Raw genomic sequence first — 54,532 nt, 5'->3', positions numbered from 1 at the left:
GGCCAAGATCATGCAACAGCCGGCCCGCTCCGAATGGACGCCGCCGGCAGGATGGTTCTTGCTTGCCATTGGCGCATGGCTGGCCGCTCTGATCTGGTACCGGCCGTTGACGCTGCCCGACGAAGGGCGCTACGCGGGCGTGGCCTGGGACATGCTGCGCGCCGGTTCGCATGGGGTGCCCTTGCTGGACGGCATGCCCTATTTCCACAAGCCGCCGCTGTACTACTGGCTGTCTGAATTCTTCTTCGCGCTGTTCGGGCCGCATCCGTGGCTGGCCCGACTGCCGTCCTGGATGGCCGCCTGGGGCACGTCGATCGCGCTGTATTTCTTCGTGCTGCGCCATCGCGACCGCGCCACCGCGACCATGACCACGCTGATCCTGGCCTGCATGCCGTTCTTCTACGGCGGCGCGCAGTTCGCCAACCTGGACATGCTGGTGGCCGGCATGATCTCGCTGTGCGTGCTGGCCGCGGCCGAGACCGCGCTGCGGGCCGAGCGGGGTCAGGCCTATCGCGTCATGTCGCTGGTCGCCGCGGCGCTGGCCGGCCTGGCCGTGCTCGCCAAGGGCTTGATCGGGCTGGTGCTGCCTGGCGCCGTCCTGTTCATCTGGCTGGTGGCCGGCAAGCGCTGGCGCGGCCTGAAGGCGTTGGTCTGGCCGCCCGCGCTGCTGCTGTTCGCGGCGGTCGCGGTGCCGTGGTTCTGGCTGATGCAGACGCGTTTCTCGGGCTTTTACGATTATTTCTTCGTCTACCAGCACTTCCAGCGCTTCGCCGCGACCGGGTTCAACAACGCCCAGCCGTTCTGGTTCTACCTGCCGGTGATCGTCGGCCTGGCGCTGCCCTGGTCCCTGTGGGGCGGCGGGATCCTGCGCAAGACGTTCTGGACCGGGCCGACGCGCGAGCTGCGATTGCTGGCGGCCATCTGGGCCGTGGTCATCCTGGCTTTCTTCTCGCTGCCGGCGTCCAAGCTGGTGGGCTATGTGCTGCCGACGCTGCCGCCGCTGGCTTTCCTGCTGGCCGAGGTGGTGGTGGCCGCCCTGGCGCAACGAGCACGACACGATCACGCCCAAGTTGGTGCGCATCAGCGCCGGCGCCGGCGCCTTCATCTGCGTGCTGGCGGTGGGTATCGCCGGACACAACGCCCGGGGCAGCGCGGAGCCCCTGGCCAAGGTGATCCGGCCGCAGCTTCAGGCGGACGATACCTTCGTGTCCCTGCATGCCTATCCCTTCGACCTGGCGCTCTACATGCGCGCGATCAAGCCGTCCTGGGTGGTGGATGACTGGCTCAATCCCGAAATTGCCACGCGTGACAACTGGCGCAAGGAGTTGTATGACGCCGCCAAGTTCGATCCCGCCGTGGGCAAGCAGGTGTTGATCAGCAATGAGGAGTTCAACGCCAGACTGTGTGCCGCGCCGGATGGCGCCCGCTACTGGGTGTGGGGCACCAGCTCGGACGGAACGGACTATCCGGCGCTGCAAGGCCTGACGCCGGCGGCGAGCAGCATCAAATTCCTGATCTGGAAGGTCGAGGCGGGGCCGGCGCTCAGGCAGCGGGTTTGTGGCGGAACGCCCAAAGCCGGCTGACCACGAAGGTCAGCACGGCCAGTCCGATCAGGATCAAGGCGAGCAGCACGTCATAGCGGACCGCCGTGGCGTGCAGCAGCCAGGCATAGGCGCTCTCGTTGACCAGAAAGCCCGCGGCCGACACGAGGAAGAAACGTCGGATGGCTATCGTCCAGGGTATGCGACTATGGCGGAACGTAAGCCGGTAGTGTCCAATGAAGGACACCGCGAATGCGACCAGCCAGCCGACCAGGTTGGCGACCAGCGGCGCCGCGGCGGCGAGTTCGACGCAGCCCACGGCCACCGCCCAGTGCGTGGCGGCGGCAGCGCATCCGACGGCGACAAAAAAAACCAGTTGTTTGAACAAAGCGCGCATGCGGGGCGTGCAGATATGGAAGTACGGGGTGAGTTCTTGATCAAGCACGTGATTGTGTGCGGCGATGATTTTGGCATGAACGCCGACATCGATGAAGCCATGATCTCATTGGCCGGGCTGGGGCGTATGAGCGCGGTCAGCTGCCTGACGCTGGGGCCGACGTTCCTGGCGAACGCCGCGCGGCTGGCCAAGCTCGACATCGATCTCGGGCTGCACCTGAATCTGACCGAAGCGCTGTCGGACGGCGCGCAGGCCATGCCGTCCCTGTCCCGCCTGATCATGCGCGCCTATGCCGGACGGCTGGACGCCGCCTGGGTCGATGCGCAGCTTGAGCGCCAGTTCGACGCCTTCGAGGCCGCGTTCGGGCGCATGCCCGACTATGTCGACGGCCACCAGCACGTGCATCAGTTGCCGGTCGTTCGTCAGCGTCTGCTGGCGCTGCTCAAGCGCCGCTACGGCGGGCGCATGCCCTGGCTTCGGCAGACCGCGCCGGGCATGCTCAGCGGCATTCCACTCAAGGAAACGTTCAAGGCCCATGTGATCGGCGCGCTGGGCGCGGCCGCGCTGGGACGGGACGCCGCCAGGGATGGCCTGCGCACCAACCGGCGCATGCTGGGCGTCTATGGATTCGAGGGCGGCAAGCGGCATTACGCGGACCTGCTGCAGAACTGGCTTGTCAATGCCTGCGACGGCGACCTGCTGATGTGCCACCCCGCCAAGGACAGCAGCGGCGATTGCGCCATGTCGCGCCAGCGCCGCGCGGAGTACGAAGTGCTGGCCTGCCCGAAGATGGGCGAATGGCTGCGCACCAACGGCGTGCGCATCGCGCGCCTGGACGCTGCCCGGCACTGATCCCGCGCGTCACGCCTCGATCAGGCTCTGCAACAGCCAGGCGCCGGCGGAACCCAGCGCGCGCCGCATGGACCAGACGGCGTCCACCCGGGTGTGCCGAGGCCAGCCCGGCACGGGCAGTTCCACCAGCTGATCGGCGCCGTAGCGCTGCACCATCCAGCGCGGCAGCTCGGTCCAGCCATACCCCTGGCTGGCCATTTCGCACAGCATCAGATAACCCGGCGCCGACCAGGTCGATTGCGCCGGGCAATCGTCCTTGTTGTCCAGTTCGTAGGTGCTGAGCCGCAATTCGCGTTCCGCGCGCAGCTGCTCGCTGGTCACGTGTGGCAGGGCGGCCAGCGGGTGGCCACGGCCCACGCACAGCACCAGCTCCGACTTTTCCTTCAGCGCCGAATAGCCCACATCCGGCGGATAGCTGTCCTGTGCGGCCATCAGGCCCAGGTGCGCGCGGCCCTGCTGCACCAGGGCCACCACGTCTTCGTACTCCGCGATCAGGCATTCGAACCGCAGCGTGGGATAGCGCAGGTCGATCTGGCGCAGCATGGCGGCGAAGGTTTCGGACTGGAAGGTGTCGGACAGCACCACGGTCAGGCGGGGCTCCTGTCCCTCGGACAACTGGCTGGCGCAGCGGTTGAGCCGGTCATTGGCCGCCAGCACCTGCTGCGCCTGCGCCAGCAGGGCCTGGCCGGCTTCGGTCAGCGACGGCTGCCGCTGGCGGCGGTCGAACAGGGACACATTCAGGTCCACCTCCAGATTGGCGATGGTTTCGCTGATGGTGGACTGGCTCTTGCCCAGCTTGCGGGCGGCGGCGGAGAACGAGCCTTCGGCGGCGACCAGAGCAAAGGCCGCCAGTGATTCCAGGGAGTGGCGCATGATGGGAGATTGCGGTGTTATCGGTTTTTCCGATGGAAACTATCTTTATGGTACCGGAATAGTCGTGGACAATCTGCTCCGTTGATGAAATGAACGACCTCAGGTGGGTCCATGACGCAAGCCAAGAAAACCCTCAAAGAACGCTTCCTGCACGCTTTCCTGTTCGAAATCCTGGCCATCGGCCTGTGCGCGCCCGTCGCCGCATGGGCCATGGGCAAATCGCTGTTCGAAATGGGTGTGCTGACCGCTGTGATCGCCTGGATCGCTTTGGTCTGGAACATGATCTACAACGCCGGTTTCGACCGCCTGGAAAACCGTTATGGCCTGACGCGCAACCTGCGGCTGCGCGTCATTCATGCCTTCGGCTTCGAGCTGGGCCTGATCCTGATCGTGATTCCGCTGGCCGCGTGGTGGTTGAACATCAGCCTGTGGCAGGCTTTCGTGCTGGATATCGCGCTGGTGCTGTTCTATCTGCCCTACGCGTTTTTCTACAACTTGGCCTACGACAAGTCCCGTTCACGGGTGATCCGCTGGCTGGAACGCCGTCGCGGCGGCGCCTGCGAGGCAGCCGCGGTCACGCCCCGATAAACCGGAGCAACCAGGTTTCCCGGCGGCGTATCCGGCGTCCGCGCGCTGCTGGCGGGGTGTGCGCAGTCGTCTTGCGCCTCTAGCCTTGCTTGCGACCGTAGGCCCGCGAGGCGTCGCGCATGAAGGCGCCCACCGCCGTTTCGTATTGCGCGCCGCTGCGGAACGCGCCGGAGTGCGAGGCGCCTTCGATCTTGACCAGCCGCTTCAAGCCGGGCGTGACGTTGTGGGCCGCCTCGTACAGTTGATCGCTCATGGTGTGCGGCACCACGCGGTCGGCGGTGCCATGCATGAACAGCATGGGCGTGCGCATCAGCGCCACCTTCTCGATCGAATCGAAGGGCTGCGTGATCAGCAAGCTGGCGCCGGGCAGCTTGCCCCATTTCATCGTGGCCAGCATCGCGCCGATGCTGGTGAAGCTGGACTCGACGATCAGACCGGCGAACGGCGGCTGGTTGGGGCGGGACGCGAGGTCGATGGCGATGGCGCCGCCCAGGCTGTGGCCGTAGATGAAGCGGCGCGACGGGTCGGGCTGGCGCCGGGCCAGCTCCCGCAGGCCGGCGACGGCGTCCTGCTGCGCGGTGGCCTCGGACGGCAGGCGCGGCGTGGACGCGCCGAAGCCGCGATAGTCGATCGCCAGCACCGAATAGCCCATGCGGGTCCAGCCCTCGATTCGGAAGGCGGCGCCATTCAGATTCCATCGCGCGCCATGCAGATACAGCACCGTGGGCGCGTCGGCGCGCGGACTTTGCCAGTACCAGGCGCGCACGCGTTCGCCGCCGCCGACATCCAGGTCGAAGACTTCGGTGCCGGCGGCGGGCTCGCGCCACCAGGTCTGGGGCTGGGGTTCGGGCGCGAAGATTCTCTGCCGTTGCCAGGCGTCGAGCTGGGTGCAGCCGACGACGCTGGCGGCGGCAAGCACGGCGGCGCCGATCAGGCGGCGGAGGGCGGAACGGGACTGGGCGGGCATGTTCGGTACGACGGTTGGGCGCGACGGGTGCTTCCCCCAGGGCGCCGGAAGGGCGGCTAGAGCATACCCCGGGCGCGCGCGGGCTCGGCGCGCGCCTGGTGTCCAAATGTACTTGCCTATGTCGTGGTTGGACGTGGATCGCGCGTCAGCGCCAGCCAGGCTTGCGCCGCGTGTGAAAGATAGCCGCCGCGCCGCCAGGCCTGCACCATTTCCCAATCGGTGCCGGGATCGCGCAACGGCACGCGGCTGACGCCGGCGTGGGTTTCCTCGTCGGCCTTGATGCGCGGCAGGAAGGCCACGCCCAGGCCGGCGGCGACCAGGGCGACGATGAAGTCGGTCTGCCCGCTGCGCGCCGCGACGGTGGGCGTGAAGCCCGCGCGCTGGCAGGCATCCTGGATGATGCGGTTCAACGCGAAACCCGTCTCGAACAGAATGAAGGGCGTGTCGCGCAGTTCGACGAGGCCGACTGCGGCCGCGCCGGCGCGCGGATGATCCGCCGGCATAAGCGCGATCAGCGGTTCGCGCGCCACCGGCTGCCAGTCGAAGTTGTCGGGCACCGGACGCAGCGTGGCGGCCAGCTCGATCTCGCCCGCCATCACCATCTCTTCAAGCCGCCGGCTGCCGTGTTCCACCAGGCTGATTTCGATGCGCGGATAACGGCTGCGAAAGCGCGCGAACAAGGGCGCGAACAGCGAGCTGCTGCCCAGCCGGGGCAGGCCCAGGCGCAGCACGCCGCGCTGCAGGCCGCGCAGCGCATCCAGTTCGGCGCGCAGATCGTCGCGTTCCGCCAACATCGACAAGGCGCGTCGATAGACGATTTCGCCGGCCTCGGTCAGCCGGGGCGGGTAGACCTGGCGGTCCAGCAACGGCATGCCAAGCTCGTCTTCCAGCTGCTTGATCGCCTTGCTGACCGTGGGTTGCGTGGCGTGAATGGTCTTGGCGGCCTGGGAAAAGCCGCCCTGGCGGACGACCTCGACCAGCGCGCGCAAGGGGCGCAATTCCATGCTTATTCCTGATTGGAATTCGAAGAATTCATCGAATTCATTTTATCTATGCTCCCCGCAGGCGTAAAACAGAAGGGCCGTAGGAATCCTCATATGTTCTTGTCCCGTCGCCTTCTATACGCGCGCATCGCCCTGCGCCGCAGCCGTCTGCTGCAAATCGGGCTCTTGATTCTGTTTTCCCTGCTCGGTCAGGCGCTGGCCGGCTGGTCCGGTCTGCCGTTGCCCGGCGGCGTCATCGGCCTGGGCCTGGTGCTGGCCTTGCTGGCGTCGCGTCTGCTACGCGCCAGCAACCTGCAGCGCGGCGCCAGCCTGCTGCTGGGCGAGATGCTGCTGTTCTTCGTGCCGGCGGTGATGTCGCTGCTGGATCACCGCGAATTCATCGGCCTGCTGGGCCTGAAGCTGTTGCTGGTGATCGTGTTGGGCACCGCCCTGGTCATGGCGGGCACGGCGATCACCATCGAGCTGTGCCACCGCTGGATGAACCGTCATGCGTCCTGAATTCCATCTGGTGTTCTGGCCGGCGGCGACGGTGCTGGCCTATGTCTGCGCGCGCCTGTCGTACCGGCGCCATGCGCGCTGGTGGACGTCGGCGCTGGTGCTGGCGCCGGCGCTGCTGCTGGCATTGGCCTTGGCGCTGCATACGGGATATCGGGAATACATGGCGGGATCGCATTGGCTCACCGCCATGCTCGGTCCGGTGATCGTGGCCTTCGCCCTGCCGCTGTACCAGCAGCGCGCGTTGATCCGCCGCTACTGGCCAGTGCTGACCGCGGGGGTGGCCGTGGGCAGCCTAATCGCCGGCGTCAGCGCCTGGCTGCTGGGCAGCATGCTGGACCTGCCGGCGGACCTGCGACTGAGCCTGCTGCCGCGCTCGGTCGCCACGCCGTTCGCGATGACGGTGTCATCGCATGTGGGCGGGGTGCCGGATCTGACTGCCGTGTTCGTGATCGTGACCGGCGTGGCCGGCGCGGCGATCGGGCAACTGGTACGCGGCTGGCTGCCGCTGCGTTCCTCGCTGGCGCGCGGCGCCTTGTTCGGCATGGGCGCGCATGGCGCGGGAACCGCGAAGGCCCGCGAGCTGGCGGCCGAGGAGGGCGCGGTCGCGGGCCTGGTGATGGTGATGGCTGGCCTGTTCAACGTGCTGGTCACGCCGGCCGTGGTGGCCGGCATGCTGGCCCATTGACCGGTTTCAGCGCAGCAGGTCCAGCGCCACCGGATACAGCGAGGCCACCAGCAGCAGCGCCATGCCGACGTTGAAGGCGCGGATCGCGGCGGGCTTGTGCAAGACGCGGCGCAACGCGGTGCCGAAGGTGACCCAGACGCCGACGCTGGGCAGGTTGACCAGTCCGCAGACCACGGTGGCGATGACCAGATTGGCGAAGAAGCTGGCCTGCGGCGTGTAGGTCGCGATAATGCCCACCGCCATGACCCAGGCCTTGGGATTGACCCACTGGAACGCGGCGGCCTGCAGGAAGGTCATGGGCCTGGCGCGGCTGACGCCGTCCTTCATCTCGCCGGCATTGGCGATCTTCCAGGCCAGGTACAGCAGATAGGCCGCGCCGGCGTACTTCAGAACGGTGTACAGCGCAGGGACCTGCTGGAACACCGAGCCCAGGCCGACACCGACCAGGAACACCATCAGCGTGAAGCCGATGCTCACGCCGAGCAGGTGCGGAATGGTGCGGCGGAAGCCGAAATTCAGCCCGGACGTGGCCAGCATCACGTTGTTCGGTCCGGGCGTGATCGAACTGACCAGCGCGAACAGGGCCAGCGGGCCGAGCAGCGACAGGGAGGTGAGGGGCACGTCGGCCCAGCTGGCGGGGATCAAACTCATGTTGCGGTCCTTATGGGTGCCCGGCATCCGCTTACGGAACTGTCTGCGTGTTGGGGCGGGCCGCCGGGCGCGCACTTGCGGGTCGGCGGCATTGCTGTCACTCTACGCATAGTTATCGGTACAGTACCGGTACACTTTGGCAACTCACTTTATCAACTGGCCTGGTGATAATCCCATGACAGTCGCTCCCGCCACGTCTTCAACCCTGCCCTGGCAGCCCGTGCGCCAGGCCGACGCCACGCTGGTGGCGCAGTTGGCCGAGGGCCTGGCCCGCCGCATCGACGAACAGGGCCTGCGCCCCGGCACCCGCCTGCCGTCCATCCGCAAGATGGCCGAGCAATCCGGCGTCAGTCGTTTCACCGTGGTGGAAGCATACGACCGGTTGGTCGCTCGCGGGCTGGTGCAGTCGCGGCGCGGAGCGGGTTTTTTCGTGCGCGCCCGCAGCGGCCCCCTGGCCGCCGTCGCGCCCGCGCCTGCCCATACCCTGGCCGCGCCGGCCAGGGTGGACGTGGCCTGGCTGCTGCGCAGCATGTTCCGCGAAACCTCCGTCCACGGCATGCCGGGCGGCGCCGGCCTGTTGCCGCCGGACTGGCTGGATCCCGAAATGGTGGCGGGCGCCGTGCGCGCGGTGGGCCGGTCGGTGCGCGGCCAGCTCGTGTCCTACGGCCACCCGCAGGGTTTTCTGCCGCTGCGCCAGCAGATCGCCGCATCGCTGCAGGGCGAGGGCGTGCCCGCCCATCCCGAGCGCAATCTGCTGACCACCAATGGTGTCACGCACGCGCTGGACCTGATCGCGCGGCACCTGGTCAAGCCCGGCGATACGGTGCTGGTCGAGGATCCCGCCTGGTTCCTGATTTTCGGCCGGCTGGCGGCGTTTGGCGCCCGGCTGATCGGCGTGCCGCGCGGGCCGGACGGTCCGGACACGGCGCTGCTGGATCAGCTGGCCGCCGAGCACAAGCCCAAGCTCTTCATCATCAACAGCGCGGTCCACAATCCCACGGGCCATACGCTGTCGGCCGGCATCGCCTACGACATCCTGCGCATCGCCGAGCGCCATGATTTCCTGGTGGTCGAGGACGACACCTATGGCGATCTGCATCCGGGCGGCGCCATGAAGCTGGCCGTGCTGGACCGGCTGCGGCGCGTGATCCTGGTGAGCGGCTATTCCAAGATGCTGGCCGCCAGCCTGCGGGTGGGCTACGTGGCGGCGCACCCCGACATCCTGCAGAAGTTGGCGGACCTGAAGATGCTGGCCGGACTGACATCGCCGGAGCTGGGCGAGCGGGTCATCCACCGGGTGCTGATGGAGGGCCAGTACCGCCGTCACGCCGAGCGCGTTCGCGCCCGGGTCGACGAGGCCCGCCGGCGCTGCGTGAAAGGGCTGACGGCGCTGGGCCTGACCGTGCCGCGCGAACCGCATGCCGGCATGTTCGTGTGGGCAGACTGCGGACGCGACAGCGAGGTGCTGGCGCGCGAGGCGGCCGACCAGGGCCTGCTGCTGGCGCCGGGCACGCTGTTCTCGCCGTCGCAGGCGCCGTCCTCCATGGTGCGTTTTTCCGTCACGATGGTGGACCACAATGACATCTGGGCGAAACTGGAAAAGCTCTTCATGCCCGGCCTCTCCTGCAATAATAATGGGCAGCACTCCACCTGAAGGAACCGCCATGTCCGCACCGATCAAGCCCCTTACCGAGAACTTCGCCGTCGCGCCGCAACTGGGCCCCGACGACATGGCCGATGTGGCCGCCGCCGGCTACAAGAGCGTCATCATCAACCGTCCGGATTTCGAGGGCGGTCCCGACCAGCCGACCGCCGCGGACGTGTCCAAGGCCGCCCAGGCCGCCGGCCTGCGGATCGAATACCAGCCAGTCGTTGGCAGCGCCATGACGATCGCCGATGTGCAGCGCTTCGCCGAGCTGCTGCGCACCTTGCCCGGTCCGGTGCTGGCCTACTGCCGCACGGGCACCCGGTGCACCAATCTTTTCGCCGCCGCCCAGCAACTGGCTTGATCGGCGTCAAGGGCGCCAGGTTCGCTTGATGCGAATCTGGCGGGTTTTTCCGGTAGCATGGAGACTGTCCTCAAACCAGGAGCAGGCAAGATGTTCAAGAAGATCCTGATTCCCACCGACGGTTCGCCGCTGTCCGCGCAGGCCGCCAATGCGGGTATTTCGTTCGCGCGCTCCGTGGGCGCCGAAGTCGTTGCCCTGTACGTGACCCAGCCCTTCGCGGCCACCATCGGCTTTGACGGCATGGCGGCCGCCTATGCCATCACCGACGAAGACTACGAAAAGGCCTCGGCCGAGCAGGCCGATAAGTACCTGAAGCAGATCACCGATCGCGCCGACACCGCCGGCGTGAAGTCCGAGTCGCGCGCCGTGTCCAACTTCAACGTGGCAGACGGCATCGTCCAGGCCGCCGCAGACCAGGGCTGCGACCTGATCTTCATCGGCAGCCATGGCCGCAGCGGCCTGTCGCGTCTGCTGCTGGGCAGCGTCACGGCCAAGGTGCTGTCGCTGGCCAGCACCGCCGTGCTGGTGTACCGCGTCAAGGAAGACAAGAAGTAAGCGCGCGGGCGGCTTCAGCCGTCCGTCAGTGCGCCGCCCCTGCGGGCATCAAGCCCCTCCTCCTGGAGGGGCTTTTGCTTGGCCGCGCGTTTCGTCCACCCCGTGCAGCGCTCCCTTTGCTTTCCCTCTTGCAGCCTGACGCGCCGCGCGTAATATTGGCGATGCAAGTGCGGGCGCGCGGTACGCAACGCATCTGGCCGCGGCCTCGCGCCCGCCGCGGCAACGCCCGGTCGGGCTTGCCGTCTTCGCCCATCTGCACACAGCAAGGGAAGAGGCCATGACTCGCAAGACGCGCATCGAGCTTTACCGCAATATCGGCATCAGCGCCCATATCGACGCGGGCAAGACGACCACCACCGAGCGCATCCTCTTCTACACAGGCATCACTCACAAGATCGGCGAGGTGCACGACGGCGCCGCCGTGATGGACTGGATGGAACAGGAACAGGAACGCGGCATCACCATCACCTCGGCCGCCACCACCGCGTTCTGGAAGGGCATGGCCGGCAACTATCCCGAGCACCGCATCAACATCATCGACACGCCGGGGCACGTGGATTTCACCATCGAGGTCGAACGCTCCATGCGCGTGCTGGACGGCGCCGTCATGGTGTACGACTCCGTCGGCGGCGTGCAACCGCAGTCCGAGACGGTCTGGCGCCAGGCCAACAAGTACAAGGTGCCGCGCCTGGCCTTCGTCAACAAGATGGACCGCGTGGGCGCGGACTTCCTGCGCGTGCAGCGCCAGATCGTCGAGCGCCTGAAAGGCGACGCCGTGCCGATCCAGCTGCCGGTGGGCGCCGAGGATCATTTCGAGGGCGTGATCGATCTGGTCAAGATGAAGGCCATCATCTGGGATGATGCCAGCCAGGGCGTGCGCTTCGAGTATCGGGACATTCCGGCGAACATGCAGGCCGAGGCCGAAGCCTGGCGCGAGAAGATGGTCGAGAAGGCGGCCGAGGCCAATGAGACGCTGCTCGAGAAATACCTGTCCGGCGAGGCGCTGAGCGAAGAGGAAATCAAGCAGGGCCTGCGCGCCCGCACCGTGGCCAACGAGATCGTGCCGATGCTGTGCGGCAGCGCCTTCAAGAACAAGGGCGTGCAGGCCATGCTGGACGCGGTGATCGACTACCTGCCGTCGCCGGTGGACGTGCCGGCGATCAAGGGCCACGACGAGCGCGACCGCGAGATCGAACGCCATCCGACCGACAAGGAACCGTTCTCGGCCCTGGCCTTCAAGATCATGACCGACCCCTTCGTCGGCCAGCTGGTGTTCTTCCGCGCGTATTCCGGCGTGGTGAAGTCGGGCGATTCCGTCTACATCCCCGGCAAGGAAAAGAAGGAGCGGCTGGGCCGCATCCTGCAGATGCACGCCAACGAGCGGCGCGAGATCACCGAAGTCTATGCCGGCGACATCGCGGCGGCGGTGGGGGTGAAGGACGTCACCACCGGCGATACGCTCAGCGACCCGGCGCACGTCATCATCCTGGAACGCATGGTGTTCCCCGAACCCGTGATCTCGCAGGCGGTGGAGCCCAAGACCAAGGCCGACCAGGAAAAGATGGGCATCGCGCTGGGCCGGCTGGCGCAGGAGGATCCGTCGTTCCGCGTGCGCACCGATGAAGAGTCGGGGCAGACGATCATCTCCGGCATGGGCGAGCTGCACCTGGAGATCCTGGTGGACCGGATGAAGCGCGAGTTCGGCGTGGAGGCGACCGTGGGCAAGCCGCAGGTGGCCTACCGCGAGACCATCCGCAAGACCTGCGACGAGGTCGAAGGCAAGTTCGTCAAGCAGTCGGGCGGTCGTGGCCAGTATGGCCATGTGGTGCTGAAGCTGGAGCCGCAGGAGCCGGGCAAGGGCTACGAGTTCGTCGACGCGATCAAGGGCGGCGTGGTGCCGCGCGAGTTCATCCCAGCCGTGGACAAGGGCATCCGCGAATCGCTCAACGCCGGCGTGCTGGCGGGCTACCCGGTGGTGGACGTGAAGGCGACGCTTTTCTTCGGTTCGTACCACGATGTGGATTCGAACGAAAACGCCTTCCGCATGGCTGCGTCCATGGCGTTCAAGGAAGGCATGCGGCGCGCCGATCCGGTGCTGCTGGAGCCGATGATGCAGGTCGAGGTGGAAACGCCGGAGGACTTCACCGGCAACGTCATGGGCGACCTGTCCTCGCGCCGGGGCATGGTGCAGGGCATGGAGGACATCGCGGGTGGCGGCGGCAAGCTGGTGCGGGCCGAGGTGCCGCTGGCCGAGATGTTCGGCTACTCCACGTCCCTGCGTTCGTTGACGCAGGGACGGGCGACCTACACCATGGAGTTCAAGCACTACGCCGAGGCGCCGCGCCAGGTGATGCAGGAAGTCATCGCGGCCAAGGGCGGCGGCCGCTGATCGCGTCGCGGGCGGATCAGGCCGGGGCGGCGGCGGTTGCCGTCCGGCCGCGCCCGCGCAGCGATGCCAGCCGCACGCCCAGCAGGATCATCACGAAGCCGTAGGCATGGAACAGCTGCGGCGCTTCGCCCAGCAGCGGCCAGGCCAGCAGCGCCGCGTAGACTGGCACCAGGAACATCGACAGCCCCGCCGTGGCCGGACCGGCCTGGCTGATCAGCCGGCCGTACACGTAATACGCGCCAAGGCTGGGCACGATGGCCAGGAACAGCAGCGCGGCCGCCAGGCGAGGGTCGCTCCAGGCCGGCGCGGCGCCAGTCAGCGTTTCAACGGCGGCGAAGGGCGCCAGCGCCAGCGCGCCTGCGGCCATCATCACGGCCAGCTTGGCGCTGGCAGGCACCGCGGGCTGGGGCAGGCGCTTTTGCAGCACCGTGTAGAAGGCCCAGCCGGTGGCGGCCAGCAGCACCCACAGATCGCCCTGGCCGAAGGCCAGTCGCGCCAGCACATCGGCGTCGCCGCGCGACAGCACCGTCAACACGCCGCCCAGCGCCAGCAACAGGCCGGCCCCGCGCGTGGCCGGCAGGGGCTTGCGCCAGATCAGCGCTTCGAGCAGCGATACCAGGATGGGGCTGCACGAGAAGATCAGCGCGATATTCGTGGCGCTGGTGTGCTGCGCGCCGATGTATTGCGGCGCCACTGCCACGCCCATGCCCAGCACCGCCAGGGGCAGCAGCGAGGGCAGGCCGCGGCGCAGCGCCTGGCGATGCCGGTACAGCGCGGGCGCGGCGATCGGCAGCAGGATCAGCAGCGCGATCAGCCAGCGGCCGAAGGCCAGGAAAACGGGGGGAAGGGCGGCGTCGTGGGCCCATCGGGCCGCCACCATGTTGGAGGCGAAAAGCGCGGGGGCGCTGAAAAGCATGGCCGTGCCGGCAAGGCCCAGGCCGGGGCGTGCTGCGGGTGCTGCGGTGTGAGGCATGATGTCCGGCCGCGCGGGTCGGCGCGCGGCTTGCTGCGATGAATCGTCGGTGTCCGGGCGGGGTTGTGCCGCCGCTCGGGCGCCGGATCGGACGGGCGGGGTGGTGCCTGTCTTGATGGAGAGTCTATCGGCAGATCCGCAAAATAGGTTTCTGCATTCACGCCTGACCTTGCGTATTTGAAAAATTAATATCCTCTAAAATTCAATTTTGAAGAGATATTCTCCCGAGCAGGAGCGCCCGCGTGTCCACACCGCCCAAAATCGATGAAACCGACCGCAAGATCCTGCGCGCGTTGCGCGCCGACGGCCGGCTGACCAACCTGAAACTGGCCGAGCAGGTGGGGCTGTCGCCCACGCCTTGCTGGAACCGCGTCAGGGCGCTGGAAGAGGCGGGAGTGATCGAGGGCTATGCGGCGCTGTTGAACCAGAAGGCGCTGGGCCTGCCGGATACCGTCATGATCGAGGTGACGCTGGAACATCACGACGACGACACGCTGGCGCGCTTTGGCAACGAGATCACGCGCCTGCCGGAGGTGGTCGAGGCTTTCCTGGTCACGGGCGAATACGACTATCTGATCAAGGTCGCCGTCGCCGGCACCGAGGGTTACGAGGAATTCCTGCGCAAGCGTCTGTACAAGCTCAAGGGTGTGCGGCACAGCCGTTCCACGTTCGTGCTGCGGCGGCTCAAGCACACGCCCTCGGTCGAGCCGTGACGCATGAGTTCCCAGCGTGGGGCGGCGTCGGGCCGCTTCAGCCCAGTCCGTTCAGGAAATCGTCGATCGCACCGTTGAACGCGCGTGGATTGCCCAGGTTCATGCCATGCGAAGAGCCGGCGATGTCGATGCGCCGCGCTTGCGGCAGCCAGCGCGACAGCGCATCCAGCACGGCGGGGTAGGGCTGCGGGCTGAGGGCGCCGCCGATCAGCAGGGTGGGCAAGGCCAGGCCACCGATCTGTGCGGCGGTCAGGACGGGCGGTTTCTCGTCGACCTGTCCGAACAGGGTGCCGACGTTGTCGCGCACCATTTCCTTGAACCAGGGCACCATGCGCTGCCAGGTGTTGGGGCCGGTCACCGTGTCCACGAACAGCGCCAGGCCGGTGTCCACGTCACCCTGCCGGATCAGCGTGAGCGCCTCCTGGCGGAAGCTGCCGGGCAGATCATCTTCGCCGGGCAGGGGCAGGCCGGGATCGGCCAGCGTCAGGCTGCGCAGGGCGTCGGGCCGCCGCAGGGCGACTTCCAGCGCGACGCGGCCGCCGCGCGAATGGCCGACGAGGTCGGCGCGTCCGCCGGCCACCTGGTCGATGAACTCCAGCACGTCCTCGGCGTGTTGCGCGACAGAGAAGCCGCCGCCTTCGCCGTTCCAGGCCTCTGGCCAGTACCGGCGCAGGCAGACGGCCAGCACGCGGCGGCTGCGGCCCAGCGGGCCCATCTGCGATTTCCAGTAGCGGCTGTCCGACAGCGAACCATGCACCAGCACTAGCGGGTCGCCGCTGCCATATTCGGTGTAGGACATGGCATAGCCGCCGATGATGGCGGTCTGCTGGGGCAGGACGGGTTCGGAACGCATTGGTGCAGGGTTGGGAGGGCCAGGGTCGCATTCTAGCCCGACGCGCCGCGCCCTTTGAGGCGCCGAGGCCGGAACGGCGGCTCCGTGAACTGCTGATATGCTAATTACGGATCGCCCGCCGTCCGGCGGGTTTTTGCGAACACTCATTTGATCGGAGCTGTCCCGATGTCCCCGGAGTCTCTTGCCGCCTTGCCCGAATCCGCCCAACGTGTTGCCCGCCTTCTGCTGGAGCTGGGCCACGACAAGCCCGTGGTGGTCCTGCCTCAGACCGGCAAGACCTCGGCGGAAGCGGCGGCGGGCCTGGGCTGCGAGGTGGCGCAGATCGCCAAGTCGATCATCTTCCGCCGCGCTGCCGACAACGCGCCTGTGCTGGTGATCGCCAGCGGCACCAACCGGGTGGACGAGGCCAAGGTGTCCGCGCAGGTGGGCGCGCTGGCCAAGGCCGACGCCAAGTTCGTGCGCGACATGACGGGCTACGCCATCGGCGGCGTCTGCCCGATCGGCCACGCGGTCAAGCCGGTGATGCTGCTGGACCAGGATCTGTTCCAGTACGACAGCCTGTGGGCCGCCGCCGGGCATCCGCATGCGGTGTTCAACCTGACGCCGCAACAACTGGCCGACATGACCGGCGCGCCGGTCGCGGACGTGGCGCAGCGCGCCTGACCCCGCTGGCCGCCGCGCGGCCGGGCTGTCAGCGCGGATGCGCCAGCAGCCCGTCGATCAGCACCTGGCGCAGGCCCCGGCTACAACTTTCCACGCGTCCCTGCACGCCATAGACGGCGGCCAGCGCCTGCGGCGTGATCACATCCGTGGGCGCGCCGGCCCCCGCCAGCCGGCCCTGGTGGATCAGCACCGCCCGGTCGGCATGCTGCAGGGCCGCGTTCAGATCGTGCAGCACGATGACGCTGATCAACCCGTGCCGCCGCGTCTCCTGGCGCAGCAATTGCATGACGTGGAACTGGTAGTTCAGGTCCAGCGCCGACAGCGGCTCGTCCAGCAGCAGCACGCGCGGACGGCGGATCAAGGCCTGGGCCAGGCCGACCAGCTGCTTCTGCCCGCCCGAGAGCGCGTCCAGATAATGCAGGGCCAGGGGGGCGATGCCCAGGCGTTCCAGCAACGTCTCGATCTCGGCGGGGCTGGCAGAGGGCGCCAGCCCGTCGCCGGCGCGGGCGGCCACCAGCACGGATTCGAACACCCGCAGATGGACTTCGGCGGGCAGGCCTTGCGGCAGGTAGACGACGTGGCGCGCGCGTTCGGCCTGATCGGCCGTCGCAAGGTCGCGGCCATCCAGCCGCGCCGTCCCGGCGCGCACGCGGACGAGGCCCGCCAGCGTCTTGAGCAACGTGGACTTGCCGCTGCCGTTCGGTCCCAGCAGCGCGGTGAGTTCGCCGGCGGCCAGCGGGGGCAGGCTCAGCCCGTGCAGCACGTCCTGCCGGCCATAGCCGGCCTTCAGCTCGTCCACCTCGAGCATCGCGGGCGCAAGGGGGGAAGCCGGGTTCATGGCAGGCGGCGGCGCATGACCACCGATACGAAGAAGGGGATGCCGACCAGCGAGGTCACGATGCCGACCGGGATGATCACGCCGGGCATCAGGTTCTTGGACGCCAGCGACGCGAGCGACAGGATGGTGGCGCCGGTCAGTGCGCTGCCGGGCAGGTAATAGCGGTGATCCTCGCCGAACAGCCGGCGGGCGATATGGGGCGCCACCAGGCCGATGAAGCCGATGGTGCCGACGAAGGCCACGGACAGCGCCGACAGCAGGCTGACGCGCGCCAGCGCCGCCACGCGCACGCGCCGCACGTCGACGCCAAAGCTGGCGGCGCGCTCTTCGCCCAGCCGCAGCGCCGTCAGCTTCCAGGACTGACGCAAGGCCAGCGGCAGGGCCAATGCCACAGCCACGGCCAGCGCGCCGGCCGACGCCCAGCTGGAGCGCGACAGGCTGCCCATGGTCCAGAACACGAGGTTTTGCAGCGCCTCGGCGCTGGCGACGAATTGCACCAGCGACACCAGCGCGTTGAAACTGAACACCATGGCGATGCCGAACAGCACCACGCCCTGGGTGTTCATACCCGCCCAGCGCGCCGCCGCGTCCAGCGCCAGGGCCGCCAGCGCGGCGAACAGGAAGGCGTTGCCGGCGATCAGCCAGCCCGCGGGCACGCCGGGCAGGCCGAGGTTGAGCACGATGGCCAGCGAGGCGCCGAAGGCGGCCGCCGAAGACACGCCCAGCGTGAACGGGCTGGCCAGCGGGTTGTTGAGGATGGTCTGCATCTCGGCGCCGGCCAGGCCGAGCGCGGCGCCAACCAGCGCGGCCATCAGGGCCTGCGGCAGACGGATGTCCCAGACGATGACGCGGGTGCTGGGATCGGCCGCGGCGGGCGCGCTCAGCGCGCGCCACAATTCGCTCCAGGACAGGGCGGACGGCCCCGTCGTGAAGTCAGCCAGCAGTGCGATGAAAATCGCCGCCAGCAGCAGGGCGATGAGCCCTGCCCGGCGGCGCAGGATGTGCCGATAGGCGGTGACCGCGGACGCGGCTGCCGCCATTACTGCAGCAGTTGGAGACGGCTCTTGGCCGTGCCGGCGGCGGGCGCGCTGGGATAGTCGCGGACGATGCGCTGCAGCGTCGTCTTGGCGCCGGCGCGGTTGTTCAGTTCGATCTGGCTGCCGGCGATGACGAGCAGCGCATCGGGAGCGCGCGCGTTGTCAGGGGCCTTCTGGACCATGCTGGTGAGCTGCTCGATCGCACCCTTGAAGTCCTTCAGCGCGTAGCGGCTGCTGCCCAGGTAGAACTGGGCGCTCGGAGCGAGCTGGCTGGCCGGATAGAGCGCGGTGAAGGCGGCGAAGGATTCCGAGGCTTCCTTGTACTGGCCCTTGCGGAACAGGTCGATCGCGCCGTCATAGGCGGCCTGTTCCTGCGGATCGCCGGCATTCGCGCCAGGCGGGTTGGCGCTGCCGGCCGCGCCGCCGCCCTTGGCGCCGGGCTGCTGGCGGGATACGAGTTCGAGCTGGTCGCGCAATTGGGCGACCTCCTGCTGCAAGGCCTGGATCTGGTCGGCCAGTTGCAGCCGGGCGCGCTGGTTCTGTTCGTTCTGCTGTTGCACCTGTTGGCGCAAGTCTAGAATGGCCCGGCGGGCCTCGTCGTCGGCGAAAGCTTGGACGGGAGCGGCCAGGGCGGCCAGCGCCAGACCGGCGGAGGCAATCAGGGGACGCAGGGACAGAACGTTATTGCGCATGAAAATTCCCGGGTGAAAAAAGAAACGCCGGGACGGCCGGCTGACCGTCCCGACGCGTCGTGGGGCAATCGACTATACGAAAAGCTTAGCGCTGATAAACGATATCGGCGCGGCGGTTTTCCGCGAAGTCAGCTTCCGACGTGCCACTCGCCTTCGGCTTTTCCTTGCCGAAGCTGATGGTTTCGATCTGGTTGTCGCTGACGCCCAGCAGGGTCATCATGCGACGAACCGCGTCGGCACGGCGCTGGCCCAGGGCCAGGTTGTATTCGGCGCCGCCGCGCTCGTCGGTGTTGCCTTCGATCTTGATGCGTTGCTGCTGGTGCGAGGCCAGGTAACGGGCATGGGTTTCCACCAGGCTGCGGTACTGGTCCGACACCGAGTAGCTGTCGAAGTCAAAGTATACCGAGCGCTGTTGCGCCAGGATGCTTTGGGGGTTGAAGGGATCAAGGATCTGGCCAGAGGCCTGTCCTTGGCCAGCGCCTCCGCCCTGACCCGCTTTATCGTCGAGAGGGACGGAGCTGCAAGCTGCCAGGGTGGCGGCCAGAGCGGCGATGGTTAGGCTTTTGGCAATGCGCGACTTCATGATAGTTCCTTTGCAAAGAGAGTCACACGTGTTATCGGGTAAATGGGCCCCAAGTCGGTTCACGTATTTCCCCATTCAGTACCGAAAGCGTCTGCCGTACGCGGCCATCGCTCGACACACCCGCAAGCACGCTACGGCCGTTCTGCACGGCGGCGTAGAGGACTTGCATGCCATTCGGCGCGAAGCTCGGAGACTGATCGTCACGACCATCAGTCAGCAAGGATTCGGAGCCTGAGGACAGGTTCAACGAGGCGATTCGAAACGCGCCGTCGCGTCTTGCAACGTACAGCAACGTCGATCCATCGGGGGAAATTCGGGGTGAGATGTTGTAACCACCATTAAACGTGAGGCGGCGAGCATCGCCACCGTCCAGGCCGGTCTGATAGATTTGCGGCCCGCCGCTGCGGTCACTGGTAAAGATAATGGAACGGCCGTCTGGCGTAAAGCTCGGCTCGGTGTCAATCCCGGGAGAACGCGTAACTCGGCGCATATTCGAGCCGCCGGCCGCGCTGACGATGTAAATTTGCGACAACCCGTCGCGCGTCAGCGCCACGGCCAGCTGGGTGCCGTCGGGCGACCAGCCCGGGGCGCTGTTGTTGCCCTTGAAGTTGGCCACGGGCACGCGGGCGCTGGTGGCCAGGGTGTGCACATACACGACCGGCTTGCCGGATTCGAAGCTCACATAGGCCAGCTTCGAACCATCGGGCGACCAGGAGGGCGAGATGATCGGCTCGCGCGAGCGCAGCGCGACCTGGGGATTCTGGCCGTCGGCGTCGGCGACCTGCAGTTCGTAGGTCGGACCCTGCTTGAGCACGTAGGCGATGCGGGTGGAGAACACGCCGCGCACGCCGGTGATCTTTTCGTAGATGCGGTCGGCGATCTGGTGGGCGACGCGGCGCAGTTCCTGTTCGGTACCCGAGAACGCCACGCCGTCCAGCTGACCCTTCTTGACCGTGTCGGCCAGGCGGTAGCGCACGTCGTAGCGGCCGTCGGCGCCGCGCACGATGCTGCCATAGGCCAGGAAGTCGGCGCCCTTCGAGCGCCAGTCGTCGTGCGAGATGGCCGAATCGACGTTCAGGCCGGCGCCGGCGGCGCTGATCAGGCGGAACTGGCCCGTGCGGGTCAGGTCGGCGCGGATCACCTCGGCCAGGGCGCGACCGTGGGCATCGTCCACGGCGAAATCGGCGATGGCCACCGGGTATTGGGTGGCGCCGGTGCCGGAAATGTCGACGCGCAGTTGCGCGTGGGCCGGCCGGACGGCCAGCAGGCTGGCGAACGCCAGCAGTAGCGCCAGTCCGTACGTTCGCCAGAACGCAAGGAGGGGGGCGCTTCGGCTATGGGCGGGAGTCATGATCAGCAATCTCCTGTCTATTAGTACATGCTGTACTCACCGTAGATACTCGGTTCGTAGCGGCCATTCGAAGGTTTCGGGAAGGGGTTGCAGCGGCGTATGCCGGCTTCGATCGCGCGGTCGAACGCCGGGATGCCCGAAGAGCGGGTAATCGTAACTGCGGTGACCTTGCCGTCAGAAGTATTCAACTTTACTTGGTATTCGGCCGTGGGGTTCTCCGCGCCGCTGCGGGGAGGCGTCGGATAAGCCACGCCCGGCTGCACGCAGGCACGGACTTTGGCGCCATAGCCCGCGTCGCGGCCGCCGGATCCGCCGGTCTGGTTGCGGTCGGCGGTGCCGCCCGGGATGCCGGCCGCGCCGAGCGCGTCGTTGCGGAAAGCGTCCTTGAGGGCCTTGTCGGCGGCCGCCTTTTTGGCGGCCTCTTCCTTGGCCTTCTTCTCGGCGGCGGCCTTCTCGGCGGCGACCTTTTCAGCCGCGGCCTTTTCGGCGGCCGCCTTCTCGGCAGCAGCCTTTTCGGCGGCGGCCTTCTTGGCGGCGTCTTCCTTGGCCTTCTTCTCGGCGGCGGCCTTTTCGGCCGCGGCCTTTTCCGCAGCGGCCTTCTCGGCGGCAGCCTTGTCAGCGGCCTGGCGTTCCTGCTCCAGGCGCTTCTTTTCCTTCAGCTCGGCCTGCTTGCGCTCTTCCTCCAGGCGCGCCTTCTCCTTGGCGGCCTCGGCGGCTTCGCGCGCCTTTTCCTCTTCCTCACGCTTCTTCTTGGCTTGCTGCAGCGCGATCTCAGGGTCGACTTCCGACTTGGGCGGCTGGACCTTGGGTTCGGGCGGAGGCGGGGGAGGATCCGGCTGCTTCTGCGGCTCGGGTTCCGGTTGCGGCTTGGGCTGAGGCTGGGGTTTGGGCGGTTCGGGCGTGGGCGGCGGCGAAACGGGCGAATTGCCGTTCGCCCAGAGCTGCACTTCCACCGGGCCGGGCGTTTCCGTGCGCCAGTTCAGGTTGAAGATCAACACGGCCAGCAGCAGCGCGTGCACCAACAAGGCCAGAAGCAGGGCTTTCCGGTTGTCAGTGTTGGGCGGCGTGGCCGGGGGGCCGCTGCGGTGTCGAATGATGGGTGGCGTCATGGGCGTTGCATGCCGGCGAGCCGGCGGGAGAGCGTCGCGTTAGCGTTTCTTCGCGGGAGCGGGCTGGTTGCCGCCGGCGGACTGGTCCACCAGCAGGCCCAGGCGGGTGATGCCGTTGGTGCGCAGCTCGTCCATGACCTTCACGACCGTCTCGTAGGGCACCTTGCCATCGGCGGCGATGACCACCGGGGTTTCCGCGGTGATGCGCGAACGCACCTGCGCCACCAGCTCGGGCCGGGCGATGTCCTGCATCGTCGCGCCGGGCTCGCGCATGCGCAGCGCGATCTTGCCGTCTTCGGAGATCTGCACTTCCAGCGGCTTGACCGGCACGTCGGAGGCGGCGCCGACCGACGGCAGCTGGATCAGGCCCGGCGTGATCAGGGGCGCGGTCACCATGAAGATGACCAGCAGCACCAGCATCACGTCGATGTAGGGCACCACGTTGATGTCGGCCTTCATGCGGCGGCCGGACCTGCCGCGCGAGCTTACCGAGGGCATTAGCGCACCTGCCGTTGCAGAATGTTCAGGAACTCGTCGACGAAGCTGTCGAAGCGGATCGACAGACGGTCGATGTCATTGGTGAAGCGGTTATAGGCGACCACGGCTGGGATGGCCGCGAACAGGCCGATGGCGGTGGCGATCAGCGCCTCGGCGATGCCGGGGGCGACCGAGGCCAGCGTGGCCTGCTGCATGTTCGACAGGCCGATGAAGGCGTGCATGATGCCCCAGACCGTGCCGAGCAGGCCGATGTACGGCGACACCGAGCCGGCCGAGGCCAGGAAGTTCAGGTGCGATTCCAGCGAGTCCATTTCGCGCTGGTAGGCGGCGCGCATGGCGCGGCGCGGGCCGTCCAGCAGGGCGGTGGCGTCGCCGCCGGAACCGCCGCCGCGGCGGGCTTTCAGGAATTCGGTCATGCCGGCGTCGAAGATGCGGGCCAGGGCGCCTTGCTCGTCGCGGCGCGAGGCCACGGCCTGCTGCAGCATGGACAGGTCGCCGCCGGACCAGAAGTCATCCTCGAAGCGGCGAGTTTGGGAGTCGGCGCGCTTGATGGCCAGGCGCTTGGCGAAGATGTAGGTCCAGGACATGATCGAGATGCCCAGGAGCATCAGCATGATCAGCTGGACCGGCACGCTGGCGTGCGAAATCAGCGAAAGCAACGACATGTCGTTGGTGGCTTGCATGGTTATTCCTGAATTGATCCCAGTTTGGCGCGTAGGTCGGCCGGCAGTTCCGCCGGCCGCATTTGAACGGCATCGACACAGCAGACTTGGATGTTGCCTTCGGCAAGCAGTTCCCCGTCGCGTTCCGCGCGCTGCGCGAAGTGTATCGAAGCGCGGCCCAGTCGTGTGACTCGGCTGCGTATGGTAAGCAAGTCATCCAGCCGGGCCGGCTTGCGGTAGGCCATGTCCAGCGCCTTGACGACGAACAGCCGCTGCTCCGAGACAGCCAGGCCGGACTGGTTGATTCCCAGATCGCGCAGCCACTCGGTGCGGGCGCGTTCGAGGAATTTCAAGTAGTTGGCGTAGAAAACCACTCCTCCAGCGTCCGTGTCTTCGTAGTAGACGCGGACCTGGAAGAGGGATTCTGGGGACTTCGGATCGGTCACGATGCGGATAGGGGCGTTGCGTATTCGGGACGCGAAAAGTCCGTAGTAACTATAGGGTTAGAGCGTGTCCAGCTTTGCCAGCACTTGCTCAAGCGCGGACTGTACCGGAATCTTGACCGCTTCGGTTTCCCGACGGGCCTGCAATTCCACCACACCGTCGTTCAGACCGCGTTCTCCAACTGTTACGCGCAGCGGCGCGCCGATCAGTTCCCACTCGGCGAACATGACGCCGGGACGGGCGTCGCGGTCGTCCAGGATGACGTCCACGCCGCGCGCCAGCAGCGATTCGTAGAGCTTCTGTGCGGTGTCACGCACCGTTTCACTTTTACCCCAGCCGACCGGGCAGATCACCACTTCGAAGGGGGCGATGGCGCGCGGCCAGATGATGCCGCGGGCGTCGTGGTTCTGCTCGATGGCGGCGCCCACGATGCGGGTCACGCCGATGCCGTAGCAGCCCATTTCCAGCGTGGCGGGCTTGCCGGTCTCGTCCAGGAACGTGGCCTTGAGGGCCTCGGAGTACTTCTTGCCCAGATAGAAGACGTGTCCGACTTCGATGCCGCGCATGATGGAAAGCGTGCCCTTGCCGTCTGGCGAGGGGTCGCCGGCGACCACGTTGCGCAGGTCGGCGACCTGCTCGGGCTCGGGCAGGTCGCGGCCCCAGTTCACGCCCTGGATGTGGAAGTCTTCCTTGTTGGCGCCGCAGACGAAATCCGCCATGTGGGCGACCGTGCGGTCGGCCACGACGCGGACCGGCCTGGCGGTGCCGACCGGGCCCAGATAGCCGGGCTTGCAGCCGAAATGCTCGACGATCTCGCTTTCGGTGGCGAAGCGGAAGCCCGCCAGGCCGGGCAGCTTGCCGGCCTTGATCTCGTTCAGCTCGTGGTCGCCGCGCAGCATCAGAAGCCAGATCTGGACCTGGCCCTTGTCGCCTTCGGTGGCCAGGACGATGGATTTGACGGTCTGTTCCAGCGGGATGCCGAGCAGCTTGGCCACGTCCTCGCATTTGGCGGCGCCGGGGGTGGCCACTTCGGCCATGGGCTGGCGGGCCTCGCCGCGCACCGGGTACAGGTTGGGCGCCTCGGCCAGCTCGATGTTGGCGGCGTATTCGGAGTCGCTGTTGTAGACCAGCAGGTCCTCGCCGGTTTCGGCGATGACCTGGAATTCATGGCTGCGGGTGCCGCCGATGGAGCCGGTATCGGCCGCGACGGCGCGGAACTCCAGGCCCAGGCGGCTGAAGATGCGCATGTAGGCGGCGTACATCGTGTCGTAGCTGCGCTGGGCGCCGGCTTCGTCGCGGTCGAAGGAGTAGGCGTCCTTCATGGTGAATTCGCGGCCGCGCATCAGGCCGAAGCGGGGGCGGCGCTCGTCCCGGAACTTGGTCTGGATGTGATAGAAGTTGACCGGCAGCTGGCGGTAGCTGTGGATCTCGTTGCGCGCGATGTCGGTGATGACTTCCTCGGACGTGGGCTGCAGCACGAAATCGCGCTGGTGACGGTCCTTGATGCGCAGCAGTTCGGCGCCGTACTGCTCCCAGCGGCCCGATTCCTGCCAGAGTTCGGCCGGCTGGACCACCGGCATCAGCAGCTCCAGGGCGCCGGCGGCGTTCATTTCGTCACGGACGATGGCCTCGATCTTGCGGATGACCTTCAGCCCCAGGGGCATGTAGGTGTAGATGCCTCCGGCCAGCTTGCGGATCATGCCGGCCCGCGTCATCAGCTGATGGCTGGCGACTTCGGCTTCGGAGGGGGCTTCTTTGAGGGTATTGAGGTGGTAGGTAGATGCGCGCATGGTTAAAGGTGGCTGCAGATACGTATAATCGACTGTAATTGTATTGAATTCGGTGGGGGTGGCCCATGCTTGATCGCGAAGGCTACCGCCCCAATGTCGGCATCATTCTCGTCAATGGCAGGAACGAGGTCTTTTGGGGCAAGCGGATCAGGGAACATGCCTGGCAGTTCCCTCAGGGTGGCATCAAGTACGGCGAAAGCCCGGTGCAGGCCATGTATCGCGAGCTCCATGAAGAGGTGGGCTTGAAGCCCGAGCATGTCCGTATTTTGGGGCGTACACGAGACTGGTTACGTTATAACGTGCCAGATCATTTCGTCCGGCGTGAGTGGCGGGGCCACTATAAAGGACAAAAGCAGATTTGGTTCCTGCTGCGCCTGATCGGACGCGACAGCGACGTATGCCTGCGCGCGACGCAGCATCCCGAATTCGACGCCTGGCGCTGGAGCCAGTATTGGGTGCCGCTGGACGCCGTCATCGAGTTCAAGCGCGATGTCTATACCCAGGCGTTGAACGAGCTATCTGCCATACTCTTCCGGCGTCATCACGAAACCCGCTACCTGCGCCAGCGCGTGCATGGCCAGCGGGCGGCTGAGAACTTGCCCGAAGGAACGGACGGTCATGCGCATATTGTTGGTTGAAGACGAACGGGACATGGCGTCCTGGCTGATGCGCGCGCTCGCTCAGAGCGGCTTCGTGCCCGACCACGCAGCGGATGCCCGCAGCGCCGAAGCCTTCATGGCCGGCAACGAGTACGACGCCATCGTCATGGATTTGCGCCTGCCGGACAAGCACGGCCTGGTGGTGTTGCGCGAAATGCGCAACCGCGACGACCGCACGCCGGTGCTGCTTTTGACCGCCCAGGGCGCGCTGCAGGACCGCGTGCGCGGCCTGAACCTGGGCGCCGACGACTTCCTGACCAAGCCCTTCGCCCTGGAAGAACTGGAAGCCCGCCTGACCGCCCTGGTGCGGCGCAGCCGCGGTCGCCAGCATCCCCGACTGCAATGCGGTTCGCTGTCCTACGACAGCGAAAGCCGCGCCTTCACGCTGGACGGCTCCCTGCTGTTCCTGACCCCGCGCGAGCACGCCGCCCTGGCGGCGTTGCTGACCCGCAGCGGTTATCCGGTGGACAAGTCGCAGCTGTTCGGCAAGGTCTTCACCCACGACAGCGAAGCGAACCCGGACGCCATCGAGGTGGTGCTGCACCGGCTGCGCAAGAAGCTGGCGGGCAGCGACGTGCGCATCGTCACGGTGCGCGGGCTGGGCTACATGCTGGAAAGCGTGGCTGCCGCGCCTGCCGAGGGTAACTGAGCGGCGGGCCGGGACGGCCCGCATCCCGCTTGCCCGGGATGACGCCCGCGTCCGGCGCCTAAAGTTTTTTCAAACAGGCGTACAGAATTCCCCGTTGGACCGGCCCGAAGGGCCTGTCCTATCTTTGTCTCCAAGCGAGGTCCCTACGGACCCGAACAAGGGGGGAGACAATGAAACGCTCATCTCGCGCGGCCGTCGCCGTATTCTGCCTGTCCGCCGCCGGCGCGCCGTGGGCACCGGCGCAAGCGGCCGAAATCACCCTCATGGGATACCGCGGCGCGTTCGAGCAGAACTACGTCAAGGCGGTGATCGAGCCGTTCATGAAGGCGCACCCGGACATCTCGGTGGTCTATGCCGGGGTTCAGAACGCCGCTGCCGCGCTGGGCAATCTGCGCGCGCAAAAGAGCTCACCGCAGGCCAATGCCGTCATCATCGACCTGTCGGTCGCCAAGATCGCCCGCGATGAGGGGCTGCTGGCCGAGCTGGACCTTGCCCGCATTCCCGCCTATGGCGATCTGGCGGATCTGGGCAAGGACCTGGGCGCCGCGGCGATTCCGCTGACATACGACACGCTGACCCTTATCTACGACCGCGACGCCTTCGTCGAAGCGCCCACCAGCTGGAACGCCTTCTGGGATCCGAAGCAGCGAGGCAAGGTGACGATTCCCGCTCAAGGCGGCGGCGACATCCAGGCCATACTCCTGACCATCATCGCCAACCGCATGGCGGGCGAGCGCGACTACAAGAAAACGATCCAGCCCGGCGTGGACAAGCTGGTCAAGCTCGCGCCCGCGGTGCAGACCTGGGAGCCCAAGCCCGACGCCTACACGCTGGTGGCCAATGGCACGTCCACGCTGTCGATCGGCTACAACGCCCGTTCCCAGTACTACTACGACCAGACGGAAGGCCGTCTCCGGTCCATCAGCCCGAAAGAGGGCTCGGCCTCGCAGATCAACGTGATCGGCGCGATCGCCAATGCGGCTGAACCGGCCGCCACGCTTGCCTTCATCCAATACGCAATCAGCCCCGAGGCGCAGGAGAGTTTCGCCAGGACCATGTTCTATGCGCCGACCAATACACGGGCCGAGGTCGACGAGGCGACCCGCGCCCGCATTCCGATGATGGATCCGGAACAGCGCGCCAGGCTCATCCCGGTGGATTGGATGAGCATCGGCGACATGCGGGAAAGCATGCTGCGGCCCTGGCGCCGCCAGATCATTCCCGCCAGCCGCTGAGCGATCCGTTCGCGGCCCCCACGGTCGGCGCACTTTTCTTCCGTTTTCCCTGACAGGACGAGCAAGCATGCAAATGGCGGACATGGACGCGTGGACGACGCGCGAGGCGGCCGGCACGGACGCTGGCGAACCAGCCTATCTTCTGCTTGACGGCGTGACCAAGCGCTATTCAGGCCAGCAGGCGGCGGTCGACGACCTGCATCTGGCCCTGCCGCGCGGCAAGCTGCTGGGCCTGCTCGGCCCGTCCGGCTGTGGCAAGACGACGACCCTGCGCATGATCGCGGGCCTGTTGTCCGTGACGTCCGGGCATATCCGGGTGAGCGGCGACGATATTTCGAACAAGCCGCCGCACCAGCGTGATATCGGCCTGGTCTTCCAGAACTATGCCTTGTTCCCGCACATGTCGGCGGCGCAGAACGTCGCCTTCGGCCTGGAAATGCGCGGCGTGGGCAAGGCGGAAATCCAGGCGCGCGTGGACGAGGCGCTGGAGATGGTGCGCTTGCCGGGATATGGCTCGCGCAGGCCCAGGGAAATGTCCGGCGGGCAGCAGCAGCGGGTGGCGCTGGCTCGCGCGCTGGTCATCCGGCCTCGCATCCTGCTGCTTGATGAGCCCTTGTCCAACCTCGACGCCAAGCTGCGCGACGAGATGCGGCTCGAGATCCGCGACATCCAGCAGCGGCTCGGCATCACCACGGTATTCGTGACGCACGATCAGGTCGAGGCCTTGACCATGTGCGATGTCGTGGGCGTGATGGCCGGCGGCAGGCTGGCGCAGCTGGGCACGCCCCAGGATATCTACGAGCGGCCCGCCACGCTGTTCGTCGCCGATTTCGTCGGCCGCACCAACGTGTTGGACGGCCAGATCGAGGCGGACGGCGCGGTGCGCCTGGGCGCGGGCCTGTATCGCTGCGATACACGTGGCCTGCGGCGCGGCAAGGCCAAGATCGTGATCCGGCCGCATCGCATTCATGTGACCAGCGACAGGGACCGGTCGCTGGTCAGCGTGGTCACCAACAGCGCCCATGGAAGCGTGCGGCGCGTAACCTATATCGGGGATGTGGTGCAGTACGGCATCGATATCGGCGTCGCCGAACTGAAGGCGGAGGTCCATACCGCCAGCGGAGGCCATACGGTGGCCGCGGGCGACAAGGTGCTGTGCGAATGGAAGCCGCAGGACATGATCGTCTTCGAAGGTTGCGCACCATGAGCACGCTTGCCGGGACGCTCGCGCGCCGCGCGGGGCAGCCCCGTTTCGCCGTCCTCGCGCTGGCCTTGCTGGCGCCGATGGCCGTCGTCAACCTGGCGGTCTTCCTGTGGCCCGTGTTCCGGCTGGGCCAGATTTCCTTCTTGGAAAGCCGCGCCGGCGTGCTGACAGGCGAGTATTCGCTGGCCAGCTACGCCGGCTTCCTGACCGACCGCTTCAGCCTGGAGCTGCTGGGAAACTCCCTGTTCCTGTCGCTGCTGGTGACCTTCATCACACTGTGTTGCGCGTATCCGATCGCGTTGTTCCTGCATCGGCTGCCTCCCGCCCGGCGCAATCTCCTGTTCGTCATCACGGTATCGCCGCTGCTGGTCAGCGCCGTCGTCAGGACATACGGCTGGATGGTCATCCTGGGCGATCAGGGCCTGGTCAACAGCCTGTTGCTGTCGACCGGGCTGATTTCGGCGCCGCTGCGGCTGGTGAACGGCTGGATCGGCGTGACCGTCGGCCTGGTCGAGGTGCTGATTCCCTATATGGCGCTGTCGCTCATTTCCGGTTTCGGCCGGCTTGATGCGCACCTGGAGGAAGCCGCCGCGTCGCTAGGCGCCAATGCGTGGCGGCGATTCTTCCGGGTGGTGTTTCCGCTGACCATGCCGGGCGTTGCGCTGGGCTGCCTGTTGTGCTTCGTACTGTCCATGTCCTCGTTCATCACGCCCAAGCTGCTTGGCGGCGGCCGGGTGTTCCTGCTGGCCACCGAAATCTATGACCTGGCGGTCATCCAGCTGGAATGGCCCAGGGCTGCCGCCACGTCGGTCGTTGTGCTGCTGTTGTTCGGCATTGCTCTGGCCTGCTACACACGCATCGCGCGCCGCGCCGAGTGAGAAGGAGAGCGCCCATGATTGGCAAGATCACCGTCCCCTTCCGTGTGCTGGTCCTGTGCCTGTATCTGTTCCTGCTCGGGCCGATGCTGATCGTCGTGCCGCTGTCTTTCAGCAACGATAGCTACCTGGTCTTTCCGCCGCAGAGCTGGGGCGTGCGCTGGTACGAGGCGATGTTCAGCCACGACAAGCTGCTGCAGGCCTTTCGGGTCAGTCTTGGCATAGCCGCGGTGGTGACGGCGCTGTCGCTGGCCGTGGGCGTGCCGGCGGCCTATGCCGTGCGCCGCTGGCGCTTTCCGGGGCGCGACGCGCTGCTGAGCCTGTTCACCGCGCCGTTGCTGCTGCCGTCCATCGTGCTGGGCCTGGCCATCCTTCTTGTGTTCGCCAACGCCGGGTTGCTGGGGACCTATACCGGGCTGATCGCGGCTCACCTGGTCGTCACCACGCCTTATGTCATGCGCATCATGACCACCGCGTTCGCCACGCTGCCGCCGTCGGTGGAAGAGGCGGCGGCCATGCTGGGCGCGGCGCCGCTGACGGTGTTCCGTCGCGTCACCTTGCCGCTGCTGGCGCCGGGCTTCGTCGCCAGCGCAGCGCTGTCCTTTTTGATCTCGTTCGATGAGGTCGTGATTTCGCTCTTCATCACCGGACCGCGCTTGAAGACGCTGCCTGTCGAGATTTTCGACTACGTGGAGAGCAGGACGGATCCGATGACCGCCGCCGTCTCGGTCATGCTCATCGTCGCCACGCTGTTCGTCGTGTTCCTTGTCGAGCGCACGCTGGGCATGTCCCGGGCGCTTGGCAAATGAACGTCATTCTTCACCGGCCCTTTCAATGGAGCAGCAGTCCAAATGGAAAACATCGCGTTGTGGATGTCGCAGCCGCATCATGGCTACCTTGAGATCGCCCGGACGCTGGGCGTGAAGTCGCTGATCCTGGAACTGGAACACGGCACTTTCGACCTGTCGACGCTGGACCAGTTCCTGGCGTTCACCCGGGCCCTGGACATGCCGGTCCTGACCAAGATCCTTGCGCCGAATGCCGAGTCCATCCAGCAGGCGCTCGATTTTGGATCTGACGGCGTGATCGTGCCGCATCTGCTGGGCGTGGAGCATGCCCGCGCCGTGACGCGCGCCGCCAAGTATCCCCTGCTGGGCGTGCGTTCCTACACCGGCGGCCGGGTCTTTGGCTATGCGCGGCCGGCCGGCGATGCCTTCGACAGGGAGAATGTCCGCAGCAAGTGCTACGCCATGATCGAGACCGCGGAAAGCCTGGCGGATGTAGAACGGATCATCGCGCTGGATACGGTGGACGGACTGTTTCCTGGCCCATCCGACCTGGCGCTGGCGCGTGGGCGAGGCGCCTACGCGTTCAACGACGCAGACAGGGCCGACCTGCGACGCATCGCCGAGGCAGCGCGTGATGCGGGCAAGCCTTGGGTCATGCCCGCCTGGACCGCGGCCGAGCGCCAGTTCGCGCGGGAAGAGGGCGCATCCCTGCTGGTGATCGCGACCCAGACGATGACCGTGCGCGCGGGTATCGCCAGCATCATCGACGCCGTCATGCGGGAAAGCGTCGCCGCTTGATCCAAGCCCCGCCGATCAGACAGGAGCACAGCAATGAAAGTCAGCCTGGTGCAAACCAATCCGCAACCGAACCGCGCGCTCAACCTGGAGCAGACGCGCGCCCTGATGGAAGAGGCGTGCCGCACGGAAGACCCGGATCTCATCGTTCTGCCGGAATATTTCGAGGCCTATGGCATCTCCACCACCGAAAAACTGGCCATGGCCGAACCAGCCGGCGCCGCCGCCTACCGGATGGCCAGTGATTTCGCCCGCGAGCATCGCGTGTTCGTCCATGCCGGCACCATCATGGAGAAAGTCGAGCATGAGCCGCGCATCTGGAACACGTCCTTTGTGTTCGACCGGGAGGGACGCGAAGTCGCGGCTTATCGCAAGATCCACATGTTCGACATCGTCGCGCCGGACGGCTCGGTCTACCGGGAGTCGGACACCGTCAAGCCGGGCGGGGAGATCGTGACCTATGACATCGACGGTCTGAGGGTTGGCTGCGCCATCTGCTACGACATACGCTTCGCGGAACTTTTCCTGCGCCTGGCCAAGGCAGGTTGTGACGTCATCGTGCTGCCGGCCGCATTCACGCTGCAGACGGGCAAGGATCATTGGGAGGTGCTGGCCAGGGCGCGCGCCATCGAGACGCAGGCTTATTTCATCGCCTGCGGCCAGACCGGCGCGGTGACGGTCGACGGCGAGCGGCGCGCCTGCTATGGGCATTCGCTGGTGTGCGATCCCTGGGGCCATACCATCGCGCGCGCCTCCGACGGCGTGGGCCTGGTCAGCGCCCGGATCGACAGGCGCCAGATCGCGCGCGTGCGCGGCCTGATCCCGATGGCGCAACACCGCCGCCTCGCTTGCGGCTAAGGAGACCGGCATGTACACCATACGCGACATGCCCGAGCCGGTGCCGGCCGAGTTGCTGGCCCTGCTGGCCGGCGTGGAGACCGCCACGGTTGGACATTGGCGCCTGCAGGGGTTCATGCACCGCGCGATCCAGCCGCTGCTGCCCGGCGGCCGCCGCGTCGTGGGGACGGCGGTGACGCTGGCCATCGCCGGTCCGGATTCGACGCTGCTGCATCATGCGGCGGGGCTGCTGCGGCCGGGAGACATCCTGGTGGTCGATCGCCTGGGAGACGACAAATATGCGTGCTGGGGCGGCGGCGTCACCGTGGCGGTCAAGGCGACGGGCGCCGTCGCCGGCATCGTCGACGGGCCTTGCACCGATCTGGCCGAAATCATTGCGTCCGATTTTCCGATCTGGGCGCGCGGCCTCGCGCCCATCACTACGCGCCTTTACGACCTGGGCGGCGGCATGAACGTGCCGGTGAGTTGCGGCGGCGCCGTGGTCATGCCCGGCGACGCGGTCCTGGCGGACGAAAGTGGCGTGCTGGTGATCCCGCGCGATGAGGTGCTGGCAGTGGCCGAGCGGGCGCTCGCGATGCAGGATACCGGCAAGGCGCGCGAGGCCTCGGTCAGGGACGCAGGCGCGAGGCTGGGCGAGCTGTCCGGCGCCAGCGCCAAGGTGCTGGCCGGTCTGGGGAAAGGTTGACGCGCGCGGTGAGCGGGTGTTTGTCCTCTTGTACGCGGGTCCGATTGCCTATACAAAAACACGGTGTGTGGCATGAGGACGGCTCTGATCCTATCGGTTCGCGGGATGCCGGAATTGCATGAATATCCGTTTTCTCGAAACGATGATCTGGCTGTCCGAGTTGAAGAACTTCCGTGCCACGGCGGAACGCATGAACCTGACGCCGGCGGCGATCTCCAACCGCATCGCCGTCATGGAGCAGGAACTGGGCATCCGGCTCTTCGAGCGCGACGTGCGCGAAGTCCGCCTGACCCAGGAGGGCCTGCTGTTCGTGGAGGGCGCGCGCGATATCGTCGCGCGCTATGGCAGCCTGCTGACGGCGGTCCGGCCGGCCGCGACGGTCGAGGACACGGTGCGGATCGGCCTGGTGCCCAGCATGGCGTTTACCTTGCTGGCGGGCATCATGGAGCTGCTGCGCAGCAAATTCCCGCATATCCGCGTTGCCATCACCACGGACACTTCCGGCCCGCTGGCCGAGCGCCTGGAGCGGCGCGAGCTCGATGTGGTGCTGGGCCTGCCGGGGCCGAGGCGTGAACAGTACCGCGTACTGGACCTGTGCACGTTCGGCATGTTCTGGATCGCGCATGGCGGACTGGCGATCAGCGAGCAGGCGCTGGGCAGGGACGACCTGCTGAGCCATCCCATCATTTCCTACGAGATCGGGATGTACAACCACGGCCGTCTGGTGCAATACCTGTCCGAAAGCGGTTTCGAGCGTTCGCTGGTCCACTACTCCAATTCGCTGGCCACCACGGTCTGCATGATCACGGCCGGAATCGGCATCTCGGTGCTGCCGCCCATCGTCATCCAGAACGAACTGCGCAGTGGCGCGCTGCGGGTGCTGAATGTCAGGCCGGCCTTTCCGCCGACCAGCTATTGCGCCTACTACCTGGAAAGCCCGTCCTCCCGCCTTGCGCCACTGATCGCGTCCATTGCCCATGAGGTCGCGACCCAATTCTGTTCGCTGTACGACGACGCGCTGGTCTGTCAGCAGGGCAATGCCGTAGGTCTCGGGCCGCTGGCCTGAACTCCCCTGATGGCGCATGCGGGCGCGCCGGGGAGAGGAGCTGGTGCCATAATTGCGCTTTACGCCGCATGGCGGGCTTTCGTTCCAACAGCAGGCCGGTGGTGAAAGAACCCATATCCGATTCCGACGCATCCAACGGCGCGGGCGCGCGCCCATCCCGACCGCCGCGCATCGGCATCCGGGCGTTGCTCATCATCCTGCTGTTGCCAGGCGTGATCGCGCTGCTGGTCATCGACAGCCTGTACGACTACCGCACGCTGGCGGCGATCACCAACGAGGCCTATGACAGCGCCCTGGTGGAGCCCGCCCGGGTGCTGGAAAGCAGCCTGGAGTTCACGCCCGAGGGCAATCTGCAGGTGGCCACGCCGCTTTACGCGCAGGTCATGCTGGAATCCCGCGCCGGCCTGCGCAAGTATTTCCGCATCGAGGAAATCAATCCACCGCTGCCCGACGGCGCGCCGGTGCCCACGGAGCAAGGCAAGACCTTGCTGGGCATGCCCGAGATGCCGCGCCCGCCCGAATGGCCGCGTTCGAATGGCCTGCCCATTTTCTACGACAGCGTGTACCGCAACGATCCCGTGCGCGTGGTGGCGGTGGTGCGTGACCTGTACTACCAGGGCATGCACCGGCAGGTGCTGGTGATGGTGGCGGAAAGCACGGGCAAGCGCATCGAGGCCGAGAGCAACGCGCAGCGCCAGGAAATCCTGCGCGATGCGCGCATGCTGGCGCTGGTGGCGCTGCTGGTCTGGTGGGGCGTGTCCTGGGCGCTCAAGCCGCTGCGCCGGCTGCGCGCCGACATCCGCGGCCGCCGTCCGGATGACCTGACGCCGCTGGACGCGGCGCGCGTGCCGAGCGAAGTGGCGCCGCTGGTCGATGCCGTCAATCATCACATCGCGCGCTATCGGCGGGTGCTGGACGAGCAGTCGCAGTTCCTGGCCGACGCCTCTCACCAGCTGCGCACGCCGCTGGCGATCATGCTGACCCAGGCGCAATACGCGCTGCGCGAGCGCGATCCGGCGCGCGCGCAGGAAGGCCTGCGGGCCATTGTGGGCCAGCTGGGGCGCACGCGCCGCCTGACGGAACAGCTGCTGTCGTTGGCGCACGCCAACCAGGCCGAGTCGCTGCCGCGTCAGTTGCTGGACATGAACGACGTATCGCGTGAAGTGGTGCTGAAGTATCTGCCGCTGGCGCACGAAAAGCAGCAGGATCTGGGCTGGAGCTGCGCCGAAGCCGAGGACGGCGTGGATACGTCGTTGCCTGTGTCCGGCAGCGAGGCCGAGCTGCACGAGGCCCTGTCCAACCTGGTTCACAACGCGATCCACTACGCGCCTGCCGGCGCGCGCATCACGGTCTCGGTCGGCAGGGCTGACGGACGCGTCGAAGTCGCAGTGTCCGACAATGGGCCGGGGCTGGATCCGGAGCTGCGCGCGCGCGCCTTCGCGCGCTTCGAGCGTGTCGGCACGGACCGGCCGGAGGCCGCATCGTCGGGTTCGGGCCTGGGCCTGGCGATCGCGCGGGCCTATGCGCGCCGCAACGACGGCGACATCGAGCTGCGCGATGGAGAACCCAATGGCCAGGGAGGCGTCGGCCTGGCATCGGTGCTGTGGCTGCCGCTGGCGCCGACGGTGTCGCCGTACCCCCGCACCGTAGAGATCGAACTCAAGGGCGATCAGTAGTCTCCTCCTGCTTTTTTCCTTCAGCTTTCAATGGGCTGGCTTCCGTGCTCAGGGATTACCCCTGGATTCAGGGGCGCGACAGCGCAGGGAAAGCGGATTCGCAGCTTGCTTGCGTAACCTGACTTCCAGCCTGCAGCAATGGGCTGGGCGCCGCGCATTCCGGGCGGCGTCTCAAGGACCGGCACGGGTCCTGCTTGAGGAGGATGGAAGTGCAGAAAACAATCAACAGAAAAGACTATTACGGCGGCGCCCTGATGGTCTTGATCGGACTGGGGGCGATCTACGGCGGCAGTGACTATCACATCGGCACGCTGAGCCACATGGGTCCGGGATTTTTTCCCGCCGCGTTGGGTGGCCTGCTCGCACTGACGGGCGTGCTGATCGCCGTATCCGCGCGTTCTGGCCAGGCTTCGGAGCCTGCGCCGGGCGAAGCCCACAGTCATAGCCTGCCCGACTTGCGCGGCAGCGTCTGCATCCTGCTGGGCATCTTGGCGTTCCTGGGCCTGGGCCACTACGGCGGCCTGCTGCCGGCGACCTTCGCCATCGTCTTCATTTCCGCGCTGGGCGACCGCAACAACACGGTCAAGCAGGCCCTGGTGCTCGCGTTGGGCATGTCCGTGGTCGCGGTCGTGGTCTTCTGGTGGGCGCTGCAACTGCAGCTGCCGCTCTTTCGCTGGGGTTGACGCGCCATGATCTCGCAATCCTTGATGGATCTCTGGTACGGCTTCGGCGTCGCCTTCCAGTGGCACAACCTGATGTGGTCGTTCTTCGGCGTGCTGGTGGGCAACCTCATCGGTGTGCTGCCCGGCATGGGTGCCCTGTCGGCGATCTCGATCCTGCTGCCGCTCACCTATGTGATGCAGCCGGTGCCGGCCATCCTGATGCTGGCCGGCATCTTCTACGGTTCGCAGTATGGCGGCGCCATCGGCGCGATCCTGCTGAACCTGCCTTCGCACCCGCCGCACGCGGTCACCTGCCTGGACGGTTATCCACTGACCAAGCAGGGCAAGGGCGGCACCGCGCTGGGCATCACCATGATCTGCTCGTTCTTCGCGGCGTCGGTGGGCATCATCGTCATGATCTTCGCCTCGCCGCTGTTAGTGGAGGTGGCGTTCAAGTTCGGGCCGACGGAGATCTTCTCCATCATGCTGCTGGGCCTGCTGGCTGGCGCCACGATGTCCCGAGGTTCGCCGCTGAAGGGCGTGGCGATGACGCTGTTCGGCCTGATGTGCGGCGTGGTCGGCACCGATGTGAACACCGGCACTATCCGCTTCTCGTTCGGCCTGCTGGACCTGTCTGACGGCCTGGAGCTGGTGGCGATCTCGATGGGCCTGTTCGGCGTGGCCGACTTCCTGATGAGCGTGAACCGCATGACCATCATCGGCAGCGGCGCCAAGCTGCGCCTGCGCGACATGCGGCCCAGCAAGCAAGAGCTCAAGACCGCATTCATGCCGATGGTGCGCGGCACGCTGGTCGGCACGCTGTTCGGCGCCATGCCGGGCACCGGCCCCACCATCACCACCTTCGTGGCCTATGCGCTGGAGCGCAAGATCTCCAAGACGCCAGAGAAATTCGGTACCGGCATGATCGCGGGCGTGGCCTCGCCCGAGGCGTCCTCGCACTCCAAGACGCAGGTGGATTTCATCCCCACCATGAGCCTGGGCATCCCCGGCGACGCGGTCATGGCGCTGATCCTGGGCGCGCTGCTGATCCAGGGCATCCAGCCCGGTCCACAGCTCATCACCGAGCATCCGGACATCTTCTGGGGGCTGATCGCCAGCTTCTGGGTCGGCAACGTGCTGCTGATGGTGTTGAACGTGCCGTTGATCGGCGTCTGGGTGAAACTGCTGCAGGTGCCTTACCGTTATCTGTTCCCGTCGGCCCTGTTCTTCATCGCGGTGGGCGTATTCAGCACTCAGAACAGCCTGTTCCAGATCTGGGAAGTGCTGGCGTTCGGGGTGATTGGCGCCGTGCTGATGACGCTGGAGTTCTCGGTGGCGCCCATCCTGCTGGGCTTCGTGCTCGGCCCGATGGTGGAAGAGAACTTCCGGCGCGCGCTGCTGCTGTCGCGCGGCGACCTGATGGTGTTCGTCCAGCGGCCGATCAGTGTCTGGTTCATCGGCGCCAGCGCCTTGCTGATCCTGCTGCAGGTCTGGGCCTTCCTGCGTCGTGGCAAGGCCAAGGACAAGCCCGAAGTCGCGTCCGCGGCCTGAAGCGGTTCGAGGCGGCTGGGAAGACGGCCCGGCGGATTGTTCCGCCGGGCCGTTTGATTTGTGCCGCGCCTTGCCGCATGCTTGCGCTTTCCCCCGTTGCTTAGCGCTGGACGATCCTTCATGCATATTCTCTTCGCTTGTCCGCTCCATGATCCCGATGCCTGGGTGCCGCGCCTGCAGGCTGCCATGCCCGGTTGCCGCATTTCCGTGTGGGACCCGGAAGGCCCGCCTTCCGGCGCCGAGGCCGCCCTGGTATGGCGTCCGCCAGCCGAGTTGTTCGCGCATGAACAGGGCATCCGGACGCTGTTCAACCTGGGCGCCGGCGTGGACGCGCTGCTCAAGATGAAAGAGATTCCGCCGCAAATCAGCATTGTGCGGCTGGAAGATGCCGGCATGTCGGTGCAGATGGCGGAGTACGCGCTGTATGCGTTGCTGCGCGTGTCGCGTGATTTCCAGGCCTTCGACGAAGCTCAGGCGCGCCAGCATTGGGATACGCGCGAAGGCACGCGCCCGGCCGATTGGCCAGTGGGCGTGCTGGGACTGGGTCAGGTGGGCGCGCGCGTGGCGCAGACCTTGGCCGGGTTCGGCTATCCAGTGGCCGGCTGGTCGCGCACGCCCAGGGATCTGCCCGGCGTGCAATCCTACGCTGGCGAGCAGGCCTTGCCGGCGTTCCTGGCTCGCACCCGCTTCCTGGTGAACGTGCTGCCGCTGACGCCGGATACCGTGGGTATTCTCAACCGCGATACCTTGTCGCAACTGTTGCCGGACGCGCACCTGGTCAACGTCGGCCGCGGCGACCACCTGGTCGAGGAAGACTTGGTCGAGATGCTGGAAGAGGGCGAGATCGCCGGCGCCACGCTGGACGTGTTCCGCACCGAACCCTTGCCGAAGGACCATCCTTTCTGGCGCGATCCCCGTGTTCATGTGACGCCGCACATCGCCGCGCGCACGTTGCGCGACGAGAGCATCGCCCAGATCGCGGCCAAGGTCGCGCAACTGATGCGTGGCGAGCCGATCAGCGGCGTGGTGGAGCGCAATCGCGGCTATTGATCGCCCACCCTCGAAGCGCCTTTGGCACTTCCCCCTCAAGAGGGTATGCCTGCGGACCGGCAGGGCCGGATCCGCGCTATCCCGATGACGCGGCGCCCGCGTCAGGCGACAGGCCCGGTTTTCTTACGCTGCCGCCACTGCTGGCGACGGCGCGCGTTCCAGCCGTTGGTAGGTGGCGGGGATGCGTTGCGACAGAAAGTCCAGCAGCGTGCGCACGGCGGGCATCATCCCGCGCCGCGAGGGGTAGATGCAGTGCACGATGCCTTCGGGGGACTGCCATTGCGGCAGCACGGGCACCAGCTGGCCGCGGCGCAGCTCCTCTTGCGTGGCGATGGACGGCAGCAGCGCGATGCCACGCCCGCGCACCGCGGCCTCGACCAGCACGATGAAGTCGTTGCAGGACAGCTGGGGCTTGAGCTCGATGTGGACCTCTTCGCCCTTATCGTTGCGCAGCGGCCAGCGCACCTCGTGCTGCGGGTCGCTGAAGCTCAGCGTGGTGTGGGCGGCCAGGTCCTGGGGCGTGTCCGGCGCGCCGTGACGTTGCAGGTAGCCCGGGCTGGCGACCAGCGTGCCGCGCGCGGTGCCCAGGTGGCGCACCACCAGTTCGGCGTCCGTGTCGAGCTTGGTGCGGACCCGCAGCGCGAGGTCCACCCCTTCGCTGATCAGGTCGACGCGCCGGTTGGACACCAGCAGTTGCACCGAGATCGCGGGCCAGGCATCCAGGAATTCTGGCAGCAGCGGCGCCAGGATGTCCTGGGCGATGGACACGGGACAACTCACGACCACCGGCCCGGCGGGCTCGGATTGCAGCTGACGCATGGCGTCGTCGGCGGCGCGCGCTGACGCGGCCATTTCCTTGCAGTAATGCAGATAGCGCTCCCCCGCCGCCGTCAGGCGCAGCCGCCGCGTGGTCCGCTGCAGCAGGCGCACGCCCAGGCTTTCCTCCAGGTGTGAAATGCGCCGCGACAGGCGCGACTTGGGAATGTCCAGCGCCCTGGCCGCGGCGCTGAAACCGCCCTGCTCGACGACTTGGGAAAAGTAGTACAGGTCATTGAGATCTTGCATGATTGTTCTAGCTTTGGAACGAACAGTTCATGTTAACCGGGTTTATGTTGCTAATAATGCCCGCTACAGTGAGGCCATGTGTTCGGGATCTGCCACCGCCCGCCGGGCGGCGAGCCAGACCGGCCCGGGCCCCGCGCCTTGGGGCCTGGCGCTTGCAGACCCTGGCGACCCGCGGCATGGCGGGGCAATTACGGAGATATTTGCAATGAAAACCCTGGTGATTCTTTCCTCGATTCTCGGCGACCGTTCCAAGAGCCGGCAATTGGCCGACCACATGGTCGCCCGCATCAAGCAGGCGGATCCGAGCGCATCCATCACGCTGCGCGACATCGGCGCCGAACCCATTCCCTACTTCGACGGCGCCACCGCCGGCGCGCTGTTCACGCCCGCCGAAGCCCGCAGCCTGGAGCAGCAGCGCATCGTTGAGCTGAGCGACACGTTGGTGGCGGAACTGATGGCCGCGGATCGCATCGTGTTCGCCGTGCCTGTGTACAACTTCAATTTGCCGGCGCAGTTCAAAAGCTACCTGGACTACCTGGCCCGTGCTGGCGTCACGTTCCGTTATACGCCGGAAGGCGTGCCCGAAGGGCTGGTCAAGGGTAAGCAGGTGTTTGTGCTGACTTCCCGAGGCGGCAAGGCCGAAGGCACGCCGGCCGATACGATGACGCCCTATCTGCGCCAGATGCTGGCCTTCATGGGGATGACGGATGTTACGTTTATCGCGGCTGAAGGCTTGGCGATGGGCGAGCTGGCCGCGATGGAAGGGCTGGCCCTGGCCAAGCAGCGGATCGACGAGTCGATGCCGGGCGCGGTCCAGCCCGCCTTGCAGGCGGCTTGAGCGATGTCCGTCATGAAGCGTGCTGCCGGGTCCACGGGGCGTTCTTCCAGGTGCGATCGGCAATGAAAAAAGCGGGCCGCAGGCCCGCTTTCGCATGGACGCAGACGCGGCGCGGCGTCAGTCGCGCAGGCGCTTGATCAGGCTGGACGTATCCCAGCGGCCGCCGCCCATTTTCTGCACATCGCCGTAGAACTGGTCCACCAGCGCGGTCAAGGGCAACCGGGCGCCGTTGTTGCGCGCTTCGGCCAGTACCAGGCCCAGGTCCTTGCGCATCCAGTCCACCGCGAAGCCGAAGTCGAATTTATCGTCGACCATGGTGCCGCCACGGTTTTCCATCTGCCAGCTTTGCGCCGCGCCCTTGCTGATGACGTCCAGCACCAGCTTCATGTCGAGGTCGGCCGCCTGGCCGAAAGCCACGGCTTCCGACAGGCCCTGCACGATGCCTGCGATGCAGATCTGGTTGACCATCTTGGCAAGCTGTCCGGCGCCGGGGGCGCCCACCAGCGTGACGGCGCGCCCGAAGGCCTGGGCCACCGGCTTGATGGCGTCGAAGACCGCCTGCTCGCCGCCGCACATGATGGTCAGCGCGCCATTCACGGCGCCGGCCTGGCCGCCGGAAACCGGCGCGTCGATGAAGTTCAGTCCCAGTTCCTTGGCTTGCACGTACAGCTCGCGGGCCACGTCCGCCGAGGCGGTGGTGTGGTCGACGAAGACCGCGCCCGGCGCCATGCCGGCGAACGCGCCGTCCGGGCCCAACACCACGCTGCGCAGGTCGTCGTCGTTGCCGACGCAGGCGAACACGATCTGGGCGCCCGCGACTGCTTCGCGCGGCGTGGCGGCATGGCGGCCGCCGAATTCGGAGGCCCAGGCCTGCGCCTTGGCGGGCGTGCGGTTATAGACGGTGACGTGGTGGCCGGCGCGCGCCAGATGGCCGGCCATGGGCAGGCCCATGACGCCCAGGCCGAGGAATGCGACTTTCTGAGCCACGACCGCGTCGTAGCTCTTGGTACCGATCGATGCCATGCAGGGGACTCCGGTTGTTTTCAACCGCAACGTTACCGCAATAGCGGGGCAATCAAAAGCCGGCGGCCAGCCCGTCGCGCCGGCTGTCGCTGGCGCTGACATAACCGTCCACGGCCGGGTCGCCCAGACGCCAGATGAACTGGCCGGAGCCGAAGTCCATGTAAGGGTCGTCCAATCCTTCCAGGACATGGCCGCGCGCGCGCAGCCCTTCGGCCATGCTCGCGCCCAGGGCGGGCTCGACGTCCACGGTCAGACCGCTGTTCCATTTCCAGCGGGGCGCATCGCAGGCCGCCTGCGGCTGCTGGCCGTAGTCCAGCATGCGCACCAGGGTCTGCAACTGTCCCTGGGGTTGCATGTTGCCGCCCATGACGCCGAAGCTCATCACCGGCGCGCCGTCGCGCATCAGAAAGCCCGGGATGATGGTGTGGAAGGGCCGCTTGCCGCCGGCCACCACATTGGGATGCTCGGGGTCCAGGCCGAAACAGTAGCCGCGGTTCTGCAGGCTGACGCCGGTGCCCGGCACGACCACGCCCGAGCCGAAGCCCATGTAATTGGACTGGATGAAGCTCACCATCATGCCGCTGCGATCGGCGGCGGTGAGGTAGACCGTGCCGCCCTGGGGCGAATGGCCCGTGCCGTAGGCTTGGGCGATATTCGGATCGATGAGCCGCGCTCGCGAGGCCAGGTAGTCCGCCTGCAGCATCTGTTCAGGCGGCACCTGCATGTGCCGTGCGTCGGCCACGTGGGCGTAGACGTCGGCGAAGGCCAGCTTCATGGCCTCGATCATCAGGTGCTGCGTTTCCGGATGATCGATGGGGCGCGCGGCCAGGTCGAAATGCTGCAGGATGCCAAGCGCGATCAACGCCGCGATGCCTTGCCCGTTCGGAGGAATCTGGTGCAACGTGTGGCCGCGATAGGCCTGGCTGATGGGCGTAACCCATTCCGGCGCGTAGTCCCGCAGGTCCGCCAGGGTCAGCGCGGCCTCGTGCGCCTGCGCGTGGGCCACGAGTTTGTGGGCGGTCTCTCCCTCATAGAAATCCCGGCCCGCGCTGGCGGCGATGCGGCGCAGGGTCGCCGCGGCGCCTTGCAGCACGAAGTGCTCGCCGACCTGGGGAGCGCGACCGCGCGGCATGAAGTGCGCGGCAAAGCCGGGCTGGGGCTGCAGGATGTCGGCCTGCGCAGCCCATTTGCGTTGCACGACGGGTGTTACGGCATAGCCGCGCTCGGCATATTCGATGGCTGGCGCCAGCACGTCGCCGAAGGACAGCTTGCCCAGCTTGTCATGCAGCGCAGCCCAGCCGGCCACACAGCCCGGCACGGTCACGCTGTCCCAGCCCCGCATCGGAATCGCGCCCTGGTGCTTGCGGCGGAAGTAATCCAGGTTCCACGCGCCCGGCGCCGGGCCGGATGCATTCAGGCCATGCAACCGGGAACCGTCCCAGACGATGGCAAAGCAATCCGACCCTAGCCCGTTGCTGACAGGCTCGACGATGGCCAGCGTCGCGGCCGCGGCGATGGCGGCGTCCACCGCATTGCCGCCACTGGCCAGGACACGCAGCCCGGCCTGGGCGGCCAGGGGTTGCGAGGTGGCGACGACATTGCGGGCGAACACCGGAATCCGCGTGGTGGGATAGGGGTTGTTCCAGTCGAAATTCATGTCGAACGATCGCGTGGGGTAAACCCGTAGCTTAACGTAGAAGAAAACGGTTCTACGACAGTTTGTAGTTTGTTGTAGTTCTTGGTTGCTTTTAAAGGGTCAAATTTCGACGAAAAAAAAGCCCCCGGACGGGCCGGGGGCTCTTGTGCACAAGGACCGCCGCGAGGCGGCAGCGTCCTGCGTCAGTCTTCTTCGACGAACGTCTGTTCGCGCTTCTTGCGGATCGCGGGCAGGGCGACCAGGATCACCAGGAAGACCGCGATCGCCAGCAGCGAGGCCGACAGGGGGCGCGTGATGAAGGTGGTGAAGTCGCCGCGCGACAGCAGCAGGGCGCGGCGGAAGTTCTCTTCCATCATCGGGCCCAGCACCAGGCCGAGCAGCAGCGGCGCGCCTTCGCACTTCAACTTCGACCAGACGTAGCCCACGATGCCGAACATGGCGGTGGTGAACACGTCGAACGGGTTGTAGTTGAGGGAGTAGACGCCGATCGTGCAGAACACCAGGATGGCGGGGAACAGGATGCGGTAAGGCACCTTCAGCAGCTTGACCCACAGGCCGATCAGCGGCAGGTTCAGCACCACCAGCATCAGGTTGCCGATCCACATGGAGGCGATCAGGCCCCAGAACAGCTGCGGGTGGCTGGTCATGACCTGCGGACCCGGCTGGATGTTGTGAATCGTCATCGCGCCGACCATCAGCGCCATCACGGCGTTACCGGGGATGCCCAGCGTCAGCAGCGGGATGAACGAGGTCTGAGCGGCGGCATTGTTGGCCGATTCCGGGCCGGCCAGGCCGGCCGGATGGCCCTTGCCGAAGCGTTCCGGATTGCGCGAGATCTTCTTTTCCAGCGTGTACGACGCGAACGACGACAGCACGGCGCCACCGCCCGGCAGGATGCCCAGCGCAGAGCCCAGGGCCGTGCCGCGGAGCACCGCGGGATACGATTCCTTGAACTCCTGCTTGTTGGGGTACAGCGAGCCGATCTTGTCGGTGATGTCGACGCGGTTTTCCTTCTGCTCGAGGTTGGTCATGATTTCGGCGAAGCCGAACACGCCCATGGCCACGATGGCGAAGTCGATGCCGTCCTGCAGTTCCGGCACGCCGAAGTCGAAGCGGGCCACGCCCGAGTTGACGTCGGTGCCGACCATGCCCAGCAACAGGCCCAGGATGATCATGGCGATGGCCTTGGGCAGCGAGCCCGAGGCCAACACCACGGCGCCCACCAGGCCCAGGCACATCAGCGAGAAGTATTCGGCGGGACCGAACTTGAAGGCGACTTCGGCCAGCGGGGGCGCGAAGGCGGCCAGCAGCAGCGTGGCCACGCAGCCGGCGAAGAACGAACCCAGGGCGGCGATCGCCAGGGCGGCGCCGGCGCGGCCGTTACGGGCCATCTGGTGTCCGTCCAGCACGGTCACCACCGCGGAGGTTTCCCCAGGCAGCGCCACCAGGATGGCCGTGGTGGATCCGCCGTACTGGGCGCCGTAGTAAATGCCGGCCAGCATGATCAGGCCGGCCACCGGTGGCAGCACGTAGGTGATCGGCAGCAGCATTGCGATGGTCGGGACCGGGCCGATGCCCGGCAACACGCCGATCAGGGTGCCCAGGACGCAGCCCAGCAGCGCGTACAGCAGGTTCTCGGGCGTGAACGCGACCGTGAAACCCAGCATCAGGTTGTCAAACAATTCCATGGCCGTTAGCTCCTCAATTCATACCCAGAAACGACGGCCACAGCGGGAAAATCAGCCCCAGCCCCTTGATGAACGCCAAGTAGGTGAAGACCACCAGGAAGATGCCATTGGCGACGGCGACCTTCAGGCTGAATTCATGGCTGGCCAGGCTGCTGATGATGACCAGGATGAAGACGGAGATGTACACGCCCAGGAGCTTGAGCACCAGGCCGTACACGACGACCGAGCCCACCACGAGGAACACGATGCGCCAGTCGAATTTGTCGACATGCGTTTCCTCGGCTTTCTTGGACAGCGCGCCGAGCAACACCACGGCGCCCAACAACGCCAGCACGATGCCGAGCCAGAAAGGAAAATACCCTGGGCCCATGCGGGCGGCAGTACCCATTTGGTAGCTGCTGGCCTGCCAGGCGAATCCCAGCCCGAGGATGATGAACATCACCCCCGACCAGAAATCCTGTCGATTGCGTAGCTGCATGATGTGGTTGGCTCCTGTTTACAGCATGTAGAAAAAAGCTTGTGGTCTGTCGGGTCGCCGAAAGGCAAGTGACAGGCACAAAAAAGGCACTCCGGCGTGCCATTAGTTATGTATTGAAAGCTTGGGAGTGCCTTCTTGAAAGGGCGAATGGTAATTGACGCCCGGCACGATGCAAACCCTGTAAGCTAGGTGAAAGCCTGGGGTTTTCCCTAAAATTGGGGAACTCCTGATCCCGAGATGTAACCGCTCAGGAGGTTTGTGGGCTGATTGAAAGCAAAGTGAAAGTTTATAGAAAGAAATGCGAAAGCAGACGATCGGAAGGATGGCGGCTTTCGCATGCGAGGGACTTTCCTGGCTGGCCGGGAATCGGTTAACGTGCCGGCCGCTCGCTTCATGCCTATGAATCGCAGCCCCTGATTTCCTACTGAATATTGCTGGGTTTCTCACCTTGCGTGTAGTGGCCCGGATCACCCCTGGATGGTTTACGATAGCGCCCATGCTGCAAGACCTAGACCAACTCGCTGCCCGTATCGGGCAACTGGTGCAACGCACCCGGCACCTGCACTCCGAGCGCGACGCGCTGCGCCTGCGCCTGAACGACGCCGAAGCCGAGCAACGCGCGCTCAAGCAGCGCGCCGCCGAACGCGAGGCTGAAATCGTTGCCCTGCAGGCCAAGCTGCAGGACCACGACGGAGAAGTTTCCTCGATGCTGGCCGAGGCCCAGCGCGCGGAAACCGCCCTGCGCGAACAGCTGGCCCGCGAAACGTCCGAGCGCCAGGCGCTCGAAGCGCGCTTCACGGCCCGCGAAGCGGAACTGCAGGGCAACCTGCAAAACCGCGACACCGAATTGCAGCGCTTGCGCGTCGCGGCCGTGGCCGCGCGCGAGCGCATCGACGCCGTGCTGGCCCGTCTGCCGGGCGCGCCGGCTGGGGAGCAACACTGATGGAACGCGTAGACGTAACCATATTGGGGCGCGACTATTCCCTGGCGTGCTCGTCCGAGGAAAAACCCACGCTGGTCGCGGCGGTTCGCCATGTCGACCAGCTCATGCTGCGCATCCAGGGCACGGGCAAGGTTTCCAGCAACGAACGCATCGCTGTCATGGCCGCGCTGCAGATCGCTGGCGAGCTGCTGGCCATGAAAGCGCCCGACGGTCCGCTGGGCGGTTTGGCGGTCGGCGACTTCAAGCGTAGAATCGAGGACATGAACGCGACGCTGGACGACGCCCTCTCGGGCCAGGAAAAGCTGCTCTGACGTTCTAGTACCGGCACTTGGTGCCGTCTGTTTTTTCAGTTTGTCCCTGCCGTGCTCGTGACCTGGCCATACATTCTCTGAACCTATGTCTTATGGCATATTGGTTGCGGGAGTGCGGAGCAGGTGTGATTGTCTCTCGTAGACGAACCCGAAGCTCCTCGGAACGCGACCACCTTGAACCTCAGGGTTCGAGATGCCGGCCTAGACGGCACAGGCGGGGCATCTATCCCAGCGGGCCTGCCATGAGCGCAGGTCCGCCTCGGGTGCCTCCCATCGTCCTCCCTCCTAGGACCAGTTCATGCTCAAAAACACCGTTACTACGCTGACCAGGCTCAGCGCGGCATGCGCCGCCGTGGCCGCCATTTCCGTGGCGCAGCCCGTCTTCGCTCAAACGCAGGCTCCGGCCGCGTCGCCGGCGCCCGCCGAGGCCGCCGCCAACCGCTCGCCCGAACTGAGCCTGCAAGCCACCGCGTCATCCGAAGTCAAGCAGGACACGGTGCGTATCGCGCTGGCTGCCGAGGTGGAGGGGGCGGACCAGCCGGCTACGGGCAAGAAGCTCAGTGCGCTGCTGGACGACGTGGTCAAGCGGGCGCGCGACACCAAGGGCGTCGAAGTGCGCACGGGTAATTACAACGTCTGGCCCAATACCGGCAGCAAGGGCAAGATCGCCGGCTGGCGCGGGCAGGGCGAAGTAATCCTGGAGTCCAAGGATTTCGAGGCCGCCGCCGCGCTGGCGTCGAAGCTGTCGGACAAGACCGCGATCTCCAGCATCAGTTTCTCGTTGTCGCGCGCTGCGCGTGAGGCCGAGGAGCGCAAGCTGCTCAAGGAAGCGGCGCAAGCCTTCAAGGACCGGGCGCTGGCCGCCGCCAACGCTTTTGGATTTTCGGGCTACCGCCTGAGCAAGCTTGAGCTTGGCGGCTCCGGCGGCCCTGGCCCGATGCCGCGCATGATGGCGATGGCCAAGGACGCCGGGGGCGGCGCCGCCTACAGCGCGGACGTTCCCCTGGAATCCGGTGAAGTGACGGTCAGCGTCGCCGTCAACGGGACGATCGTTTTGCAGTAAGGCTGAACAGGATGGCGCCCAGCGCCACCATCGGCAGGGACAGCCACTGTCCCATGCTCAGTCCGCCCGCGAGCAGGCCCAGGAAGTTGTCCGGCTCGCGGGTGAATTCCACCAGGAAGCGGAACGTTCCGTAGCCGATCAGGAAGACCGCGCTCACCTGTCCCAGGGGCCGCGGCTTGCTGGAAAACCACCACATCAGTGCAAACAGCACGATGCCTTCCAGGCCCAGTTCATAGAGCTGGGACGGATGGCGCGCCAGGCCGTCGCCGCTTTGCGGGAACACCATGGCCCAGGGCACGTCGCTCGGCCGGCCCCAGAGTTCTCCGTTGATGAAGTTCCCCAGGCGGCCGAATCCCAGGCCCAGCGGAATCATCGGGGCGATGAAATCGCTGATGGCGAAGAAGGGCAGGCCCTTCTTGCGGGCGAACAGGAACATCACCAGGATCACGCCGATCAGGCCGCCGTGGAAGGACATGCCGCCTTCCCACAGATACAGCACTTCCAGCGGGTGCGACAGGTAGTACGACGGCTTGTAGAACAGCACATATCCCAGCCGGCCGCCCAGCACCACGCCCAGCACGCTGTAGAAGATCACGTCTTCGAGGTCGCGGGTGGTCAGCGTCGTGGTGTGGCCGCTCTGGATGCGGCGCCGACCCAGCAGGTAGACCAGGGCGAAGCCCACCAGATACATCAGGCCGTACCAGTGGATGGCGACGGGGCCGATCCGCAAGGCAACGGGATCGAATTCGGGATATTGCAGCATGTTCCGCCCGGCAGAATGAAGTTGAATGATAATAACCGGCGAGCCTGCAGCACGGCGTGCCCGCGCGGGTCCGCCCTTATCCGGCTTTGCCGCCGCGCGCCGTGGCGGTCGTCAGGAGACCAGACCATGCCGAACAACGAACGTTCCCGCCATATCACTCATGGCGTCGCGCGGGCGCCCAACCGCGCCATGTATTACGCGCTGGGCTACCAGGAAGCCGACTTCGACAATCCCATGATCGGGGTCGCCAACGGCCATTCCACCATCACGCCGTGCAATAGCGGTCTGCAACGGCTGGCCGACGCCGCCATCGACGCCATCCGTCGGGCGAAGGCGAATCCGCAGGTGTTCGGCACGCCGACCATCTCGGACGGCATGTCCATGGGCACCGAGGGCATGAAGTATTCGCTGGTGTCGCGCGAAGTCATCGCGGACTGTATCGAGACCGCGGCCCAGGGCCAGTGGATGGATGGCGTGGTCGTCATCGGCGGCTGCGACAAGAACATGCCCGGCGGCATGATCGCGCTGGCGCGCATGAACGTGCCCGGCATCTACGTCTATGGTGGCACCATCAAGCCGGGCCGCTACCAGGGCAAGGACCTGACCATCGTTTCCGTGTTCGAGGCAGTGGGCGAGTACACCATGGGCCGCATGGACGAGACCGATTTCAAGCAGATCGAGAAATGCGCCATTCCGGGCTCCGGTTCCTGTGGCGGCATGTACACGGCCAACACCATGAGCTCGGCCTTCGAGGCCATGGGCATGAGTCTGCCTTACTCCAGCACCATGGCCAACGAGGACGAGGAAAAGGTCGTCTCGGCGGCGGAGTCGGCGCGCGTGCTGGTGGATGCCGTCAGGCGCGGGCTGCGGCCGCGCGACATCATCACCCGCGAATCCATCGAAAACGCCGTGTCGGTCATCATGGCCACGGGCGGTTCCACCAATGCCGTGCTGCATTTCCTGGCCATTGCCCATGCGGCTGAAGTGCCATGGACTATCGATGACTTCGAGCGCATCCGCCAGCGCGTGCCGGTGCTGTGCGACCTGAAACCTTCCGGACGTTACGTCGCGACGGATCTGCACCGCGCCGGCGGCATTCCGCAGGTCATGAAGCTGTTGTTGAATGCGGGCCTGCTACATGGCGATTGCATCACCATCACCGGCAAGACCATCGCCGAAACACTGGTGGATGTGCCCGACGCGCCGCGCGCCGACCAGGACGTCATCATGCCGCTGGACCGCGCGCTCTATCCGCAGGGCCACCTCGCCATCCTGAAGGGCAATCTGTCGCCGGAAGGCTGCGTGGCCAAGATCACCGGCCTGAAGAACCCGGTCATCACCGGGCCGGCCCGCGTGTTCGACTCCGAGGACGATGCCATGGAGGCCATCATGGCCCGCAGGATTCAGCATGGCGACGTGGTGGTGATTCGCTATGAAGGCCCCAAGGGCGGCCCGGGGATGCGCGAGATGCTGGCGCCAACGTCGGCGTTGGTCGGGCAGGGGCTGGGCGAGACCGTCGGCCTGATCACCGACGGTCGTTTTTCCGGCGGCACCTGGGGCATGGTGGTCGGGCACGTCGCGCCGGAAGCCTTCGTCGGCGGCCCGATCGCGCTGATCCGCGAGGGCGATTCGGTTACCATCGATGCCCATCAGCTGCTGCTGCAGCTCAATGTCAGCGACGAGGAAATGGCGGCCCGTCGCCAGGCCTGGGTCCAGCCCAAGCCGCGTTATACACGCGGTGTGCTTGCCAAGTTCGGCAAGCTCGCCAGCACCGCGAGCCGTGGGGCAGTAACCGATGCATTTGAAGCGTAGTTTGATGGCCGCCGTGATCGGCGTGCTGGGCGCGGCCGCCGCGGCGCAGGCGCAGACCACCGGATTGGACCTGGCCAAGAGCAAGGCCTGTATGGCTTGCCACCAGGTCGAGGCCAAGCGCGTCGGTCCGCCTTTGAAGAGCGTGGCCGAGCGCTATGCCGGCCAGGGCGATGCCATGGTGGATTATCTGGCTGGCAAGATCCGGGGCGGCGGTCGCGGCGCCTGGGGAGCCGTGCCCATGCCGGCCCAGACGCAGGTCAGCGCCGAAGATGCGCGCCAGCTGGCCGAATGGATCTTGTCGCTGGCGCCCGCCAAGCAGTAGTCTCTATTCATCTATTCGCCCGGTCGTGTGACGGCCGGGCCGGGCGGTCTGCCCGTTTTTCCTATGGAAGGAGCCGTCATGGCAGAACAAGCATCTCCTGGAAAGGAAGTCGCCGTCCTAGGTGGCGGTTGCTTTTGGTGCGTCGAGGCGGTACTGACCGACCTGCGCGGGGTTGTCAGCGTGCTGCCGGGCTATAGCGGCGGCCACGTTGACCAGCCATCTTATGAGCAGGTCTGCGGCAAGGATACCGGCCATATCGAAGTGGCACGCGTCGAATTCGATCCGGCAGTGCTGTCTTATGGCGATCTGCTGCGCGTCTTTTTTGCCACGCATGATCCCACCACGCCGGGTCGTCAGGGCAACGATGTCGGTCCGCAATACGAGTCCGCGATTTTCTGGCAGAACGAAACCCAGCGCGAACAGGCCCAGGCCGTCATCGCCGAGGTCGATGCGCAGAAAATCTATGATGCGCCCATCGTGACCAAGCTGTTGGCGCCGGCGACGTTCTGGCCGGCCGAGGACTACCATCGCAACTATTTTGAGCTGCATCCGGAACAGGGCTATTGCCAGTTCGTCATCGCGCCGAAGGTGGCGAAGTTCCGCAAGCAATTCCAGGATCGCCTGCAGCGCTGAGCCGATGGGCCCGCCGGTTCCGCATCCGGCGAAAAAAAACCTCGCCGCTTGGCGAGGTTTCAAGGCCGGCGCTACCGCCCGAGCGGCGGCGCCGACAGGGGAAGAGCGGGTGCTTATTCCACCGTTTTCAGTACGCCGCGGCGCATCTGGTCCAGTTCGATCGATTCGAACAGGGCCTTGAAGTTGCCTTCGCCGAAGCCGTCGTTGCCCTTGCGCTGGATGATTTCGAAGAAGATCGGGCCGATCTGGTTCTCGGTGAAGATCTGCAGCAGCAGGCCGCCGCCGGGGGCGCCGTCGAGCAGGATGCGGTTCTTCTGCAGGCGTGACACGTCCTCGCCGTGGTTCGGCAGGCGGCGGTCCAGCAGTTCGTAGTAGGTCTCGGGCGTATCCAGGAACACCACGCCGTTCTGGCGCAGCGCTTCGACCGTGCCGTAGATATCGTCGGTCGCCATGGCGATATGCTGGATGCCTTCGCCGCGGTACAGGTCCAGGTACTCCTGGATCTGGCCCTTCTCGTCCGTGCCTTCCTCATTGATCGGAATGCGGATATTGCCGCACGGCGAGGTCATGGCCTTGGACTTCACGCCCGTGACCTTGCCTTCGATGTCGAAATAGCGCACTTCGCGGAAGTTGAACAGGCGCTCGTAGAACTCCGACCATTCGGCCATGCGGCCCTTGTGCACGTTGTGCGTCAGGTGGTCCACCAGCGTCAGGCCCGCGCCGCGGTGGTTCAGGTCGGCCTGGGCGTTTTCTACGTCCAGCGGCACGAAGTCCACGTCATAGATGCTGATGTCGCCGATGCCCCCGTGGCCTTCCTTGCCGGCCCAACGGTCCACCAGGTAGATCAGCGAATCGCCGATGCCCTTGATGGCGGGAATGTTCAGCTCCATCGGGCCGCTGTGCGAGTCGAAGCCCCAGGCGCCCAGTTCCAGTGCGCGCTTGTAGGCCTTGGCGGCGTCCTGGACGCGGAATCCGATGGCACAGATCGACGGACCGTGCAGACGGGCGAAACGTTGCGCGAAAGAATCCGGCTCGGCATTGATCAGGAAGTTGACGCCGCCCTGGCGATACAGCGTCACGTCCTTGTGGCGGTGCTTGGCGATGGCCTTGAAGCCCAGCAGTTCAAACACCTTGCGCAGCGCGGCGGGGTCCGGCGCGGCATATTCAATGAACTCGAACCCGGCGGTGCCCATCGGGTTGTCCCAGGGTTGGAAAGCGCTGCTCATAAGTCTGCTCCCTTGCATCGTTTTGCGGACGACTTGTTCTTCAAGTCTAGGCTGGAGATTGTAGGTAGGAAAGGCAGGCAGACTATTGCAAACATGCTGCGAAAGGCAGTAGTCTCGGCAATTAAATTGCCGTACTTGGAAATTTAAGGGTTGAAAATGTCTGACAATGAACTGGATAGGACAGATATCAGGATTCTTGCCGAGTTGCAGCGCGATGGCAGGCTCAGCAACCAGGAGCTGGCAGACCGCGTTTCCCTGTCGCCCAGCCCGTGCTTGCGCCGGGTTCGGCGCCTGGAGGAGAAGGGGTTCATCAAGAAATACGTCGCGCTGATCGACGCTGGCAAAGTTGGATTGGGCCTGCTGGCCTATGTGAACATCCGGCTCAACAAGTACAGCGGGTCCAGTCACGCACCGATGAGCGACTTTGCCCGCGACGTGCAGCTCTGGCCCGAGGTGGTGGAGTGCTATGCCATGTCGGGGGACATGGACTATCTGCTGCGTATCCAGGTGGCTGACCTGGCGCATTTCTCCCGATTCGCTATGGACACGCTGATGCGGCATCCCGCCGTGGTGGACATGCGTTCCTTCTTCGCGCTACAGCAGATCAAGGAGACAACGGAACTGCGCTTGTAGGTCGGGGAAGAGCCATTGGGGGACGGTTAGCTTCTTCAGGGAATGCGTCCCGAGCCGGTGCGCGCGGCCGGCCGGCTGGGTCAGGAATGCGCTTCCTTCTATATAGAGAGGCGCCATTCACTATCTACCTATATATATAGGTAGGTACAGAGGGGGCTCTGGGCGACCCAGAGTAGGTAGTAGCAGCCTGTGATGCCGTTGGGCAGGGCGTTCGCGACAGATCCGCTGGTCAAATCAGGGATCGTCCCCCATATTTTTCATGTTTCTGCAAAAAAGGTGTCATAGCGGCGACACAGATTCAAATTCCGTGCTATAGTCTCGCTCCTTCGCAGTTCAAGCAGTTTTCTGAACCGCGAAGCCAAGCAGGACGCAACGGGTTGTTGGTTTTTCCAGCGATCTGCCGCAGCGGCAAACGAGGTTCTTCGGGACGTTGAGCGCCAGGCGGTTATTGCAAGGTTCGGTGCAAATCAGGCAGAAGCCAGTTGCACAGACTGCAAAAATTGTGTTATAGTCTTGGGCTTGGCTGGTGATGTTGATTCAGGGTTAACCCGGATGGGTGGTCTGAGCAAGATGACAAGCCAACCGAGGTGTGGCCAACCTTCGATGCGATGAAAATTGAATCGAAGCTGCGGATAGGAAGTTTGAGCGAAAGCGCAAGCGACCAAAACGCAGGTTGCAAGATAGGATGCAAATTAGGCAAAAGCCGGTTGCATAATCTGCAAAAGTTGTGTTATAGTTTCGGGCTTGGCAGTTGCCGAAAAATTAGGGAATACCCTGATGTTTCGATAGCTGCTAAGAGGAAGATCCGAAAGGGTTTTCCGGCGAGACCTGAAGGGGTCGCCGTCAAGTGGGTGAAGCGAAATTAAACGCGACGCTGACTTGACAAGCGATAAAAACTTCTTCATAATCTCGTTTCTCTGCTGCTGAGACAGCAGCGACGCGAAAGCGGGTTGAAAGACCTGATTTTTCGAAAGTCGCTGAAGTTAACGGCAGTTGAGGCGAAGTAGTACAGAATTTGGCAGTACCGCTCTTTAACAATTAAACAACCGATAAGTGTGGGCGCTTGATGCGAGTGCACAGTGATCGGGCCGGGTTTACCTGGTTTGATC

56 protein-coding genes, 1 other RNA gene and 1 pseudogene (1 of these 58 cut by a window edge) are annotated in these 54,532 nt (G+C 65.8%); 34 read left to right on the top strand and 24 right to left on the bottom strand.

Annotated features, from left to right (window positions below; genetic code table 11):
* A pseudogene (locus tag AC6LJ5_RS04835) lies at positions 1-1,583 on the top strand (ArnT family glycosyltransferase) (it extends 2 nt beyond the left edge of the window).
* On the opposite strand, the gene AC6LJ5_RS04830 reads toward AC6LJ5_RS04835, so the two are convergent.
* Positions 1,543-1,938 (bottom strand): GtrA family protein, encoded by a 396-nt coding sequence (locus AC6LJ5_RS04830; RefSeq protein ID WP_103272432.1) that lies wholly within the window; start codon positions 1,936-1,938, stop codon positions 1,543-1,545. The pseudogene AC6LJ5_RS04835 and the gene AC6LJ5_RS04830 overlap by 41 nt on opposite strands.
* A 75-nt stretch (positions 1,939-2,013) precedes the next feature.
* Between AC6LJ5_RS04830 and AC6LJ5_RS04825 the strand changes: the two genes are divergently transcribed.
* On the top strand, positions 2,014-2,790 hold the full coding sequence (locus AC6LJ5_RS04825; protein ID WP_392409361.1) for a ChbG/HpnK family deacetylase: 777 nt from the start codon (positions 2,014-2,016) through the stop codon (positions 2,788-2,790).
* Between the two features lie 9 nt (positions 2,791-2,799).
* Here the strand turns inward: AC6LJ5_RS04825 and AC6LJ5_RS04820 are convergent, their stop codons facing one another.
* Positions 2,800-3,663, bottom strand: a complete 864-nt coding sequence (locus AC6LJ5_RS04820; protein WP_103272433.1) for a LysR family transcriptional regulator — start codon at positions 3,661-3,663, stop codon at positions 2,800-2,802.
* A gap of 111 nt (positions 3,664-3,774) precedes the next feature.
* Between AC6LJ5_RS04820 and AC6LJ5_RS04815 the strand changes: the two genes are divergently transcribed.
* Positions 3,775-4,251 carry a multidrug/biocide efflux PACE transporter gene (locus tag AC6LJ5_RS04815; RefSeq protein ID WP_103272434.1) on the top strand — a complete coding sequence of 159 codons (477 nt, stop codon included), beginning with the start codon at positions 3,775-3,777 and terminating at the stop codon, positions 4,249-4,251.
* A 79-nt stretch (positions 4,252-4,330) separates the two neighbouring features.
* On the opposite strand, the gene AC6LJ5_RS04810 is transcribed toward AC6LJ5_RS04815, so the two are convergent.
* Together AC6LJ5_RS04810 and AC6LJ5_RS04805 are read right to left on the bottom strand one after the other, a co-directional pair.
* A complete protein-coding gene (locus AC6LJ5_RS04810; RefSeq protein WP_392409360.1) occupies positions 4,331-5,218 on the bottom strand; it encodes an alpha/beta hydrolase in 888 nt (295 codons plus the stop codon).
* Positions 5,219-5,334: 116 nt separating this feature from the next.
* On the bottom strand, positions 5,335-6,222 hold the full coding sequence (locus AC6LJ5_RS04805; protein ID WP_498139932.1) for a LysR family transcriptional regulator: 888 nt from the start codon (positions 6,220-6,222) through the stop codon (positions 5,335-5,337).
* Between the two features lie 93 nt (positions 6,223-6,315).
* Here AC6LJ5_RS04805 and AC6LJ5_RS04800 point away from each other — a divergent pair, with 93 nt between their 5' ends.
* Positions 6,316-6,720 carry a CidA/LrgA family protein gene (locus AC6LJ5_RS04800; protein ID WP_103272437.1) on the top strand — a complete coding sequence of 135 codons (405 nt, stop codon included), beginning with the start codon at positions 6,316-6,318 and terminating at the stop codon, positions 6,718-6,720.
* Entirely contained in the window at positions 6,710-7,405 is a 696-nt protein-coding gene (locus AC6LJ5_RS04795; protein WP_498139931.1) for an LrgB family protein, read from the top strand. The genes AC6LJ5_RS04800 and AC6LJ5_RS04795 overlap by 11 nt, the downstream gene beginning before the upstream one ends.
* A gap of 6 nt (positions 7,406-7,411) precedes the next feature.
* On the opposite strand, the gene AC6LJ5_RS04790 is transcribed toward AC6LJ5_RS04795, so the two are convergent.
* Positions 7,412-8,056: a LysE family translocator gene (locus tag AC6LJ5_RS04790; protein ID WP_103276311.1), complete on the bottom strand. Its 645-nt coding sequence runs from the start codon at positions 8,054-8,056 to the stop codon at positions 7,412-7,414.
* A gap of 220 nt (positions 8,057-8,276) precedes the next feature.
* Between AC6LJ5_RS04790 and AC6LJ5_RS04785 the strand changes: the two genes are divergently transcribed.
* From AC6LJ5_RS04785 to fusA, 4 genes are all read left to right on the top strand, one after another.
* Positions 8,277-9,710, top strand: coding sequence for an aminotransferase-like domain-containing protein (locus tag AC6LJ5_RS04785; RefSeq protein WP_498139959.1), 1,434 nt, complete (start codon positions 8,277-8,279; stop codon positions 9,708-9,710).
* A 10-nt stretch (positions 9,711-9,720) separates the two neighbouring features.
* The gene (locus tag AC6LJ5_RS04780) at positions 9,721-10,065 is read left to right on the top strand and encodes a protein tyrosine phosphatase family protein (protein ID WP_103272440.1); all 345 of its coding nucleotides are present in this window, start codon (positions 9,721-9,723) and stop codon (positions 10,063-10,065) included.
* Between the two features lie 90 nt (positions 10,066-10,155).
* Positions 10,156-10,620, top strand: coding sequence for a universal stress protein (locus tag AC6LJ5_RS04775; protein ID WP_103272441.1), 465 nt, complete (start codon positions 10,156-10,158; stop codon positions 10,618-10,620).
* 277 nt (positions 10,621-10,897) lie between these two features.
* Complete coding sequence (fusA, locus tag AC6LJ5_RS04770; protein ID WP_103272442.1) at positions 10,898-13,009, top strand: elongation factor G; 2,112 nt, start codon at positions 10,898-10,900, stop codon at positions 13,007-13,009.
* Positions 13,010-13,025: 16 nt separating this feature from the next.
* Here the strand turns inward: fusA and AC6LJ5_RS04765 are convergent, their stop codons facing one another.
* The gene (locus tag AC6LJ5_RS04765) at positions 13,026-13,925 is read right to left on the bottom strand and encodes a DMT family transporter (RefSeq protein WP_498139930.1); all 900 of its coding nucleotides are present in this window, start codon (positions 13,923-13,925) and stop codon (positions 13,026-13,028) included.
* Positions 13,926-14,224: 299 nt separating this feature from the next.
* Between AC6LJ5_RS04765 and AC6LJ5_RS04760 the strand changes: the two genes are divergently transcribed.
* Entirely contained in the window at positions 14,225-14,695 is a 471-nt protein-coding gene (locus tag AC6LJ5_RS04760; protein ID WP_498139929.1) for an Lrp/AsnC family transcriptional regulator, read from the top strand.
* A 37-nt stretch (positions 14,696-14,732) separates the two neighbouring features.
* Here the strand turns inward: AC6LJ5_RS04760 and AC6LJ5_RS04755 are convergent, their stop codons facing one another.
* Positions 14,733-15,548 carry an alpha/beta fold hydrolase gene (locus AC6LJ5_RS04755; RefSeq protein ID WP_498139928.1) on the bottom strand — a complete coding sequence of 272 codons (816 nt, stop codon included), beginning with the start codon at positions 15,546-15,548 and terminating at the stop codon, positions 14,733-14,735.
* Positions 15,549-15,713: 165 nt separating this feature from the next.
* Here AC6LJ5_RS04755 and AC6LJ5_RS04750 point away from each other — a divergent pair, with 165 nt between their 5' ends.
* Entirely contained in the window at positions 15,714-16,211 is a 498-nt protein-coding gene (locus AC6LJ5_RS04750) for a YbaK/EbsC family protein (protein WP_103272446.1), read from the top strand.
* Between the two features lie 28 nt (positions 16,212-16,239).
* Here the strand turns inward: AC6LJ5_RS04750 and AC6LJ5_RS04745 are convergent, their stop codons facing one another.
* The 10 genes from AC6LJ5_RS04745 to AC6LJ5_RS04700 all read right to left on the bottom strand — a co-directional run bounded on the left by AC6LJ5_RS04745 (position 16,240) and on the right by AC6LJ5_RS04700 (position 25,215).
* Positions 16,240-17,049 carry an ABC transporter ATP-binding protein gene (locus AC6LJ5_RS04745; protein WP_498139927.1) on the bottom strand — a complete coding sequence of 270 codons (810 nt, stop codon included), beginning with the start codon at positions 17,047-17,049 and terminating at the stop codon, positions 16,240-16,242.
* Entirely contained in the window at positions 17,046-18,089 is a 1,044-nt protein-coding gene (locus AC6LJ5_RS04740; protein ID WP_498139926.1) for a FecCD family ABC transporter permease, read from the bottom strand. Before AC6LJ5_RS04740 ends, AC6LJ5_RS04745 begins: the two co-directional genes overlap by 4 nt.
* Entirely contained in the window at positions 18,089-18,778 is a 690-nt protein-coding gene (gene ybgF / locus AC6LJ5_RS04735; protein ID WP_103272449.1) for a tol-pal system protein YbgF, read from the bottom strand. Before ybgF ends, AC6LJ5_RS04740 begins: the two co-directional genes overlap by 1 nt.
* Positions 18,779-18,863: 85 nt before the next feature.
* Positions 18,864-19,361 carry a peptidoglycan-associated lipoprotein Pal gene (gene pal, locus AC6LJ5_RS04730; RefSeq protein WP_103272450.1) on the bottom strand — a complete coding sequence of 166 codons (498 nt, stop codon included), beginning with the start codon at positions 19,359-19,361 and terminating at the stop codon, positions 18,864-18,866.
* A gap of 31 nt (positions 19,362-19,392) precedes the next feature.
* Complete coding sequence (gene tolB, locus AC6LJ5_RS04725) at positions 19,393-20,712, bottom strand: Tol-Pal system beta propeller repeat protein TolB (protein ID WP_392409354.1); 1,320 nt, start codon at positions 20,710-20,712, stop codon at positions 19,393-19,395.
* Between the two features lie 20 nt (positions 20,713-20,732).
* On the bottom strand, positions 20,733-21,821 hold the full coding sequence (gene tolA / locus AC6LJ5_RS04720; RefSeq protein ID WP_498139925.1) for a cell envelope integrity protein TolA: 1,089 nt from the start codon (positions 21,819-21,821) through the stop codon (positions 20,733-20,735).
* A 39-nt stretch (positions 21,822-21,860) separates the two neighbouring features.
* The gene (locus AC6LJ5_RS04715) at positions 21,861-22,319 is read right to left on the bottom strand and encodes an ExbD/TolR family protein (RefSeq protein ID WP_006388741.1); all 459 of its coding nucleotides are present in this window, start codon (positions 22,317-22,319) and stop codon (positions 21,861-21,863) included.
* Positions 22,319-23,002, bottom strand: a complete 684-nt coding sequence (gene tolQ, locus AC6LJ5_RS04710; RefSeq protein ID WP_103272452.1) for a protein TolQ — start codon at positions 23,000-23,002, stop codon at positions 22,319-22,321. Before tolQ ends, AC6LJ5_RS04715 begins: the two co-directional genes overlap by 1 nt.
* A gap of 2 nt (positions 23,003-23,004) precedes the next feature.
* Positions 23,005-23,427 (bottom strand): tol-pal system-associated acyl-CoA thioesterase, encoded by a 423-nt coding sequence (gene ybgC / locus AC6LJ5_RS04705; protein ID WP_103272453.1) that lies wholly within the window; start codon positions 23,425-23,427, stop codon positions 23,005-23,007.
* A 57-nt stretch (positions 23,428-23,484) separates the two neighbouring features.
* Positions 23,485-25,215, bottom strand: coding sequence for a proline--tRNA ligase (locus tag AC6LJ5_RS04700; RefSeq protein ID WP_103272454.1), 1,731 nt, complete (start codon positions 25,213-25,215; stop codon positions 23,485-23,487).
* Positions 25,216-25,280: 65 nt separating this feature from the next.
* Here AC6LJ5_RS04700 and AC6LJ5_RS04695 point away from each other — a divergent pair, with 65 nt between their 5' ends.
* The 14 genes from AC6LJ5_RS04695 (at position 25,281) to AC6LJ5_RS04630 (ending at position 38,968) form a co-directional block, all read left to right on the top strand.
* A complete protein-coding gene (locus AC6LJ5_RS04695; protein ID WP_103272455.1) occupies positions 25,281-25,853 on the top strand; it encodes an RNA pyrophosphohydrolase in 573 nt (190 codons plus the stop codon).
* A complete protein-coding gene (locus tag AC6LJ5_RS04690) occupies positions 25,834-26,523 on the top strand; it encodes a response regulator (protein WP_103272456.1) in 690 nt (229 codons plus the stop codon). Before AC6LJ5_RS04695 ends, AC6LJ5_RS04690 begins: the two co-directional genes overlap by 20 nt.
* Positions 26,524-26,693: 170 nt before the next feature.
* A complete protein-coding gene (locus AC6LJ5_RS04685; RefSeq protein ID WP_498139924.1) occupies positions 26,694-27,758 on the top strand; it encodes an extracellular solute-binding protein in 1,065 nt (354 codons plus the stop codon).
* Between the two features lie 67 nt (positions 27,759-27,825).
* Positions 27,826-28,965, top strand: coding sequence for an ABC transporter ATP-binding protein (locus tag AC6LJ5_RS04680; RefSeq protein ID WP_498139923.1), 1,140 nt, complete (start codon positions 27,826-27,828; stop codon positions 28,963-28,965).
* On the top strand, positions 28,962-29,840 hold the full coding sequence (locus AC6LJ5_RS04675; RefSeq protein WP_103272458.1) for an ABC transporter permease: 879 nt from the start codon (positions 28,962-28,964) through the stop codon (positions 29,838-29,840). Before AC6LJ5_RS04680 ends, AC6LJ5_RS04675 begins: the two co-directional genes overlap by 4 nt.
* A gap of 14 nt (positions 29,841-29,854) precedes the next feature.
* A complete protein-coding gene (locus AC6LJ5_RS04670; protein ID WP_103272459.1) occupies positions 29,855-30,646 on the top strand; it encodes an ABC transporter permease in 792 nt (263 codons plus the stop codon).
* Positions 30,647-30,688: 42 nt separating this feature from the next.
* Positions 30,689-31,423 carry an HpcH/HpaI aldolase family protein gene (locus AC6LJ5_RS04665; protein WP_103272460.1) on the top strand — a complete coding sequence of 245 codons (735 nt, stop codon included), beginning with the start codon at positions 30,689-30,691 and terminating at the stop codon, positions 31,421-31,423.
* Between the two features lie 33 nt (positions 31,424-31,456).
* On the top strand, positions 31,457-32,278 hold the full coding sequence (locus tag AC6LJ5_RS04660; protein WP_392409351.1) for a carbon-nitrogen hydrolase family protein: 822 nt from the start codon (positions 31,457-31,459) through the stop codon (positions 32,276-32,278).
* 10 nt (positions 32,279-32,288) lie between these two features.
* Positions 32,289-32,963 (top strand): RraA family protein, encoded by a 675-nt coding sequence (locus AC6LJ5_RS04655; protein WP_392409350.1) that lies wholly within the window; start codon positions 32,289-32,291, stop codon positions 32,961-32,963.
* 118 nt (positions 32,964-33,081) lie between these two features.
* The gene (locus AC6LJ5_RS04650) at positions 33,082-34,029 is read left to right on the top strand and encodes a LysR family transcriptional regulator (RefSeq protein WP_498139922.1); all 948 of its coding nucleotides are present in this window, start codon (positions 33,082-33,084) and stop codon (positions 34,027-34,029) included.
* 170 nt (positions 34,030-34,199) lie between these two features.
* On the top strand, positions 34,200-35,705 hold the full coding sequence (locus AC6LJ5_RS04645; RefSeq protein WP_103276314.1) for a sensor histidine kinase: 1,506 nt from the start codon (positions 34,200-34,202) through the stop codon (positions 35,703-35,705).
* Between the two features lie 203 nt (positions 35,706-35,908).
* Positions 35,909-36,388 carry a tripartite tricarboxylate transporter TctB family protein gene (locus tag AC6LJ5_RS04640; protein ID WP_392409348.1) on the top strand — a complete coding sequence of 160 codons (480 nt, stop codon included), beginning with the start codon at positions 35,909-35,911 and terminating at the stop codon, positions 36,386-36,388.
* Positions 36,389-36,394: 6 nt separating this feature from the next.
* Positions 36,395-37,918, top strand: coding sequence for a tripartite tricarboxylate transporter permease (locus tag AC6LJ5_RS04635; protein ID WP_498139921.1), 1,524 nt, complete (start codon positions 36,395-36,397; stop codon positions 37,916-37,918).
* 120 nt (positions 37,919-38,038) lie between these two features.
* Complete coding sequence (locus tag AC6LJ5_RS04630; RefSeq protein ID WP_392409346.1) at positions 38,039-38,968, top strand: 2-hydroxyacid dehydrogenase; 930 nt, start codon at positions 38,039-38,041, stop codon at positions 38,966-38,968.
* 123 nt (positions 38,969-39,091) lie between these two features.
* Here AC6LJ5_RS04630 and AC6LJ5_RS04625 read toward each other — a convergent pair whose 3' ends face one another.
* Positions 39,092-40,033 (bottom strand): LysR family transcriptional regulator, encoded by a 942-nt coding sequence (locus AC6LJ5_RS04625; protein WP_103272467.1) that lies wholly within the window; start codon positions 40,031-40,033, stop codon positions 39,092-39,094.
* Positions 40,034-40,238: 205 nt separating this feature from the next.
* Here AC6LJ5_RS04625 and AC6LJ5_RS04620 point away from each other — a divergent pair, with 205 nt between their 5' ends.
* The gene (locus AC6LJ5_RS04620; RefSeq protein ID WP_498139920.1) at positions 40,239-40,871 is read left to right on the top strand and encodes an FMN-dependent NADH-azoreductase; all 633 of its coding nucleotides are present in this window, start codon (positions 40,239-40,241) and stop codon (positions 40,869-40,871) included.
* A gap of 117 nt (positions 40,872-40,988) precedes the next feature.
* On the opposite strand, the gene AC6LJ5_RS04615 is transcribed toward AC6LJ5_RS04620, so the two are convergent.
* The 4 genes from AC6LJ5_RS04615 to AC6LJ5_RS04600 form a co-directional block, all read right to left on the bottom strand.
* Positions 40,989-41,894, bottom strand: a complete 906-nt coding sequence (locus AC6LJ5_RS04615) for an NAD(P)-dependent oxidoreductase (protein ID WP_498139919.1) — start codon at positions 41,892-41,894, stop codon at positions 40,989-40,991.
* Positions 41,895-41,946: 52 nt separating this feature from the next.
* Positions 41,947-43,551, bottom strand: coding sequence for a gamma-glutamyltransferase family protein (locus AC6LJ5_RS04610; protein WP_103272470.1), 1,605 nt, complete (start codon positions 43,549-43,551; stop codon positions 41,947-41,949).
* A 182-nt stretch (positions 43,552-43,733) separates the two neighbouring features.
* Entirely contained in the window at positions 43,734-45,239 is a 1,506-nt protein-coding gene (locus AC6LJ5_RS04605; RefSeq protein WP_103272471.1) for a tripartite tricarboxylate transporter permease, read from the bottom strand.
* A 13-nt stretch (positions 45,240-45,252) separates the two neighbouring features.
* Positions 45,253-45,717: a tripartite tricarboxylate transporter TctB family protein gene (locus AC6LJ5_RS04600; RefSeq protein WP_498139918.1), complete on the bottom strand. Its 465-nt coding sequence runs from the start codon at positions 45,715-45,717 to the stop codon at positions 45,253-45,255.
* 496 nt (positions 45,718-46,213) lie between these two features.
* Here AC6LJ5_RS04600 and AC6LJ5_RS04595 point away from each other — a divergent pair, with 496 nt between their 5' ends.
* The 4 genes from AC6LJ5_RS04595 to AC6LJ5_RS04580 all read left to right on the top strand — a co-directional run bounded on the left by AC6LJ5_RS04595 (position 46,214) and on the right by AC6LJ5_RS04580 (position 48,034).
* Positions 46,214-46,660, top strand: a complete 447-nt coding sequence (locus tag AC6LJ5_RS04595) for a hypothetical protein (RefSeq protein WP_392409343.1) — start codon at positions 46,214-46,216, stop codon at positions 46,658-46,660.
* Positions 46,660-46,971, top strand: coding sequence for a cell division protein ZapA (locus AC6LJ5_RS04590; RefSeq protein WP_103272474.1), 312 nt, complete (start codon positions 46,660-46,662; stop codon positions 46,969-46,971). Before AC6LJ5_RS04595 ends, AC6LJ5_RS04590 begins: the two co-directional genes overlap by 1 nt.
* 40 nt (positions 46,972-47,011) lie before the next feature.
* Positions 47,012-47,196, top strand: a non-coding RNA gene (gene ssrS, locus AC6LJ5_RS04585) — 6S RNA.
* Positions 47,197-47,269: 73 nt separating this feature from the next.
* The gene (locus tag AC6LJ5_RS04580; RefSeq protein WP_103272475.1) at positions 47,270-48,034 is read left to right on the top strand and encodes an SIMPL domain-containing protein; all 765 of its coding nucleotides are present in this window, start codon (positions 47,270-47,272) and stop codon (positions 48,032-48,034) included.
* Here the strand turns inward: AC6LJ5_RS04580 and lgt are convergent.
* Entirely contained in the window at positions 48,009-48,797 is a 789-nt protein-coding gene (lgt, locus tag AC6LJ5_RS04575) for a prolipoprotein diacylglyceryl transferase (RefSeq protein WP_103272476.1), read from the bottom strand. The genes AC6LJ5_RS04580 and lgt overlap by 26 nt on opposite strands.
* Positions 48,798-48,923: 126 nt before the next feature.
* On the opposite strand from lgt, the gene ilvD reads away from it, so the two are divergent.
* The 3 genes from ilvD to msrA all read left to right on the top strand — a co-directional run bounded on the left by ilvD (position 48,924) and on the right by msrA (position 51,564).
* On the top strand, positions 48,924-50,609 hold the full coding sequence (ilvD, locus tag AC6LJ5_RS04570) for a dihydroxy-acid dehydratase (protein WP_498139917.1): 1,686 nt from the start codon (positions 48,924-48,926) through the stop codon (positions 50,607-50,609).
* Positions 50,593-50,931: a c-type cytochrome gene (locus tag AC6LJ5_RS04565; protein ID WP_199770973.1), complete on the top strand. Its 339-nt coding sequence runs from the start codon at positions 50,593-50,595 to the stop codon at positions 50,929-50,931. Before ilvD ends, AC6LJ5_RS04565 begins: the two co-directional genes overlap by 17 nt.
* Positions 50,932-51,009: 78 nt before the next feature.
* Complete coding sequence (gene msrA, locus AC6LJ5_RS04560; RefSeq protein WP_498139916.1) at positions 51,010-51,564, top strand: peptide-methionine (S)-S-oxide reductase MsrA; 555 nt, start codon at positions 51,010-51,012, stop codon at positions 51,562-51,564.
* A 113-nt stretch (positions 51,565-51,677) separates the two neighbouring features.
* Here the strand turns inward: msrA and hppD are convergent, their stop codons facing one another.
* On the bottom strand, positions 51,678-52,790 hold the full coding sequence (gene hppD, locus AC6LJ5_RS04555) for a 4-hydroxyphenylpyruvate dioxygenase (RefSeq protein WP_103272479.1): 1,113 nt from the start codon (positions 52,788-52,790) through the stop codon (positions 51,678-51,680).
* Positions 52,791-52,946: 156 nt separating this feature from the next.
* Here hppD and AC6LJ5_RS04550 point away from each other — a divergent pair, with 156 nt between their 5' ends.
* Positions 52,947-53,423, top strand: a complete 477-nt coding sequence (locus AC6LJ5_RS04550) for an Lrp/AsnC family transcriptional regulator (RefSeq protein ID WP_103272480.1) — start codon at positions 52,947-52,949, stop codon at positions 53,421-53,423.
* Positions 53,424-54,532 lie beyond the last annotated feature (1,109 nt).

This window comes from Achromobacter sp. 1011791174 (genome assembly GCF_059760925.1).
Note: the sequence above shows the minus strand (reverse complement) of the source record. Positions and strands in the feature narration are given on the sequence as shown.

Bases quoted from the DNA above. Each gene is read 5' to 3' on its own strand.
- AC6LJ5_RS04805 (WP_498139932.1), bottom strand. From the start codon at position 6,222: ATGGAATTGCGCCCCTTGCGCGCGCTGGTCGAGGTCGTCCGCCAGGGC.
- AC6LJ5_RS04780 (WP_103272440.1), top strand. From the start codon at position 9,721: ATGTCCGCACCGATCAAGCCCCTTACCGAGAACTTCGCCGTCGCGCCG.
- msrA (WP_498139916.1), top strand. From the start codon at position 51,010: ATGGCAGAACAAGCATCTCCTGGAAAGGAAGTCGCCGTCCTAGGTGGC.
- AC6LJ5_RS04700 (WP_103272454.1), bottom strand. From the start codon at position 25,215: ATGCGCGCATCTACCTACCACCTCAATACCCTCAAAGAAGCCCCCTCC.
- AC6LJ5_RS04745 (WP_498139927.1), bottom strand. From the start codon at position 17,049: ATGAACCCGGCTTCCCCCCTTGCGCCCGCGATGCTCGAGGTGGACGAG.
- AC6LJ5_RS04815 (WP_103272434.1), top strand. From the start codon at position 3,775: ATGACGCAAGCCAAGAAAACCCTCAAAGAACGCTTCCTGCACGCTTTC.
- AC6LJ5_RS04630 (WP_392409346.1), top strand. From the start codon at position 38,039: ATGCATATTCTCTTCGCTTGTCCGCTCCATGATCCCGATGCCTGGGTG.
- AC6LJ5_RS04605 (WP_103272471.1), bottom strand. From the start codon at position 45,239: ATGGAATTGTTTGACAACCTGATGCTGGGTTTCACGGTCGCGTTCACG.
- AC6LJ5_RS04655 (WP_392409350.1), top strand. From the start codon at position 32,289: ATGTACACCATACGCGACATGCCCGAGCCGGTGCCGGCCGAGTTGCTG.
- AC6LJ5_RS04680 (WP_498139923.1), top strand. From the start codon at position 27,826: ATGCAAATGGCGGACATGGACGCGTGGACGACGCGCGAGGCGGCCGGC.
- AC6LJ5_RS04610 (WP_103272470.1), bottom strand. From the start codon at position 43,551: ATGAATTTCGACTGGAACAACCCCTATCCCACCACGCGGATTCCGGTG.
- AC6LJ5_RS04690 (WP_103272456.1), top strand. From the start codon at position 25,834: ATGCGCATATTGTTGGTTGAAGACGAACGGGACATGGCGTCCTGGCTG.
- AC6LJ5_RS04590 (WP_103272474.1), top strand. From the start codon at position 46,660: ATGGAACGCGTAGACGTAACCATATTGGGGCGCGACTATTCCCTGGCG.
- pal (WP_103272450.1), bottom strand. From the start codon at position 19,361: ATGAAGTCGCGCATTGCCAAAAGCCTAACCATCGCCGCTCTGGCCGCC.
- AC6LJ5_RS04820 (WP_103272433.1), bottom strand. From the start codon at position 3,663: ATGCGCCACTCCCTGGAATCACTGGCGGCCTTTGCTCTGGTCGCCGCC.
- AC6LJ5_RS04825 (WP_392409361.1), top strand. From the start codon at position 2,014: ATGAACGCCGACATCGATGAAGCCATGATCTCATTGGCCGGGCTGGGG.
- AC6LJ5_RS04755 (WP_498139928.1), bottom strand. From the start codon at position 15,548: ATGCGTTCCGAACCCGTCCTGCCCCAGCAGACCGCCATCATCGGCGGC.
- AC6LJ5_RS04800 (WP_103272437.1), top strand. From the start codon at position 6,316: ATGTTCTTGTCCCGTCGCCTTCTATACGCGCGCATCGCCCTGCGCCGC.
- ilvD (WP_498139917.1), top strand. From the start codon at position 48,924: ATGCCGAACAACGAACGTTCCCGCCATATCACTCATGGCGTCGCGCGG.
- AC6LJ5_RS04625 (WP_103272467.1), bottom strand. From the start codon at position 40,033: ATGCAAGATCTCAATGACCTGTACTACTTTTCCCAAGTCGTCGAGCAG.
- AC6LJ5_RS04790 (WP_103276311.1), bottom strand. From the start codon at position 8,056: ATGAGTTTGATCCCCGCCAGCTGGGCCGACGTGCCCCTCACCTCCCTG.
- lgt (WP_103272476.1), bottom strand. From the start codon at position 48,797: ATGCTGCAATATCCCGAATTCGATCCCGTTGCCTTGCGGATCGGCCCC.
- AC6LJ5_RS04565 (WP_199770973.1), top strand. From the start codon at position 50,593: ATGCATTTGAAGCGTAGTTTGATGGCCGCCGTGATCGGCGTGCTGGGC.
- AC6LJ5_RS04550 (WP_103272480.1), top strand. From the start codon at position 52,947: ATGTCTGACAATGAACTGGATAGGACAGATATCAGGATTCTTGCCGAG.
- AC6LJ5_RS04715 (WP_006388741.1), bottom strand. From the start codon at position 22,319: ATGCCCTCGGTAAGCTCGCGCGGCAGGTCCGGCCGCCGCATGAAGGCC.
- AC6LJ5_RS04675 (WP_103272458.1), top strand. From the start codon at position 28,962: ATGAGCACGCTTGCCGGGACGCTCGCGCGCCGCGCGGGGCAGCCCCGT.
- AC6LJ5_RS04750 (WP_103272446.1), top strand. From the start codon at position 15,714: ATGTCCCCGGAGTCTCTTGCCGCCTTGCCCGAATCCGCCCAACGTGTT.
- AC6LJ5_RS04740 (WP_498139926.1), bottom strand. From the start codon at position 18,089: ATGGCGGCAGCCGCGTCCGCGGTCACCGCCTATCGGCACATCCTGCGC.
- tolB (WP_392409354.1), bottom strand. From the start codon at position 20,712: ATGACTCCCGCCCATAGCCGAAGCGCCCCCCTCCTTGCGTTCTGGCGA.
- AC6LJ5_RS04595 (WP_392409343.1), top strand. From the start codon at position 46,214: ATGCTGCAAGACCTAGACCAACTCGCTGCCCGTATCGGGCAACTGGTG.
- AC6LJ5_RS04830 (WP_103272432.1), bottom strand. From the start codon at position 1,938: ATGCGCGCTTTGTTCAAACAACTGGTTTTTTTTGTCGCCGTCGGATGC.
- AC6LJ5_RS04695 (WP_103272455.1), top strand. From the start codon at position 25,281: ATGCTTGATCGCGAAGGCTACCGCCCCAATGTCGGCATCATTCTCGTC.
- fusA (WP_103272442.1), top strand. From the start codon at position 10,898: ATGACTCGCAAGACGCGCATCGAGCTTTACCGCAATATCGGCATCAGC.
- AC6LJ5_RS04810 (WP_392409360.1), bottom strand. From the start codon at position 5,218: ATGCCCGCCCAGTCCCGTTCCGCCCTCCGCCGCCTGATCGGCGCCGCC.
- AC6LJ5_RS04795 (WP_498139931.1), top strand. From the start codon at position 6,710: ATGCGTCCTGAATTCCATCTGGTGTTCTGGCCGGCGGCGACGGTGCTG.
- AC6LJ5_RS04635 (WP_498139921.1), top strand. From the start codon at position 36,395: ATGATCTCGCAATCCTTGATGGATCTCTGGTACGGCTTCGGCGTCGCC.
- AC6LJ5_RS04640 (WP_392409348.1), top strand. From the start codon at position 35,909: ATGGAAGTGCAGAAAACAATCAACAGAAAAGACTATTACGGCGGCGCC.
- AC6LJ5_RS04765 (WP_498139930.1), bottom strand. From the start codon at position 13,925: ATGCTTTTCAGCGCCCCCGCGCTTTTCGCCTCCAACATGGTGGCGGCC.
- tolA (WP_498139925.1), bottom strand. From the start codon at position 21,821: ATGACGCCACCCATCATTCGACACCGCAGCGGCCCCCCGGCCACGCCG.
- hppD (WP_103272479.1), bottom strand. From the start codon at position 52,790: ATGAGCAGCGCTTTCCAACCCTGGGACAACCCGATGGGCACCGCCGGG.
- AC6LJ5_RS04660 (WP_392409351.1), top strand. From the start codon at position 31,457: ATGAAAGTCAGCCTGGTGCAAACCAATCCGCAACCGAACCGCGCGCTC.
- AC6LJ5_RS04775 (WP_103272441.1), top strand. From the start codon at position 10,156: ATGTTCAAGAAGATCCTGATTCCCACCGACGGTTCGCCGCTGTCCGCG.
- AC6LJ5_RS04685 (WP_498139924.1), top strand. From the start codon at position 26,694: ATGAAACGCTCATCTCGCGCGGCCGTCGCCGTATTCTGCCTGTCCGCC.
- AC6LJ5_RS04620 (WP_498139920.1), top strand. From the start codon at position 40,239: ATGAAAACCCTGGTGATTCTTTCCTCGATTCTCGGCGACCGTTCCAAG.
- AC6LJ5_RS04615 (WP_498139919.1), bottom strand. From the start codon at position 41,894: ATGGCATCGATCGGTACCAAGAGCTACGACGCGGTCGTGGCTCAGAAA.
- AC6LJ5_RS04600 (WP_498139918.1), bottom strand. From the start codon at position 45,717: ATGCAGCTACGCAATCGACAGGATTTCTGGTCGGGGGTGATGTTCATC.
- AC6LJ5_RS04665 (WP_103272460.1), top strand. From the start codon at position 30,689: ATGGAAAACATCGCGTTGTGGATGTCGCAGCCGCATCATGGCTACCTT.
- AC6LJ5_RS04580 (WP_103272475.1), top strand. From the start codon at position 47,270: ATGCTCAAAAACACCGTTACTACGCTGACCAGGCTCAGCGCGGCATGC.
- ybgF (WP_103272449.1), bottom strand. From the start codon at position 18,778: ATGCGCAATAACGTTCTGTCCCTGCGTCCCCTGATTGCCTCCGCCGGT.
- AC6LJ5_RS04670 (WP_103272459.1), top strand. From the start codon at position 29,855: ATGATTGGCAAGATCACCGTCCCCTTCCGTGTGCTGGTCCTGTGCCTG.
- AC6LJ5_RS04650 (WP_498139922.1), top strand. From the start codon at position 33,082: ATGAATATCCGTTTTCTCGAAACGATGATCTGGCTGTCCGAGTTGAAG.
- tolQ (WP_103272452.1), bottom strand. From the start codon at position 23,002: ATGCAAGCCACCAACGACATGTCGTTGCTTTCGCTGATTTCGCACGCC.